Genomic DNA, 57,671 nt, shown 5'->3' with positions numbered 1-57,671 from the left:
TCACGATCAGCATACTCAGGTCGAAGAGCGCCTGCTGGACGACGTGAGCGTGATGGTCGATGTGACGTCCAACGAGGTTCGCGCGATTGTGCTGCGTCAGTTAGAAAACTGGGGCGCCACCTGCATCACGCCGGATGAAAGGCAGATAAGTCAAGAATATGATCTCTTTTTAACGGATAATCCGTCTAATCTTACTGCCTCGGGCTTGCTTTTAAGCGATGATGAGTCAGGCGTGCGGAAAATTGGCCCGGGTCAGTTGCGCGTCAACTTTAATATGAGCAATGCTATGCAGGAAGCTGTACTACAACTTATCGAAGAGCAGCTGGCGCAGGAAGAGATTCCCGCCTCCCCGCTCGGCGGAGATGAAAATGCCGAGCTTCATGCCAGCGGCTATTATGCGCTATTTGTAGACACAGTACCGGATGATGTTAAGAGGTTGTATACTGAGGCGGCAACCAGCGATTTCGCTGCGCTGGCCCAAACGGCCCACCGCCTGAAAGGGGTGTTTGCCATGCTTAATCTGGTACCCGGCAAGCAGTTATGTGAAACGCTGGAACATCTGATTCGTGAGAAAGATGCTCCAGGTATAGAAAAATATATCAGCGACATTGACGCCTACGTCAAAAGCTTGCTGTAGCAAGGTAGCCCAATACATGAACAATATGAACGTAATTATTGCCGATGACCACCCGATTGTACTGTTCGGTATTCGCAAATCACTTGAACAAATCGAGTGGGTGAATGTTGTCGGCGAATTTGAAGATTCCACAGCATTGATCAACAACCTGCCGAAATTAGATGCGCATGTGTTGATCACTGACCTCTCCATGCCGGGAGATAAATACGGCGATGGGATCACCTTGATCAAGTACATCAAGCGTCATTTTCCGAGCCTGTCTATTATCGTTCTGACCATGAACAACAATCCGGCGATCCTGAGCGCCGTGTTGGATCTTGATATTGAAGGGATCGTACTCAAACAGGGTGCGCCAACCGATCTGCCTAAGGCGCTGGCCGCGCTGCAAAAAGGCAAAAAATTCACCCCAGAAAGCGTTTCTCGCCTGCTGGAGAAAATCAGCGCAGGCGGTTACGGCGACAAGCGCCTGTCGCCAAAAGAGAGCGAAGTATTACGCCTGTTCGCCGAGGGTTTCCTGGTCACCGAAATCGCCAAGAAGCTCAACCGCAGCATTAAGACCATCAGCAGCCAGAAGAAATCGGCGATGATGAAACTGGGCGTAGAGAATGATATCGCGCTGCTCAACTATCTCTCTTCCGTCACCCTGAGTCCGACAGACAAAGAATAAATCGCTTTTATGTTACCCAGCCTGATGGCGCTACGCTTATCAGGCCTACCAGTCGACTCATCTTTTGCAGGCCGGACAGGCGACGCCGCCATCCGGCATTTTTTATGCCCGCGTTTTACGTACCCGCTCGGCATACACCGCCAGCGTCTGTTTCAACACATCCAGCGTCACAGGCTTCGACAAACAGCTATCCATACCGGACTCCAGGCAACGTTGTTTCTCTTCCGCCAGCGCGTTCGCCGTCACGCCGACGACCGGCAGCGTCAGCCCAAGCTGACGGATACGCTGCGTCAGGCGATAGCCGTCCATGTTCGGCATGTTCACATCGCTCAGAACAATATCGATAGCATTTTTACTCAGCACATTCAGAGCGTCCACGCCATCATTGGCTGTCTTACACTGATACCCCAGCGATCCCAATTGATCGGCCAGCAGACGGCGATTGATCGGATGATCGTCAACGACCAGAATCATCATGTCGTCATTTGAATCTGCGGTTTTATCCGTCGTCGGCAATGCGCTGGAAAGCGCTTCACTATCCAGCTCAATACTATAAATACGCGCCAACAGCGCGGGTAACTCATGCACCGACGCCACACTATGCACCCACTCGCCCGGCGCTCTTTCCAACGGAATCCCGATATGACGGCGGCAAAAGACGACCGCCGCCCTCCCCTGCCAGGTATGCTCCAGCGCGTCATCGACAATCAAAATATCGTCCGCAGCGGGTTCTTGCCCTTCATAACGCTGCGTATGAACGCCGCTACGCGCCAGACTGGTCTCAATAAACTGGCACAAAGAAGTATTGCGCACCGCCAGCCAACAGCAGGTTCCGGCGAGTCCTTCCACGCTCTTTTTCACAGGGTATTGCGCGCCATAAAGCGGGATGCGCAGCGTAAACTGGCTTCCCATGCCCGGCTCCGAATCGACGGAAATATCGCCGTCCATCATGCTGATCAATTTTTCGCAAATCGCCAGCCCCAGACCGGTCCCCTGAAAGTTACGCTGTACGCCGGTTCCCACCTGGAAGAAGGGATCGAACAGGCGAACCACCTCTTTTGCCGGAATACCGACGCCGGTATCCCGCACGCGAATGCTGAGATAATCCCCATCACAGCGCACATGCAGCACGATGCAGCCAATATCGGTAAACTTAATGGCGTTGCTCAACAGGTTTGAAATAACCTGCTGTAAACGCATCGGGTCGCCGTTCAGCGATACCGGCACGTCAGGCTCAATAAAACAATACAGGCCGAGCTGCTTACGCACCACCAGCGGCAGATAATTGGCGGTGATATGGTTCATCACCTCTCGCGGTGAAAATTCGCGCGGCTCAATCTTTAGCTGTTCCGACTCAATTTTCGAGAAGTCGAGAATGTCGCTGATAATTTTCAGCAACAGGCTGGAGGAGTTATTCATCGCCGTGACCAGCCGATCCACGCCTTTTGGCAACTCTTTGGTTTGCAGCAGATCGAGATTGCCGATGATACCGTACAGCGGTGTGCGCAATTCATGGCTGACCGTCGCAAGGAACATGGATTTAGACTGGCTTGCCTGCTCCGCCGCCTGCGCCATCTCCTGCAGCGACTCTTCCATTTTGACGCGCGTACTCACATCTACCAACACGCAAATCGCGACGTTTTCATTGCGATAGCGGGAATGGACGAAGCTAATTTGCAAATTGGTATTATTGCTGGTCAATACATCAACGAAGTTAACCTGCTGGCCGCAAATAATTTGCGTCAGGCGCTGTCTGTCTTCATGCGTGAGCATGTTCAGGTAGGTGTGCGCCAGTTCGTTACTCAGAATATTGACACCATCAATAGTGCGCAGAATACAGATCCCCACCGGCGCGGAGGCAACGATTTTACGGTTGAACTGTTCATGTTCTTCCAGACGCTGGGCATCGCTCTCCGCCGGAATGAAAATTCGCCGCTCATACATCCGCGCAAGCGTAAACAGCCCTGCGCCCACCAGCACGTTTAGCAGGATAGCGTTCAGGATAAGAATACGAATACGCTCCAGGACTAAATCTACAGGCACAGAATAGACAATACTGAGCGAGGATGGCGGCAGGCTTTTTTTGAGTACCAGTTCGCGAAAACCTGGCGTATAACCAAACCAGGAGCGCTCCTGCATCCAGCGCGGCTCCGCTTTAATATTGCCGTCAGGACCGGTCAACGAAATCAGCGAATGGCCGTTCTCATCAATAATAGTGACGCCCATCGGCAAACTGCCGGGCGTGAAAAAATTTTCCATACGGATGGACTGCTCGACGCCCAGCAGCGCCTGCAGACGGTTGGCCAGATACACCGGCGTCAGCGCATAAAAGTAGCCCACGCCCTGACGCGCGCCCTGGCTTATCCAGAAAAGGTTATTCCCACTTTCTTCCTGCGGCGCGTTGCGGTATTTCATAATCCGCTCATGTAACGCTTTTAACGCATCATCGCGCTCCACGGGCATTTCACGCAGGCCGAAATTCGCCATACAGAGGTTATCGCTGCCAATCAGGAAAACGCGGTTAAGATCATACGCCGCTGAAAAGTTGTCGCGCCAGTAACGCATAAACCAGGCCAGCGACTCCAGCGATCCGCGCCAGGCGGAGCCCATCGCCGCACAGTCTGAGTCGGCGAATAGCGGTTCAAAGTCCGGCACCACCATTTTGTCATCACGCGCACGCGACGACATGACGCCGTTTTCCGCCGTTAAACGGTTCTCGGCGATATATTTGAGCTCTTTCATCACATCCGACGTGCGCTGGATAAAACGCTGCGCCTGATCGGAGCTAAGGTTGAACTCCTGACGAATTTCAGACTCCCGCTGGTGCAGGGCATTGACGATGTAAAACACCGAAACAAAGGCGATTAAGAGCCAAATGAGTAACGCTAACGCTCTGAATAAGTAGCGCGAGACTTTCAGCGTAGTTTGAAAGGAAGCAAGGTATTTCAAAGGGGCGAAGCTCCGCCTCAGGATGTAAATAGAGTGTGACTAAGGTAGCGGTAAATGACGTAGCCCGCAACGGCAAAGAAAAAGGGCCGGATATCCGGCCCTCGCACAGCAATAACATTACTCGTCAGCGTCATCCGCAACGTCGTCATCGCTTTCCGCTTCCGGGGCGATATCCTCATCCCCTTCCGCCACGCTGCCGTCGATAGCGTCGAGTTCTTCGTCATCTACCGGTTCAGCAACGCGTTGCAGACCCACCACGTTTTCATCTTCCGCCGTGCGGATAAGGATAACGCCCTGGGTATTACGTCCCACTACGCTGATCTCAGACACTCGGGTACGCACCAGAGTACCGGCATCCGTGATCATCATGATCTGGTCGCAATCGTCTACCTGTACCGCACCGACAACGGAACCGTTGCGCTCGGTCACTTTGATAGAGATAACGCCCTGCGTCGCACGAGACTTGGTCGGGTACTCGTCCGCTGCGGTACGCTTCCCGTAGCCGTTTTGCGTTACGGTCAGAATAGCGCCTTCGCCGCGTGGGATGATCAGAGAGACTACTTTATCGTCTCCCGCCAGCTTAATACCGCGCACACCGGTCGCGGTACGCCCCATCGCACGGACGGCGTCTTCTTTGAAGCGCACCACTTTACCCGCGGCCGAGAACAGCATGACTTCGTCAGAACCAGAAGTCAGGTCAACGCCAATCAGCTCGTCGCCGTCGTTGAGGTTCACCGCGATAATACCGGCGGAACGCGGACGGCTGAATTCGGTCAGCGCCGTTTTCTTCACGGTACCGCTGGCGGTCGCCATAAAGACGTTGACGCCTTCTTCGTACTCACGAACCGGCAGAATCGCGGTGATACGTTCGTTGGCTTCCAGCGGCAGCAGGTTGACGATCGGACGACCGCGCGCGCCGCGGCTGGCTTCCGGCAGCTGATAGACCTTCATCCAGTACAGACGGCCCCGGCTGGAGAAGCAGAGGATGGTGTCATGGGTGTTAGCCACCAGCAGGCGGTCGATAAAGTCTTCTTCTTTAATACGCGCGGCAGATTTACCTTTCCCACCACGACGTTGCGCTTCGTAATCCGTCAGCGGTTGATACTTGACGTAACCCTGGTGAGACAGCGTCACGACAACATCTTCCTGGCTAATCAGATCTTCGATATTAATATCGGCGCTGTTGGCGGTGATTTCGGTACGACGCTCATCGCCGAACTGATCGCGAATTAACTCCATCTCTTCGCGGATCACTTCCATCAGGCGATCGGCGCTGCCCAGAATGTGCAGCAATTCAGCAATCTGCTCCAGCAACTCTTTGTATTCGTCGAGCAGTTTTTCATGCTCCAGGCCGGTCAGTTTCTGCAAACGCAGATCCAGAATCGCCTGCGCCTGCTGTTCAGTCAGGTAGTACTGACCGTCACGCACGCCAAATTCTGGCTCCAGCCATTCCGGACGCGCGGCGTCATCACCGGCGCGCTCCAGCATCGCAGCAACGTTGCCTAGGTCCCACGGACGCGAAATCAGCGCCGCTTTTGCTTCCGCCGGCGTTGGCGCGCGGCGAATCAGTTCGATAATCGGGTCGATGTTAGCTAGCGCAATCGCCAGAGCTTCAAGGATATGCGCGCGGTCACGGGCTTTACGCAGTTCAAAAATAGTACGACGCGTCACCACTTCACGGCGGTGGCGCACGAACGCTGAAATGATGTCTTTCAGGTTCATGATCTTCGGCTGGCCGTGATGCAGCGCCACCATGTTAATACCGAAGGAAACCTGTAGCTGGGTCTGGGAGTAGAGATTATTAAGCACCACCTCGCCCACCGCATCGCGTTTCACTTCAATCACGATGCGCATACCGTCTTTGTCGGATTCGTCACGCAGCGCGCTGATGCCTTCCACGCGTTTATCTTTCACCAGCTCAGCGATTTTCTCGATCAGGCGCGCTTTGTTCACCTGATAGGGAATTTCATGGACGATGATGGTTTCACGGCCCGTTTTCGCGTCAGCTTCAACTTCCGCGCGGGCGCGGATGTACACTTTGCCACGACCGGTACGGTAGGCTTCTTCGATACCACGACGACCGTTGATGATCGCGGCGGTCGGGAAGTCCGGACCCGGAATATGTTCCATCAGCCCTTCAATGCTGATGTCTTCGTTGTCGATATACGCCAGGCAGCCGTTAATCACTTCCGTCAGGTTGTGCGGCGGGATATTCGTCGCCATACCTACTGCGATACCGGAAGAACCGTTCACCAGCAGATTCGGAATTTTGGTCGGCATGACGTCCGGAATTTTTTCCGTACCGTCATAGTTATCCACGAAATCCACCGTCTCTTTTTCGAGATCGGCCATCAGTTCGTGGGCGATTTTCGCCAGACGGATCTCCGTATAACGCATTGCCGCCGCGGAGTCGCCGTCAATAGAACCGAAGTTACCCTGACCATCCACCAGCATGTAACGCAGCGAGAATGGCTGCGCCATACGAACGATGGTGTCATACACTGCGGAATCGCCGTGGGGATGGTATTTACCGATTACGTCACCAACGACACGGGCAGATTTTTTATAGGCTTTGTTCCAGTCATTGCCCAATACGTTCATGGCGTAAAGTACGCGACGGTGTACCGGCTTCAGGCCATCTCGGACATCCGGCAGCGCACGGCCAACAATGACCGACATCGCATAATCCAGATAGGAGCTCTTCAGCTCTTCCTCAATGTTGACCGGTGTAATTTCTCTCGCAAGGTCGCTCATCTAACCGCTATCCCTCTACTGTATCCCGGATTCAAAGGTCGCAAATTATAACACATTCGCCCACGTACTGGTAAACGGAATGCAGCCAGACAATGCTTTATTCGGGTGCCGCATGCTCTCTTCATTTATAAGCGTGGTCCCGGCGTTTATCGGCGATCGGTTTCAGAGGCGACACAGGGGAGATCGGGGTCTGGCCAGGAAGAGGCTGGAAAATCAATACCTCCCGTGTATACCCGTCATACTTCAAGTTTCATGTGCGTTGGCGGCAAGTTACTAGGCCCATCCCTGGGCCCCGCCCCGTCGGGGTTAGCGCAAGCGCTGTTCAAGACGGTTAACCATTTTATCCTGCAACTCGAATTATTTAGGGGATATGCCGGAAGGCATAAACCATAATCAGTATCACCAGATGCTATTTAATCACATAGGCCAGGTATTCTTTCACTACCTCATCGTTTAATTCCTGACCCAATCCGGGCTGTTCCGGCGCGACATAATAGCCATTTTCCGGCTGATAATCGTGGGTACAAAGTTCCCGAATAGATGCTTTCATCGCATTGGTATGATGCTCATGAATAATAAAGTTGGGAATTGCTGTTTCCATATGCAGCGCGGCTACCGTGGAAACAGGACCGCCGCAAACATGCACCTGTACAGTGGTGTCATAAATATTAGCATAGTCACAGATTTTCTTTCCTTCGGTAATTCCGCCGCAGAGACACAAATCAGGTTGCGCTACGGCAATAGACTGCTTCTCCAGTAATTCCCTGTATCCCCATCTTGTGTAGGAACGCTCGCCAGTGGCGATTGGAATCGTTGTTGAACGGGAAACTTTCTGCATATTATCAGAATTTAATGGATGAATCGGTTCTTCATAAAGAAAGATACGATACTTTTCTATCGCCTTCGCAAATTGAATAGCTGAGTTTGTACCGAGAAGAGAATGGATTTCCACGATAATATCAGCATCATCCCCCATTGCTTCACGCATAGCGGCAATTCGCGCTTCCCCCATTTTTAATTGATCGGCCAGTAACAATCCTGAATAGTTACGATTTTTATTCTGAAAAACACAGTCATCGCCATTACGATCGATTTCGAGTGGATCCACTTTAATCGCATCATATCCATCGTCAAGAGCCGCACGCGCCGCCTCAGCATATTCATCAGGTGTCACTAATATCTGGCGTTTATCCCCCCAACCAAATTGTAACTGACTAGCATAGGTTCTTAATTTTTCATTAGTTTTCCCGCCAAGGAGCTGATAAACAGGTACACCTAAATATTTACCTTTGATATCCCAAAGAGCAATATCAATAGCGCTCATTCCGGCATAAAAAACGTTCCCGCCCCCCATCCCCCAAAAAGTCTTTCTGAAAAAGAACTCCCAAATTTTTTCGATATTTAGTGGATCTTCACCCACAATCAATGGCGCCAGATCTCTGATGATCCCTACGCCAGCTTTAGCGCCTGCGCCATAGGCCAGTCCTACTTCGCCAATACCACTTAATCCTGAGTCGGTATTCACCCGGATAAGTACTGGATTATAAGATGACATCGTTTGATCTCTTTTTTTTAATTCACAGTCAAAAACTTCAATAGACGTAATTTTCATAATTTCTCCATTTATCAGGTTCGTGATACAACATTTGTTTGTTGGCTTTTTTCTTTTTTCACATCAATTTTCATTAACGCCAGAACGGCTACCGCAGCGAAGCAAAGTATTGCCTCTACAATAAATATTCCTGTCGCACCATAATGAGTAGAAACGAATCCCAGTGACTTATTAATCAGGAATCCGCCAAGACTTGAACATGAGTTAATAAACGCAATGCTGATAGCCAACCCTGACGGCGACAATAATGCAGAAGGCAGCGCCCAGTAAGGTCCGTAATAGCTGAGGATCCCAACACCATAGAACGTTAGCCCCAGCATTCTCAGCGACATTGAGGGGACAAGAGCAATCATCAGAAAACCACAACCTGCCAGAAACATGGGTAATGCAGCATGCCATTTTCGTTCATTCTTTTTATCGGAATGCCAGCCCCACCAGGGCATGCTGAACATAGCGAAAATAAACGGAATACTCATGATTAAACCAACGTCAGTATCCGTAAAATCAGCTGAAAATCCCTTCACCAACCCCGGCAACCAGTAGTTTGCCGCCAGAGCAGCCGCCTGAATCAACATGTAGGCGAAAGAAAGCTGAAGCAAAACTGGATTTTTGATTACGGAAAGAAAGGATGAGTTGGTATTTTTATTTAATGCCGCTGCAGTTTCATTGTCAGTGCGTAATTTATTAACTAAGGCCGATATCTGCTGTGGCGTAAGCCATTTAGCCTTTTCTGGACTGTCAGGCAGTAAATAAAATGTCAGGATGCCAAGGAATACGGTAGGGATACCTTCAATAGCAAAAAGCCAGCGCCAGCCTTCATAATCCGGGGTATTCAAATGCTCGATGATCCAACCAGACATCGGCGCAGCCAATACCGATGCTACAGCAATAGATAACATGAAGAAACTATTGACTTTTCCGCGTTCACGAGCCGGGAACCAGCATGCAAGATAATAAACCATGCCCGGGAAAAAGCCAGCTTCAAATACCCCCAAAAAAATGCGAGCCAGCAAAATATGTTGAGTATCTTTAGCAAAAAAAATCAGCCCTGTTACCGCTCCCCAGCCGATAATAATGGAACTAATCCATTTTCTTGCACCAAGCTTTTGCAAGCCGATGCTACTCGGAATTTGAAAGATTAAATATGATATGAAGAATATAGAAGAAATATTAGCGAAATCCTCAGGCGTAATACCGAGAGATTCATTCATGCGTAATGCAGCAAACCCAATATTGACACGATCCATATAGTTAAAAAAGTAAAGAATAAAGGCCAAAGGAATGATTTTCCTTTTTACAATACGAATTGCATCGTATAAATTTTCTTGTGGACTACTCATTTTGCATCACCTTTTATGATTCAATGAATAAGGGTATTGACCGGAATCGATGTTACGTAAAAAACAATACAATTCAAAAGCTAATGTGTCATATCTGATATATCAGCAAGCAAACTTAATGAAATATACAATAACAACAATAAAGTATGTAAATTTTCTTATATCTGATATATTAGATCCGTTAATTTTGAATAAATTAATTACAATGGAGCCGGGTTTAACCATGGAGGAGAAGAAAATGAAAAATAGATTAAAGCGTGATTTTAGTCACATATCAATTGAAATACCCAAATCTATCACCCAGGTGATTAAAGAGAAAATAAGGGAGATGATTATCCATGGCGATTTCGATCTTGGGCAAGCGATCAGTGAAAATGAACTATCAAATATTCTGATGGTAAGTAAAACACCAATTCGTGAAGCTTTTATTTGGCTGAGCTATAATGAAAACCTGGTCAACATCATTCCCCGCAGTGGGACATTTGTTTTTTCTGTCACCGACGAGGATATCAATGATCTCATCAAAATGAGGGTTATCCTTGAACAGGGCGCAATTCGTGAAGCGATGGAGAAAAATGCTAACAATGTCATAGTCGAATTAAGCAATATTTTATCGAAGTCAGCAAAAATTAATGCAGAGCGAGATACGCAAGCTTACCTCAAACTGGATCATGATTTTCATTATGTTTTTGTGAAATATGCCGATAATAAATACATTTCACAAGCACACCTGTTGATCTCAGCACGTTTATTGGCAATTCGCTACAGACTGGATTTTACCGCTGAATATATCACCAGCTCTAACCGTGGACATGCCACTATTTTGGATATGTTAAAAAACAACAACGTCGAGGGCGTCTGTAATTTTATCACGCACCACATCGGTAGCGGTTTTACAGAACGCGCAAGAAAACTTCTTGCGCTGAAAGCGTAATAAAGACGGCAGTAGATATAACGCAGCGACTTTGCACCTGCTATACTGCCCCGATAGATCAATAGCGGAATCTCATGTACTCATGAACACTGAAAAACCGTCGGTAGCTCACAACGTTGACCATAATGAAATCGCCAAATTCGAAGCCGTCGCGTCGCGCTGGTGGGATCTGGAGGGCGAATTCAAGCCATTGCATCGCATCAACCCCCTACGCCTTGGCTACATTACTGAGCGCTCAGGCGGCCTGTTCGGTAAAAAGGTGCTCGACGTCGGCTGTGGCGGCGGTATTCTGGCGGAGAGCATGGCGCGCGAAGGCGCAACCGTCACCGGGCTGGATATGGGCTTTGAGCCTTTGCAGGTCGCCAAACTGCATGCGCTGGAAAGCGGCATCGAGGTAGAGTACGTGCAGGAGACGGTTGAGGAACATGCGGCAAAACACGCCCAGCAATACGACGTCGTCACCTGTATGGAAATGCTGGAGCATGTTCCCGATCCGCAATCGGTCGTCCACGCCTGCGCCCAACTGGTTAAACCCGGCGGCGAGGTGTTCTTCTCAACGTTGAACCGCAATGGAAAATCCTGGCTGATGGCGGTCGTCGGCGCTGAGTATATTCTGCGCATGGTGCCAAAAGGCACGCACGACGTGAAGAAATTCATTAAGCCTGCTGAACTGTTAAGCTGGGTAGATGAAACCGTCCTGAAAGAGCAACATATCACCGGGCTGCACTACAACCCGATAACCAATACTTTCAAACTCGGTCCCGGAGTAGACGTTAACTACATGTTGCATACCCGCGCTAAAAAAGCCTGACATCAAAGAATTTTCCTATAAGGGTTGCGTTAGATCATCGGGCGCAACCTTTCTCTTCGATGAAGAAATCAGCATTCGATCAAATTTTGATTTTTTTTTATGAATTGTTGACATCCTCTCCAGGCCTTATCAGACGCGCATTTAGCGATTCTTACGCTTTTGCAACCGCAATTTAACGCCAAAATCAACTCTTGTACTCAAAAGAATCCCTACTAGAATACTCACCATATAGCGTTTCACTTATCGATTACCCCCTATATATAGTATTTATCCACAGAGTTAGTCACAACGTGGCGTTGTGGATAAGCGGGGGGATATTTTTCTTTCACGGACAGGTAAACAGGTAGAAAACCACATGAATCAGAGTCTGCTGGTGACAAAGCGTGACGGCCGTACTGAGCGCATCAATCTCGACAAAATTCATCGCGTGCTTGATTGGGCGGCAGAAGGACTGAATAACGTATCGGTTTCTCAGGTCGAGCTACGCTCGCATATTCAGTTTTATGATGGGATTAAGACCTCCGATATCCATGAAACTATCATTAAGGCCGCCGCAGACCTGATCTCTCGCGATGCGCCGGATTATCAATACCTGGCTGCGCGTCTGGCGATTTTCCACCTGCGTAAGAAAGCCTTCGGCCAGTTTGAGCCGCCCGCACTTTACCACCATGTGGTAAAAATGGTTGAGCTTGGCAAATACGACAATCATCTGCTGGAAGACTACACGGAAGAAGAGTTCAAGCAGATGGATTCGTTTATCGTTCACGATCGCGATATGACCTTCTCCTACGCTGCCGTTAAGCAGCTGGAAGGGAAATATCTGGTGCAAAACCGCGTGACCGGCGAAATCTATGAAAGCGCGCAGTTCCTCTACATTCTGGTAGCGGCCTGCCTGTTCTCGAACTATCCGCGTGAAACGCGTCTTGACTATGTAAAACGTTTTTACGATGCGGTCTCTACGTTCAAAATCTCGCTGCCGACGCCCATCATGTCCGGTGTGCGTACCCCAACCCGTCAGTTCAGCTCCTGCGTACTGATCGAGTGTGGCGACAGTCTGGATTCCATCAACGCCACCTCCAGCGCGATTGTGAAATACGTTTCTCAGCGCGCCGGTATCGGCATCAACGCTGGCCGCATTCGTGCGCTGGGCAGCCCGATTCGTGGCGGCGAAGCCTTCCACACCGGCTGTATTCCGTTCTACAAGCACTTCCAGACGGCGGTGAAATCCTGCTCGCAGGGCGGCGTGCGCGGCGGCGCGGCGACACTGTTCTATCCGATGTGGCACCTGGAAGTGGAAAGCCTGCTGGTGCTGAAAAACAACCGCGGCGTGGAAGGCAACCGCGTACGTCACATGGACTACGGCGTACAGATCAACAAACTGATGTATACCCGCCTGCTGAAGGGCGGCGACATTACGCTGTTCAGTCCGTCCGATGTACCCGGGCTATACGATGCGTTCTTCGCCGACCAGGACGAATTCGAACGCCTGTACGTGAAATATGAAAACGACGACAGCATCCGCAAACAGCGTGTGAAAGCGGTCGAACTGTTCTCGCTGATGATGCAGGAACGCGCCTCTACCGGTCGTATCTATATCCAGAACGTTGACCACTGCAATACTCACAGTCCGTTCGATCCGGTTGTCGCCCCGGTACGCCAGTCTAACCTGTGTCTGGAGATTGCCCTGCCGACCAAACCGCTGAACGATGTCAACGATGAAAACGGCGAAATTGCGTTGTGTACGCTGTCTGCATTCAACCTGGGCGCCATTAAAACTCTGGACGAGCTGGAAGAACTGGCTATTCTGGCAGTACGCGCTTTGGATGCTCTGCTCGATTATCAGGATTACCCGATTCCGGCTGCCAAACGCGGCGCAATGGGCCGTCGTACGCTGGGCATTGGCGTGATTAACTTCGCCTACTGGCTGGCGAAAAACGGTAAACGTTATTCCGACGGCAGCGCCAATAATCTGACGCATAAAACCTTTGAAGCCATTCAGTACTATCTGCTTAAAGCGTCCAACGAACTGGCGAAAGAGCAAGGCGCCTGCCCATGGTTCAACGAAACCACCTATGCAAAAGGCATTTTGCCGATCGACACCTACAAAAAAGATCTGGATGCGATCGTCAACGAACCGCTGCACTACGACTGGGAACAGCTGCGTGAGTCGATCAAAACCCACGGTCTGCGTAACTCCACGCTATCGGCGCTAATGCCGTCGGAAACGTCGTCCCAGATCTCCAACGCCACCAACGGCATTGAGCCGCCGCGCGGCTACGTCAGCATCAAGGCCTCGAAAGACGGTATTTTGCGTCAGGTCGTGCCGGATTATGAGCATCTGAAAGACGCTTACGAACTGTTGTGGGAGATGCCGAACAACGACGGTTATCTGCAACTGGTGGGTATCATGCAGAAGTTTATCGATCAGTCGATTTCCGCCAATACCAACTACGATCCGTCACGTTTCCCGTCAGGAAAAGTGCCGATGCAGCAACTGCTGAAAGATTTGCTCACCGCGTATAAGTTTGGCGTGAAAACTCTGTACTATCAAAATACCCGCGACGGCGCGGAAGATGCGCAGGACGATTTGGCGCCTTCTATTCAGGACGATGGCTGCGAAAGCGGCGCTTGTAAGATCTGATGAATAGTGCCGGGTAGCGCTATGCTTACCCGGCCTACGATTGTACGGTTTGTAGGCCGGATAAGGCGCTTGCGCCGCCATCCGGCGCTCATCCCATAAAGGATTCACTTCAATGGCATACACCACTTTTTCACAGACGAAAAACGATCAGCTCAAGGAACCCATGTTCTTTGGCCAGCCGGTCAACGTTGCACGCTATGACCAGCAGAAATATGACATCTTCGAAAAACTGATCGAAAAACAGCTCTCTTTCTTCTGGCGTCCGGAAGAGGTCGACGTCTCCCGCGATCGTATCGATTATCAGGCGTTGCCGGAGCACGAAAAACATATCTTCATCAGCAACCTCAAATACCAGACGCTGCTGGATTCCATTCAGGGACGTAGCCCGAACGTCGCCCTGCTGCCGCTCATTTCCATCCCGGAGCTGGAGACGTGGGTAGAGACCTGGGCGTTTTCTGAGACGATTCACTCACGATCCTACACCCACATTATTCGTAACATCGTCAACGATCCGGCGGTCGTGTTTGACGATATCGTGACCAATGAGCAAATTCAGAAGCGCGCCGAAGGGATCTCCGCCTACTACGACGAACTTATTGAGATGACCAGTTACTGGCACCTGCTCGGTGAAGGCACCCATACCGTTAATGGCAAAACGGTTGTCGTGAATCTGCGTGAGCTGAAGAAAAAACTGTATCTGTGCCTGATGAGCGTGAACGCGCTGGAAGCCATCCGCTTCTACGTCAGCTTCGCCTGCTCTTTCGCATTTGCCGAGCGTGAACTGATGGAAGGCAACGCCAAAATTATCCGTCTGATCGCCCGTGACGAAGCTCTGCATCTGACCGGCACGCAACATATGCTGAACCTGTTGCGTAGCGGCGTGGACGACCCGGAGATGGCGGAAATCGCCGAAGAGTGTAAACAGGAATGTTATGACCTGTTCGTGCAGGCGGCGCAGCAGGAAAAAGAGTGGGCGGACTATCTGTTCCGCGACGGTTCGATGATCGGCCTGAATAAAGATATCCTGTGTCAATACGTTGAATATATTACTAATATTCGTATGCAGGCGGTAGGGCTGGATCTGCCGTTCCAGACCCGCTCCAACCCAATCCCGTGGATCAATACCTGGCTGGTGTCCGATAACGTTCAGGTCGCGCCACAGGAAGTGGAAGTTAGCTCTTATCTGGTCGGACAAATCGATTCGGAAGTCGATACCGACGATCTGAGTAATTTCCAGCTCTGATGGGACGCGTCACGCTGCGTATCACTGGCACACAGCTGCTGTGCCAGGATGAACACCCTTCTCTGCTGGCCGCGCTGGAATCGCATAACGTTGAGGTGGAGTATCAGTGCCGCGAAGGTTATTGCGGCTCCTGTCGTACCCGACTGGTTGCCGGTCAGGTTGACTGGATTACGGAACCTTTAGCGTTTATCCAGCCGGGAGAGATTTTGCCCTGCTGCTGCAGGGCAAAAGGCGATATCGAAATCGAGATGTAACTCAGTGCAACTCGCTGGTGGAAACCAAAGGCATCACGCCACGTTTTTTCATCTGCACGGCATACAGTGCGCCAGCGAGTACCACCAGCACCGCGCCAGCGACATAAATCATACGATAGCCAACCGACTCAACCATCATTCCCATGATAAAGGCGCCAATCGCCATTCCGGCATCCATCGCGTTAAAGAACAGTGAATTCGCCACGCCGATTTTATGCGGTTCAACCGAGCTGATAATTTGCGTCTGGAAAACCGGCGTGACCGAACCGTAGCCGATACCGATGAGACCGCCGGAAATAATCATCATGATGCTGCCATTGGTGTAGCCCAGCGCCACCAGACCGATGGTAAAAGCCAACAGACATGGGAAAACAACGTATTTCGGCCCTTTTTTATCACAAATATTCCCGGTGAAGGTACGGCATATCATCAGGAAAATCGCGTAGCACAGCAGGAAATTACTGGCCGCCGCCATTAAATCCAGCTCACGCGCATACAGCGCCAGGAAAGCCGACACGCCGGCATAGGAGAAAGTCATAAAAAAGGTGACCAGCGCAAAAGGCAAGGCGGCGCGGTCAAACATCGCGGCAAAACCCAGATTCGGTTTCGAACCATCGGCATGACGAATTACCGGAGGGACCGTCACAATCAGGGAAAGCACAATCCCTAACGCCGCTACAGCGGAACAAAGCCAGAATGCGGCAGTGAACGCGTTCCAGCGGGCCATATTCAAACCGATCCACGGTCCTACGACCATCGCCAGGCCCATCGCTAAAGAGAAAAAGCTGATGCCCTCTCCACGTCGGGAGGCCGGAATTAACCGCGCTGAAATAGTTCCTTTTACCGTGGTAATAACACCAAACGTAATCCCATGAAGTACGCGGATAAAGAGCAGCGACTCGATAGAATGGCAAACCGGATACAGCGCGGTAATCACCAAAAAAGCCAGAGAAGAGAGCACCAGAATCTTTTTATTCGAATATTTTCCCACCCACTGTCCGGCAAATGGCCGAATAACAATTGCCGCGGCCAGGAAACATGTCACTAACAGCCCGGCCTTATCTGCAGAAGCATGCAGGCGGTCAGCGATATAAATGGGTAATAAAGTTAGCAGTACATAAAAAACAAAAAAGATAATAAAACTTACTATGGTGATTGCCCAAAAATCCTTCGTCCATAATTTTTCTTTCATTCTTAACGACCCGCTCAGATGGCGCACGCAGGCAACGCTCAGCTCAACTGAACACCTATCAGGTGCGTCAAAATGTGATGTATTCGATAGAATCGCAGTATAAACAAGTGCACTCTATTAGAAAAATTAATCGTTTTAATTATATTGATTAGGTTTTACTAATGACGCTAACCCAAATCCACGCCCTGCTTGCCGTACTGGAGTACGGCGGATTTACCGAGGCCAGCAAACGGCTATACATGACGCAATCCGCCGTCAGCCAGGCCATCTCCGCGCTTGAGGAGGAGCTCGGCGTTGACATATTGATTCGTGAGCGTCGTAAAGAGATTGAGCTTACCGCCGCCGGTAGCCGCATCGTCAGGCACTTACGCGCGATCCAGCGCGACGTCAACGCGGTAAAAGAGATTGCCGAACAAGAAAAAAAGAACCCGGCCCGTACGCTACGGATTGGCTGTTTTCCCAGCGCCTGCGCCTGCATTTTACCCGGCGTCATTCGCTATTTTGAAAGCCATCATCCAAATGTAAAAATTATCCCCTATGAAGAGAACAGTACGGCTATTATTGATTCGCTGCAGGACGGAAGTATTGATGCCGGTTTCGTTCCTTTTCCGGTCAACGGTATGTATTGCGTCCCCATTTACCGGGATAAATTCACCGTAGTGGTGCCTGAAAATCATCCCCTGGCGGCCAATAGTACAGTAACGGTCGAAGAACTGATGGACGAACCACTTATTGTCAGTAAAGGTCGTTATGAATTAAGCATTATGGCGTTGTTTAAAGAAAAGGGTATTGAGCCGATATTTAAATATGAATTTAACCATCCCGATACTGCGCTGAATTTTATTCGCCAGGGATTAGGTATCGCCTTATTGCCAGAATTAACCTTAAAAGCCACGGCAGGAAAATTATGCTCCGTGGCGCTGGAACCCACCTTTTATCGACAAATTTCCCTGTTAGCAAAAGAACCGCCGGTAGAAGGAAGTCCGCTATTTTTATTACAAAAATGTATGGAAACACTGACCGATGAGGGGTTGCTATAAAACAACCCCGCCTGATGGTATTGCGTTTACCAGACTTACGCTGGCAAACGTTGCGCCAGGCCGGATGAGGCGTTTATGCCATCATCCGGCGCGTCACTTCGACTATGGCAAACCTTTAGTCATTTTTTTGCAGGAACATGACCGCCTTATCCGGGAAGTCAGTGAACAGCCCGTCGACGCCCGCCTTGTTATACAGGATGTCGTACAACTGATTGACGTCTGTGGCATAGTCCGGCAATTGATCGGCACGCACAGTGTAAGGATGCACTACCATCTTATTCTGATGCGCGTCTTGCACCATTCCAGTCAGCTTGATATTCCCTTTCGTTGAGCCTTCCGCAACCAGCATATGGTAATCCGGACCAATACCGTCCGCATATTCCGCCACCTGCTTCATAGCGCCCGGCTTAAACATCCAGTCGTAGTTGTAATTTACCCAACGACCGTCCGGCTGTTTCTGCTGTGTTTCATTCCAGTCGGTATACGCAATAAGTTGAACCAGATTGAGATCCATCCCCATTTTGGGTTCCAGTTCATTCTTAATACGTTTCAGCTCAGCGACATCAAAACACTGCAAATAGACATTGTCCTGCTTGCCGGTGTAACCATACTTCTTCAGCACTTCCAGCGTTTTCGCGGCAATATCTTTCCCTTCCTGATGATGGAACCACGGCGCTTTAATTTCCGGATAAATACCGATATTTTTACCGGTAGAATGATTTAATCCCTGAACGAATTCAATTTCCTCTTCAAAGGTATGAATGCGGAAATCAGATTTTCCCATCGGGAAACGGCCCGGATAAGTTTGTACTTTTTTGCCGTTTTCAATATCAAACCCTTCGGTAAACTTCAGGGATTTAATTTCATCCAGCGTAAAATCGATAGCGTAATAGCGCCCATCTTTACGCGCCCGGTCCGGAAAACGGTCAGCGACGTCAGTTACCCGGTCAAGGTAGTGGTCATGGAGGACGACCAGATGGTCGTCCTTTGTCATCACTAAATCCTGTTCCAGATAATCTGCCCCTTGCGCATACGCCATCGCTTTCGCCGGTAGCGTATGCTCCGGCAGATAACCGCTGGCGCCACGGTGGGCGATAACGACTTTTTCAGCCGCCACGGCGCCGCTTCCGATGGTCATTCCTGCCAACATTAACGCCACGCTAAGGTTTTTCAGTGTGGTTTTCATGTTATTAGCCTCCGTTGCGTTTTAACTGCAGCTCATCATGATGGCGTTTTTCACCAATCATCACGACCACCAGCAGGATTACCGCCAGAATGCTGCCGCCAATCATCACCATAAAGCCGCCATCCCAACCGAAGAAGTCAACGGTATAACCCACAATGGCGCTTGCAGCGACAGAACCGCCCAGGTAACCAAACAGACCGGTAAAGCCCGCCGCCGTACCCGCCGCTTTTTTCGGCGCCAGTTCCAGCGCGTGCAGACCGATCAACATTACCGGGCCGTAGATCAGGAAGCCGATGATAATCATACAAGCCATATCAACGTTCGGGTTTCCTGCCGGGTTCATCCAGTAAACGATGGTCGCAATAGTGACCAGGGTCATAAAGAACACGCCGGTCGCGCCACGGTTGCCGCGGAAGACTTTATCCGACATCCAGCCACACAGCAGCGTGCCCGGAATACCCGCGTATTCATACAGGAAGTAGGCCCAGGAGGATTTATCCAGTGCGAAATGCTTCACTTCTTTCAGGTAGGTCGGCGACCAGTCGAGGATGCCGTAGCGCAGCAGATAAACAAACACGTTGGCGATAGCGATGTACCACAACAGTTTGTTTGGCAGTACGTACTGCATGAAGATTTGCTTCGCGGTCAGCTCTTCTTCCGCTTTTTCGTTGTAGTCGTCCGGATAGTCGTTTTTATACTCTTCGATAGGCGGCAGACCGCAGGATTGCGGCGTATCACGCATCATTGCGAAAGCGAACAGCGCCACCACAATCGCGCCAAAGGCTGGCATATAGAGCGCCGCTTTCCAGTCGTTAAACCACGCCATCCCCAGCAGGAACAGCAGTGGCGGGATCCCGCCGCCGACGTTATGCGCACAGTTCCAGACCGACACAATGCCGCCGCGCTCTTTCTGCGACCACCAGTGAACCATCGTACGTCCGCACGGCGGCCACCCCATCCCCTGGAACCAGCCGCAAAGGAACAACAGTACAAACATCACGGCGATGCTGGATGTCGCCCACGGCACAAAGCCCATAAACAACATGACTGCTGCGGCCAGAATCAACCCTGCCGGCAGAAAAACGCGCGGATTCGAGCGATCGGACACCGAACCCATTATAAATTTCGAAAAACCATAAGCGATGGAAATCCCGGACAGCGCAAAGCCCAGATCGCCGCGTGAAAAACCCTGTTCTACCAGGTAGGGCATCGCGAGGGCAAAGTTCTTGCGCACCAGATAATACGCGGCATAGCCAAAGAATATCCCCAAGAAAATCTGCCAGCGTAATCGGCGATAGGTCGGATCAATCTCCGCCGCAGGCAAGCGCGCTTTATGCGGCGCTGGTTTAAAAATACTCAACATATTGTAGCCTCCGTGGCCCGTATTTTATTTAGAGGTAAACACCGCAGTTTGTTCAAACAACCCCGCTGCTCCCAGTGTGGCCGCGATGTTAAGTAAAGATACGTCACGTTAATGTGAATTACAGCACATATTGTTACAGATTTATGACTAATGTTCAGAAAGGCGCACGAAATCACGTTTCATTTTCGAATAGTGAGCGATTATGCGCGAAATCAAACATTCCATATGATTTGTATGGCTAAATGATAAAAAACGAACTGTGAGGAAAAACAATGAAAACTCGCGACTCGCAAGCAAGTGACGTGATTATCATTGGCGGTGGAGCAACAGGCGCAGGGATCGCCCGCGACTGCGCGCTGCGCGGTTTACGTGTCATTCTGGTGGAGCGGCATGATATAGCGACCGGCGCGACCGGGCGTAACCACGGGCTGCTGCACAGCGGCGCTCGTTATGCGGTTACCGATGCGGAATCCGCGCGCGAGTGCATTAGTGAAAACCAGATTTTAAAACGGATCGCCCGCCATTGCGTCGAACCGACGGATGGTCTGTTTATTACGTTGCCGGAAGATGATCTTGCGTTTCAGGCCACCTTTATTCGCGCCTGTGAAGCGGCAGGCATTCGCGCTGAAGCCATCGATCCGCAGCAGGCTCGCATCATCGAACCTTCCGTTAACCCTGCGCTCATCGGTGCGGTAAAAGTGCCGGATGGCACCGTGGACCCTTTCCGCCTTACCGCCGCCAATATGCTGGATGCCAGAGAACATGGCGCAATCGTGTTAACGGCGCATGAAGTGACCGGGCTCATTCGTGAAGGCGCAACAGTCTGCGGCGTCCATGTGCGCAACCATCTCACTGGCGAAACTCAGACGCTTCACGCGCCGGTGGTGGTCAATGCGGCAGGTATCTGGGGGCAACGGATCGCCGAATACGCCGACCTGAGTATTCGCATGTTCCCGGCGAAAGGCTCGCTGTTGATCATGGACCATCGGATCAACCAGCATGTCATTAACCGCTGCCGGAAACCATCGGATGCCGACATTCTGGTACCTGGCGATACGATTTCACTGATCGGCACCACCTCTACCCATATTGATTACAATGAGATAGACAGCAACCGCGTCACCGCAGATGAAGTCGATATCCTGCTGCGTGAAGGGGAAAAACTGGCCCCTGTCATGGCGAAGACGCGTATTCTGCGCGCGTATTCCGGCGTCCGCCCGCTGGTGGCCAGCGATGACGATCCCAGCGGTCGGAACGTCAGCCGCGGTATTGTGTTGTTCGACCACGCCGAGCGCGACGGGCTTGATGGCTTCATTACCATTACCGGCGGGAAGCTAATGACTTACCGCCTGATGGCGGAATGGGCGACCGACGCCGTGTGCCGCAAGTTGGGCAATACTCGCCCCTGCATCACGGCGGATACGCCGTTGCCTGGCTCAAAAGAGTCCACGGAACATACGCTGAAACGCATTATCTCGCTTCCCGCGCCGCTACGCGGATCGGCGGTTTATCGGCATGGCGATCGCACGCCGGGGTGGCTGAGCGAAGGCCGCCAACACCGTAGCCTGGTCTGTGAATGCGAGGCCGTCACGGCGGGGGAAGTGCAGTATGCCGTCGAAAACTTAACCGTGAACAGCCTGCTGGATCTGCGCCGTCGCACCCGCGTAGGGATGGGCACTTGCCAGGGCGAGCTATGCGCCTGCCGCGCGGCCGGGCTATTGCAGCGTTTTAATGTGACGACCGCGGCGCAATCTATTACGCAACTCTCTGAATTTCTGAATGAGCGTTGGAAAGGCGTACAACCTGTCGCCTGGGGAGACGCGCTGCGCGAAAGCGAATTCACGCGCTGGGTTTATCAGGGATTATGCGGTCTGGAGAAGGAGCACCAGGATGAAATTTGATACGGTTATTATGGGCGGCGGTCTCGCCGGTTTGCTGTGCGGACTGCAACTCCAGCAGCATGGATTACGCTGCGCCATCGTCACCCGCGGACAAAGCGCGCTGCATTTTTCCTCCGGCTCGCTGGATCTGCTCAGCACCCTGCCCGACGGCCAACCGGTGACCGACATTACCGCCGGGCTTGATGCGCTGCGCCGCCAGGCGCCTGAACATCCTTATTCGCGTTTAGGTGCGCAAAAAGTCCTTACGCTGGCGCAACAGGCGCAAACGCTACTTAACGCCAGCGGCGCGCAGTTATACGGCGACGTACAGCAGGCGCACCAGCGTGTCACGCCGCTTGGCACATTGCGTTCAACCTGGCTTAGCTCGCCGGAAGTACCGGTCTGGCCGTTATCCGCACAGCGAATTTGCGTCGTCGGCGTTAGCGGATTACTGGATTTCCAGGCGCACCTTGCGGCAGCGTCGCTGCGTCAACGCGATCTCAACGTGGAAACCGCAGAAATCGACCTTCCGGAACTGGACGTACTGCGTGATAACCCGACGGAATTTCGCGCGGTCAATATTGCGCGTCTGCTTGATAACGAAGAAAAATGGCCACTGCTGTACGACGCGCTGTCGCCAATAGCGACAAACTGCGACATGATCATCATGCCCGCCTGTTTCGGGCTGGCGAACGATACGCTGTGGCGCTGGCTTAACGAACGTCTGCCCTGCGCGCTCACGCTGCTGCCGACGCTGCCGCCATCGGTGCTCGGTATTCGTCTGCACAATCAGCTCCAGCGCCAGTTTGTCCGTCAGGGCGGCATCTGGATGCCGGGCGATGAAGTGAAGAAAGTCACCTGCCGTCGCGGTACCGTGAGCGAAATATGGACCCGCAACCATGCCGATATCCCACTGCGCCCGCGTTTTGCCGTACTTGCCAGCGGTAGCTTCTTTAGTAGCGGTCTGGTTGCCGAGCGCGAAGGGATCCGCGAACCTATTTTAGGGCTCGACGTACAGCAAACGGCCACCCGCGCCGAATGGTATCAACAACATTTCTTCGACCCACAGCCCTGGCAGCAGTTTGGCGTCGTGACGGATGACGCTTTCCGCCCCTCCCTTGCGGGCAACACGGTAGAAAATCTGTATGCAATAGGTTCTGTGCTGGCGGGATTCGATCCTATAGCTGAGGGATGCGGCGGCGGCGTCTGCGCAGTCAGCGCCCTCCAGGCCGCGCACCATATCGCTGAGCGTGCAGGAGAACAGCAATGAGCGACACACGTTTTGAAAGTTGTATTAAATGTACGGTGTGCACCACCGCGTGCCCGGTCAGCCGCGTTAATCCAGGCTACCCTGGCCCTAAACAGGCCGGACCGGATGGCGAACGCCTGCGTCTGAAAGACGGCGCGCTGTATGATGAGGCGCTGAAATATTGCATTAACTGCAAACGGTGTGAGGTCGCCTGTCCGTCGGACGTGAAGATTGGCGATATCATCCAGCGCGCCCGCGCGAAATACGATACGACGCGCCCGTCATTGCGTAACTTTATTCTCAGCCATACCGATCTGATGGGCAGCGTTTCAACGCCGTTCGCGCCGGTGGTCAATACCGCCACCGCATTAAAGCCAGTGCGCCAGTTGCTTGATTATGCGCTCAAAATCGATCATCGCCGCACCTTACCAAAATACTCTTTCGGCACCTTCCGCCGCTGGTATCGTAGCGTAGCGGCGCAGCAGGCTAAATACAAAGATCAGGTCGCCTTTTTCCATGGCTGTTTTGTGAATTACAACCATCCGCAGCTCGGAAAAGATCTGATTAAGGTGCTGAACGCAATGGGTACCGGCGTACAGTTACTGAGTAAAGAGAAGTGTTGCGGCGTACCGCTGATCGCTAACGGTTTTACGGATAAAGCTCGCAAGCAGGCTATCAGCAATGTGGAGTCGCTACGCGAGGCGATTGCCGTCAAAGGTATTCCGGTCATCGCCACGTCATCCACCTGTACGTTTGCGTTGCGCGATGAATATCCTGAAGTGCTGGACGTGGACAACGCCGGGCTGCGCGAACATATCGAGCTGGCCACCCGCTGGCTATGGCGCAAACTGGATGCCGGGAAAACGCTGCCGCTTAATCCTTTGCCGCTGAAAGTGGTCTACCATACGCCGTGTCATATGGAAAAAATGGGCTGGACGCTTTACACGCTTGAATTATTGCGGCAAATTCCGGGGCTTGAATTGACGGTACTTGATTCACAGTGCTGCGGCATTGCCGGTACGTATGGATTTAAAAAGGAAAACTATCCGACATCACAGTCCATCGGCGCGCCGCTGTTCCGCCAGATTGAAGAGAGCGGCGCCGACATTGTCGTCACCGATTGTGAAACCTGTAAGTGGCAAATTGAGATGTCTACAAGCAAACGCTGCGAACATCCCATTACGCTACTGGCCCAGGCGCTCGGCTAAGTAAAAAGCGCCGGAGCCCCTCCGGCGCTATTACCCTACTCACCAGGGCCGATTTTCCATCAAACATATACCCTTCATACTTCAAGTTGCTTATGTATTGGCTACGGATTATTTTGGGTATAAACGCGGATGTCTCTTTGCAATAACCTGCCCTATTTGGTTAACCATGACCGCTAACCCATGGTGGCATGACAGATAACGACGTTACTGTGTATAGAGCAATATCTCTTGTATCGACGCGTTACCAGCCCCCTTTAAAGAGGGGGATAACTGAATATCCCCAATAATAATTGAGTGTTATGTGAATAATAAGAAAATCAGGTCTATGCCTGATTTAATATATCCCCCACTAATAATAATATTTTTACAAATAATTATACATGACATCATATTCGCTACTTTCACCTATCAGGAAACAGAGCAAAATGAATATATGTGTAAATTCACTTTACCGATTGAGCACACCGCAATTTCACAGCCTATATGCAGGAGAGGTGAGCGATGAGACGCTTGCGTTGTTGCTTAGCTCAGTAGAGAACGGTGATCAGAATTGTATTGATCTGTTATGCAATCTTGCGTTACGCAACGATGACCTGGGACATAGAGTTGAGAAATTTCTTTTTGAATTCTTTAGCGGAAAAAGATCGGGCTCACCAGATATAGATAAAAAAATCAATCAGGCTTGCCTTGTATTACATCAAATTGCCAATAACGATATAACAAAAAATAATACTGAGTGGAAAAAGCTACATACCCCTTCCAGATTACTTTATATGGCCGGTTCCGCGACAACCGACCTTTCTAAAAAAATAGAAATAGCACATAAAATTATGGGCAACCAGTTCGCTCAGACAGATAAAGAACAGGTTGGAGTTGAAAATCTTTGGTGTGGTGTGCGAATGATGTCTTCAGATGAGTTGGCAGCTGCAACGCAAGGTCTGGTTCAAGAATCACCTTTTCTCTCGGTAAACTATCCCATTGGGCTTATTCATCCTACCACCAAAGAAAATATATTAAGCACTCAGCTACTTGAAAAGATTGCTCAATCAGGATTATGTGAAAATGAAATCTTTCTGATAAATACAGGAGATCACTGGCTTCTCTGTTTATTTTATAAACTTGCAGAAAAAATAAAATGTCTCATATTTAACAGTTATCATGATTTAAATGAAAATACTAAGCAAGAGATTATAGAAGCAGCAAAGATTGCAGGTATATCAGAAAGCGATGAGGTTAATTTTATCGAAATTAATTTACAGAATAATGTACCCAACGGCTGTGGTCTATTTTGTTACCATGCAATTCAACTCTTATCGAATGCCGGACAAAACGATCCTGTTACCACATTACGAGAATTTGCGGAAAATTTCTTAACGCTTCCAGTAGAGGAACAAACACTATTTAACACCCAAACCCGGCGACAAATATATGAATACAGTCTCCAGTAATGGTGAGTACTTAGAGCCTATCCCATTAGGCTATTTTATTCGCCATTTTGGGACCGGGCAGTGCTCAAAATCCTCACGTACTACGTGTACGCTCCGGTTTCTGCGCGCTGGCCGGCCCCAAACTGGCTTCAACAATTACGCCTGGTGGGATAGGCTCTTATCCTGAAATGATGCTCTGCGAAGAATTTATAAGTATATAAGGATGGGAAGGCCAGGCCTTCCCACTAAAAGTTCTATGCCGTCAATGATTCAACCACGTCTATCCAGCCATGCTCGCTGGTAATGTCCTCGCCATTAAGCCAACGGCGCAGCATATTTAGCGCCATCACCGCACAAACCTCCTGACGTATTGCCAGACTATACCGACAGGCGCTAAAACGCACGCGTAAGGCATACGTGCCATCCGGCATTTTTCTCAATAACTACGTTTTGCCGTGCTTACTGACTGAACAGATTTAAACATCGCCAACCTGCTGTCCAGCGCCTCGGTGTAGAGCATCGTATCTACCCCGACCGCGACAAAATTCGCGCCCCACGCCAGACATTTCTGCGCCATTGCCGGATCGACCGCCAAAAAACCCGCCGCTTTTCCGGCGGCGCGAATACGATAAATACACGCTTCAATGATCCGCTGCACTTCCGGGTGTCCGGCATTATCGGGGTAACCCAATGAAGCAGAGAGATCTGCCGGACCGATAAAGACGCCATCAATGCCTTCAACCTCCAGAATCGCGTCAAGGTTTTCCAGCGCCACTTTGCTTTCAACCTGCACCAACAGGCAGAGCGACTCATTGGCCTGTGCCATATAGTTGTCGATTCTCCCCCAGCGCGCCGCACGCGCCACGCTCGCGCCAACGCCTCGTTGCCCCAACGGCGGGTATCGGGTAGCGGAAACGACCTGGCGCGCCTGTTCTGCGGTGTCAACCATCGGGATCAGTAGCGTTTGCGCCCCGATGTCCAGTACCTGTTTAATGAGCGCTTTACTTCCCTCGATCGGGCGAATCACCGGCTGGCTGGCGTATGGGGCGATGGCCTGTAACTGATGATACAAGTCCTGCACCGTATTAGGCGCGTGCTCGCCATCTATTAACAACCAGTCATAACCCGACGTCGCCGCAATCTCCGCCATATAAGAGGTGGTTGAACTGAGCCACAAACCAATTTGCGTATCCCCTTTACGTAATCCTTCTTTAAAAGGATTTGATAACAATGCGTTCATAGCGATCCTTACAACGTAGATAAGATTAATGATGCGCAGCGCCGGATTGCGCCACCGGACGATTAACGCTCAGCGTGAAGATAATTAATGAGCCAATGATGGCGACTCCGGCCAGCGTCAGCAGGCCCGCCGCATCGCTGGCAAACAACGTTTCCGCTTTTACGCGCAGAATTGGGGCAATAAAACCGCCCACAGCGCCAAAGAGATTAACGAAACCAATTCCTGCCGCCAGAGCCGTACCGGAAAGTAGCTGTGTTGGCATGGTCCAGAATACGGGCTGAACGGCAATAAATCCTACTGCTGCAACACAGAGCGCCAGAATAGCGAGCACCGGAGAAACCAGACCTGACAGGCCAATGCCAATGCCCGCAGCCAGTAGCGTCACTGCCGCAACGTTACGGCGATCGCCGGTACGGTCGGAGTAGCGAGGAATAAGCCATGTGCCAAGCAAAGCCGCCACCCAGGGAACCGCTGTTACCACCGAAGCGGTAAAGCCCACTTTAGTGCCCAATAGCGCGGCAACCTGGGTCGGCAGGAAAAAGATGAGTCCGTATACCGCCACCTGAATCGTCAGATAAATAATAGCCAGTTGCCAGACGCGTCCATTACGCAGCGCATCCGCAAGCCTTGACGTGACCTTTTTCTCTTCTTCGCTCGCCAGTTGCCTGATAAGCGCGTTCTTTTCTTCCAGGCTAAGAAAACGCGCCTGCTGCGGAGTGTCATCAAGCCAGAAAAAGGTGAATATCCCTGCACCAATCGCCAGTAGGCCTTCGATAACGAACATCCAGAACCATCCCGGGTGCCCCATAAAACCATGCATCTCCAGCAGATCGCCGGAGAGCGGCGAACCCAACGTTAACGCCAGCGGCGCGCCCATATAAAATAGCCCCATAATGCTGGCACGGTTACGCTGCGGGAACCATTGTGAAGTGAGATAGATCATGCCGGGGAAAAATCCAGCCTCCGCCGCGCCCAATAGCGTGCGGATTATCAGAAATTTTGCTTCACTATCCGCCCAGGCCATCGCAGCAGAGAGAAAGCCCCACAGCAGGGTAGTCGTGCCGATCCAGGTTCTTGCGCCAAATTTGCGCATCAGCAGGTTAGCCGGTACGCCAAGGAAAGCGTAAACCACAAAGAAAATACCGGCCCCTAGCGCGTAGGCTTCATTACTTAGCCCGGTATCTATCTGATAGGTCTCTTTGGCAAAACCAATATTTGAACGATCCAGAAACGCCAGTACATACAGCGCCAACATAAAAGGAATTAAACGTGCGCGGTTTTTCTTCACTACGCCGTCAAGTAAAGTGATGCTCATAGCAATATCCTCAACAGGATGAGGGCGTTGCCGTACAAAGGCAACGCACGAGTTATTAGTGGCTATAAGGGCGTTTCAAGTGACAGTCACGGTTAAGCTCGACGCCGAAGCCCGGCTTATCCAGCACTGATTTATGGATGCGTCCATTCACCGGCACCGGCTCATCCAGGAGAATCGGGTCAAATTGCGGACGCAGGGTGGAGCAGTCCGGGCTGGTCATCAGGAACTCGCTGAAAGGGGTATTAGTGAAAGTAATAACTGCATGGTGCGAATAGACAGACGAACCGTGCGGCACCACCAGTTGCCCGCGCGATTTGGCAAGCGCGGCGATCTCAACCAGCGTGGTTAATCCGCCGCACCAGCCAACATCCGGCTGCATAATATCAATGCCGGTTTCTGCCAGAGTGCGGAAGGATTGCAGCGTACCATGGTGTTCGCCGCTGGTAACCATCATCCCTGCAGGCGCGTTGCGTTTTAATTCGCGATAGCCTTCATACTGCTGCGGCGGCAGACACTCTTCAATCCATTTGAGATTAAATGGCGCACAGGCGTGAGCCAGTTTAGTCGCATAGTTCACATCCTGACTCATCCAGCAGTCGAGCATCAGCCAGAAATCCGGCCCGCACTTTTCACGCATATCCGCCACCATCGCGGCATCTTTACGGATCCCCGCATCACCATCGTGCGGCCCCCAGTGAGTCGGCATTTTACCGCCGATAAAGCCCATTTCTTTAGCCAGATCCGGGCGTGAGCCGGTGGCGTAAAACTGAATTTCATCGCGCACCGCTCCGCCCAGCAATTTATAAACCGGCAGCCCAACCACCTTGCCAAACAGATCCCACAGCGCCAGATCCACACAGGAAATCGTGTTCATCACCAGACCGCCGGAACCGGAGTAGTACATGGTCGCGCCGAGCATCTGATCGTGAATAAGTTTGATATCGCTTACGCATTTGCCTTCAATAAACCGGTTAAGATGTTTTTCTACGATAAAACAGCCCATCTCCCCTGCTGTCGAAACGGCGAACCCCGTCTGTCCATTTTCCGCCTCTACTTCGACAATAAGTGTCCCTAACACGTTGATCCCAAAAGACTGACGAGACTGCTCATAGTCGCGATATTTGCTCATGGGAGTGGCGATATGGTCATCAATCCAGTGATTTCCTCCCTGGTCGTGATAATCCCCGCCGCCAGCCCCTTTCTCTGCGGTAGCGCCCCCAATAAACCAGGCTCGAACGTGTTTAATTTTAGGAAGAGTCATAATATTCTCCATTTTAAGATGCGAGTGAGTCGAAGGGACTTTTCCATCCCAACAGGCGTGAAATATCTTTGGCACAGGCAATAGCTTTACCGGCCAAATAATCAAGATTCTCTTCGTTGATTTGCAGGCGCGTGCCGACCACTGAAATTGCCGCGGTCAGTTCGTTTCTGGCATTAAATACCGGTGCGGCAACGCAGCGGACATCCGGATAATCCTCCCCGTTATCAAAGCTCCATCCACGCTGGCGAATGCGTTCCAGCTCATCATTCAATTGTTGCGGCTCGGTGATGGTGGTCAGCGTGGCTCGCTCCCATACCATTTTTTCAATAATGGCTTTGCGTACGGCGGCCGGCTGCCATGCCAGCAGGCATTTGCCGATGCCGGAACGATAAAGAGAGAGGCTTTTCCCCTCATGCGAGCGCACGCTGATAGTGGATGAGGATTCCACTTTCAGTATGTAATACGCATTTTCGTGGTCGATGATCCCCAAGTGACACAGCAGCCCGGTTTCATCCATCAGTTGTGTTAGACGAGGACGCGCCAGCTCCCGCAGATCCATCTTGCTGAGCGCATGACCCGACAATTCAACGAGCTTAGTCCACAGGCAGTAGTTCTCCTGATGATCGAGGCTAATAAATCGCTGACGTTTTAATTCATTCAACAGCAGGTACGCGGTGCTTTTTGGAATACGCAACGTTTCAATAATGATTGCCGCGCTGCATGGGCCAATACGCGCGATCAAATTGAGGATGTCGATTGCGCGAGTAAGAGCCGGGACTTTACTTGATTCCAACATATTGGACTCCAGTCTGAGACACTGGAATCAGTGTGAAAGGTCAGCAGGGAAAAAATTGTGAAGCGCGTCAAAGCTTATCCGCCTTCCAACGGAGTGGAAGGGTTAACCATATAAATGTGAATTAACGCACGTATTACTTTGTATTCAGTACAATTGGCTGGACAAAAAAGCAGATAATATTGCCGGATAATGGCATAGCGGCCTTATCCGGCTCACGATGTCGTTCCCATCGCAGATAAGAGAAAGGGATTATGATGTCAATGATTCAACCACGTCTATCCAGCCATGCTCGCTGATAATGTCCTCGCCATTAAGCCAGCGGCGCAGCATATTTAGCGCCATCATCGCGCAGACCTCCTGACGTATTGCCAGACTATACCGATTGGCGCTAAAACGCACGCGTAAGGCATACGTGCCATCCGGCGTCGCCAGCGCGAAATTAAGATGTTCGTTTTCCAGCCCCGACACGGCCAGCGCCAGACCGGCATAATGATTGCTGCGCCGTTCTGTCGTCCAGTGCGCCGTTTGCGCCAGCGTCTCTTCCTGAGAAGGAACGACTTCGCTGGCAAGAACAGGCGCCCCGGCGCGGGAAAGCTGTAGCGCCAGTAAACCGCTGGTGTATTGCTCGCTCAACGTCAGACTCAACTGCCTTTCCTGCAGGCGGCGGGCTATTTGCGCCGGCAGGTTTTCCGTACCTTCAAAAATCAGGTTCTGCCCGGCAACCCGTTTGACCTCTGGCCATAACGCCAGCATCGCCTCCCGTTGCGTCGCCGGGCCGGTCAACTTCAGTTCAATGATCGGCATTGATGAGCGATACCCCATCGTCACGCCGGGCGGCAACGGCAGTGAATCGAGACGCTGCGCGAGGTCGCTTTCTGAACGTCCAAAAGTCGTTAACCGCAGGCAAAGCGGCGGCTCCGGCAGCGAAAAACGCGCGCGTAACCGCGGTAAGATTTCCTTCTCCACCATAACCTTAAATTCCGACGGTACGCCGGGGGTGAAAAACATCAGGCAGCGGTTGAGCTGTAGCGCAAATCCACAGGCAGTGCCGACCGGATTATTAATAAACTCCGCGCTGGCAGGCAGTTCCGCCTGTTTACGGTTGCTCGGCGCCATCACGCGACCGCGCTGCTGAAAGTAGCGTTCCATTTCGGTCAGCCACGCCTGGTGCAGTACTAATCCTTCGCCTTTTGCCGTTGCCGCGGCGAGCGCGCTTAAATCATCGCTGGTCGGCCCTAACCCGCCATTAACAATCAAAACATCAGCATGTTGACTGCGTTCACGCAAGATAGCGACCAGACTGTCCAGATTATCGCCTACCGTATTTCGCCGTGATAACGGAACGCCCTGATGAAAGAAAAAATCAGCCAGCCAGGCGGCATTGGTGTCAACGATTTGTCCGTGCAACACCTCATCCCCGGTGGATAGCATTTCCACATTTAGCATTGTGTTCTCCTGCTCTTATGATGAAAACACTATAACGCAAAGAGGAATAGGACGTGGAAAGAAGAATGACGGGAAAAGGAGGAATATGGCGCGACGATTGCCGCGCCGTTAGCATCAAAAGCTGGCGTTTACGCCAACATAAGGGCCGTCAGCAATCGCATTATCGCGGTTGCCGTCTTTACCCGCCAGGTTCAGGTAACGATAACCGGCTTCAATGCTCAGCGGGCGCATAATGGTGAAACGCGCGCCTGCGTTCGCTTCTTCATAACTGTCGATGCCGCTGGACAGCGAATCTGGTGAATAATAATACTCGCCGAACAGACGGAAGCTGTTGCCGATTTTCCATTGTAGCCCACCGCCGACAGCCGCCGCATAGCCTTCATCGCTGTCTTTCGGATTGGTATAAATACCTTTACCGCCGACCGTCGCAAGCAGCGGTCCCACCGGAATGTTCAGCCCCAGACCCACGCCCGCAGCGTCGCCATCATCATCGTTGTGCATCCAGTTGCCGCTTAGCGCCAGTCCCGTCGATTCCGTACCAAAACCCACGCCAATGTTGGTGTAATCTTCGCCCGCCTGGCCGCTAATACTGATGGCCTGCGCCGATGCAGAAACGAACAGCATTCCGGCAAAACCTAATAATATGCTTTTTTTCATTTTTACCCTTTCCAGCAAGCACATAAAGAAAAACTCCCCAAAACGGCAGAATTGTACTGCCAGACGCTGAGGAATCAATGCACTAAAAAACCATTCCAAAAACATATTGTAACGAAATACTACTTTCGCCATGCCGCATCATTGCGCCATCACATGGCGACGCCTGCATCAACAGGATTAACAAAAAACGCAGTCTGCGTTATCGCTTCCATTTTTCACAAAGAATTTCGCAGAACGATTTGTTAAGCTGATGACCTGGTGGTTTAAGGAAGCGACTTATGCGTCAACGAACTATAGTTTGCCCATTAATTCAAAATGATGGCTGTTATCTGCTGTGCAAAATGGCCGACAACCGCGGCGTCTTTCCCGGTCAGTGGGCGCTGTCGGGCGGCGGGGTCGAGCCGGGCGAACGCATTGAAGAGGCGCTGCGTCGGGAGATTCGGGAGGAACTCGGCGAACAACTGATTCTGAGCGATATTACGCCGTGGACCTTCCGCGACGATATCCGCGTTAAAACCTACGCTGATGGCAGACAAGAAGAGATTTATATGATTTATCTCATCTTCGACTGTGTTTCCGCTAATCGCGATATATGTATTAACGACGAATTTCAGGACTACGCCTGGGTCAAGCCAGAAGAACTGGCGCTGTATGATTTGAATGTAGCGACACGCCACACATTAGCATTGAAAGGGTTATTATAATGACGACAGCCGCTTCAGGCTGTCTTTACGCTTTTAACATGCGGCTAGCCGGGAACAAATTCACCATCTAAAAAGAGTTTTCCGTTTTCCGCATGCATAACGAGCGCATTAAGATAGTCCGGATCAAACTTTACGCCGCGCTTATTTTTTGCAATATACGTCAAACAATGATTATGGGTAAAAATGACTATATTTTTATTCTGCGACTTTTTCAGTAACGTATTGATTGAAGCATAAATACCGCTGCCGCAATCCATCATTTTTTTATCCACCGTAAGCGACCTGCCCGCGGAAAACCAGGTTGCCGACTGGATGGTGCGCACCGTATTACTGGAATAGAGATTGTAATTTTGTATATCGGCACTAAAGGCTTTACCCAGCGCTCTGGCATCTTGCGCACCGTTGACCGTAATCCCCGTGCTGTCTGACAGGCAGGTATTATCGGAACGATCGCACCGCTCGGCATGGCGGAATAACACGACTACCGGATGCTGCTTCGCCAGCGCCGCCAGCGCTTTACCGTTAATCTGCGGTAGACCGTTACCACTCCAGGCATGTTGTGAGGTCAACCCGGCGATAATAACCAACGCCCCCGCCAGAGTCGCGAGATAGCGTTTGTTTTTAATAAAGCGTAGGGTAAATGCCAGCACATTAACCTCTCAGGCAGACAGTGCAGCTAACTTAATAGCAATACGATTAAAATGAAATTCCGCAACGGAAGACCAGGCCAGAAACATAAAAACAGCTTTTGGGCATGCATAAAATGCCTTAAACTTTCGGCGAAAGCAAAGCATAATTCCGTTAAAAATTATCTTTTTACTTCACCTTAATTTCTTAATGTTAATTTAATATTCATCCAGTAGGGTTCAGCTAAATGCGTTAAAAAATAAGCCCTTTTCTATTGCCGAAATATTTGAAAAGCGGCTTTCAATGGCTGAAGGAAAAATGATGTCGGACTTTTTGCCTTTCTCCCGTCCGGCGATGGGCGCGGAAGAGCTCGCTGCCGTTAAGACCGTACTGGACTCAGGTTGGATAACAACCGGCCCGAAAAATCAGGAACTGGAAGCGGCGTTTTGTCGGCTAACAGGCAATCAATATGCCGTTGCCGTCAGTTCAGCCACTGCCGGTATGCACATCGCGTTGATGGCGCTGGGCATTGGTGAAGGCGACGAGGTCATTACACCGTCAATGACGTGGGTTTCTACGCTAAATATGATCGTTTTACTCGGCGCGAACCCCGTCATGGTCGATGTCGATCGCGATACGCTGATGGTCACGCCTGAACATATCGAAGCCGCGATTACGCCACAAACCAAAGCAATTATCCCCGTCCACTACGCTGGCGCGCCCGCCGATCTGGACGCTATTTACGCTCTTGGCGAGCGTTATGGCATTCCGGTGATTGAAGACGCGGCGCACGCGACAGGAACCAGCTACAAAGGTCGCCACATTGGCGCCCGGGGCACCGCAATTTTCTCCTTCCACGCCATTAAGAACATCACCTGCGCTGAAGGCGGTATCGTCGTCACGGATAACCCGCAATTCGCCGATAAACTGCGCAGTCTCAAGTTTCACGGGCTTGGCGTTGATGCCTGGGATCGACAGAGCGGAGGACGCGCGCCACAAGCGGAAGTCCTGGCGCCGGGCTACAAATATAATTTGCCCGACCTCAACGCCGCTATCGCGCTTGCTCAGTTACAGAAACTGGATGCGCTTAACACTCGACGCTCCGCCATCGCAGCGCAGTACCACCAGGCAATGGCAGACCTGCCTTTTCAGCCTCTGAGCCTTCCGGCGTGGGAACATATTCACGCCTGGCATTTATTCATTATCCGGGTCGATGAAGCCCGCTGCGGTATTACCCGGGATGCTCTGATGGCATCGCTGAAAACGAAAGGCATCGGCACAGGGCTGCATTTCCGCGCCGCGCATACGCAAAAATATTATCGCGAACGTTTCCCAACGCTCACGCTGCCTGACACCGAGTGGAACAGCGAGCGGATCTGCTCACTGCCGCTCTTCCCGGACATGACCGAGAGTGACTTTGATCGGGTCATTACCGCCCTTCATCAGATAGCAGGACAATAAGCATGTTTGACGCCGCCCCCATAAAAAAAGTCTCGGTGGTTATTCCTGTCTATAACGAACAGGAAAGCCTGCCGGAATTGATAAGACGCACCACCGCCGCCTGCGAGAGTCTGGGCAAAGCGTGGGAGATTTTATTGATAGATGATGGTAGCAGCGATAGCTCGGCGGAGCTGATGGTTAAGGCGTCCCAAGAGGCCGATAGCCATATCATATCTATTTTACTCAACCGTAACTACGGTCAACATGCAGCGATTATGGCGGGGTTTAGCCATGTAAGCGGCGATCTTATCATTACGCTGGATGCCGATCTGCAAAACCCGCCGGAAGAGATCCCGCGCCTGGTGGCGAAAGCCGATGAAGGGTTCGATGTGGTAGGCACCGTGCGCCAGAACCGACAGGACAGCCTGTTTCGCAAATCGGCGTCAAAAATCATTAATCTGCTGATCCAGCGCACAACGGGCAAAGCGATGGGCGATTACGGCTGCATGTTACGCGCCTATCGCCGCCCTATTATCGATACCATGTTGCGCTGCCATGAACGCAGCACCTTTATCCCTATTCTGGCCAACATTTTCGCTCGTCGGGCTACCGAGATCCCGGTGCATCACGCTGAACGTGAATTTGGCGACTCTAAATACAGTTTTATGCGTCTCATTAACCTGATGTATGACCTGGTGACCTGCCTGACGACGACGCCGCTGCGCCTGTTGAGCCTGCTGGGCAGCGTTATCGCCATCGGCGGGTTTAGCCTGTCGGTATTGCTTATTGTACTTCGCCTGGCGCTGGGACCGCAGTGGGCGGCGGAAGGCGTATTTATGCTCTTTGCCGTTCTGTTTACCTTCATCGGCGCGCAATTCATCGGTATGGGACTGCTGGGCGAATACATCGGTCGCATTTATAACGATGTCCGCGCCCGCCCCCGCTATTTTGTTCAACAAGTTATCTACCCGGAAAGCACGCCGTTTACTGAGGAAAGTCACCAATGAAAGCCGTTATTTTTGCCTATCACGATATGGGATGTCAGGGCGTGCAGGCCGTACTGGATGCCGGGTATGAGATTGCCGCGATTTTTACTCATGCCGACAATCCTGCGGAAAACACCTTTTTTGGCTCCGTCTCCCGGCTGGCGGCAGAATTAGGGATTCCGGTTTATGCACCGGATAACGTAAACCATCCTATCTGGGTCGACCGCATCGCTGAACTTGCGCCGGATATTATTTTTTCGTTCTATTACCGTAACCTGTTAAGCGAAGAAATTCTGCACCTCGCCCCGGCTGGCGCGTTCAATCTGCACGGTTCTCTATTGCCTGCCTATCGTGGCCGTGCGCCGCTAAACTGGGTTCTGGTTAACGGCGAAAGCGAAACGGGCGTAACGCTGCATCGTATGGTCAAACGTGCCGACGCCGGAGAGATTGTCGCCAGTCAACGCGTCGCTATTGCGCAGGACGATGTTGCGCTTACCCTGCATCATAAGCTATGTCAGGCCGCGCGCCAGTTGCTTAATAGCATCCTGCCCACCATGAAATGCGGCGATATACCTTCTGTTCCTCAGCGTGAGTCTGACGCTACATATTATGGTCGCCGCAGGCCGGAAGATGGCCTTATCGACTGGCACAAACCGGTTTCCACGGTGCATAACCTGGTGCGGGCGGTAGCCGCCCCCTGGCCCGGCGCGTTCAGCTATAACGGCTCGCAAAAATTCACTATCTGGTCTTCCCGAATTTGTCCGGATGCGCAGGGCGCGCTTCCCGGCTCGGTAATTTCGGTCTCTCCGCTGCGGGTCGCCTGCGCCGATGGCGCGCTGGAGATTATTACCGGCCAGGCCGGAGACGGTATTACTGTACAGGGCTCGCAGCTTGCACAGACGCTTGGTCTGGTGGCGGGCGCGCGTTTGAACCGTCCACCAGCGACCAGCGGTAAACGTCGCATTCGCGTTCTCATCCTCGGCGTCAACGGTTTTATCGGCAATCATTTGACCGAACGGTTACTGAATGAAGAGAATTACGAGGTCTACGGTATGGATATCGGCAGCAACGCCATTAGCCGATTCCTGCTCCACCCTCGCTTTCATTTCGTGGAGGGAGATATCAGCATCCACTCAGAATGGATCGAATATCATGTCAAAAAATGCGATGTCGTACTGCCGCTGGTAGCGATTGCTACCCCGATTGAATACACCCGCAACCCGCTGCGCGTCTTTGAACTTGATTTTGAAGAAAATCTGCGGATTATCCGTTATTGCGTGAAATACCGTAAACGCGTGGTTTTCCCGTCTACCTCTGAAGTGTACGGCATGTGTACGGACGCCTCTTTTGACGAGGACAAATCGAATCTGATCGTCGGGCCGGTGAATAAGCCACGCTGGATTTACTCCGTTTCCAAACAGCTTCTCGACCGGGTGATTTGGGCTTATGGCGAAAAAGAGGGATTGCGCTTCACGCTTTTCCGTCCCTTTAACTGGATGGGGCCGCGGCTGGATAGCCTGAACGCGGCGCGTATCGGCAGTTCACGCGCGATAACGCAGTTGATTCTGAACCTGGTAGAAGGGACGCCGATCAAGCTTATCGACGGTGGTCAGCAGAAGCGCTGTTTCACCGATATTCGTGACGGGATCGAAGCATTATTCCGCATTATTGTGAATGATGGCGATCGATGCGATGGCAAAATCATTAATATCGGCAATCCTGACAACGAAGCCAGTATTCAGGAACTGGCGACGCTGTTGCTCGACAGTTTTGATAAGCATCCGCTGCGCTGCCATTTCCCACCGTTTGCCGGTTTCCAGGTCGTCGAAAGCCGTAGTTATTACGGCAAGGGTTATCAGGATGTCGCACACCGGAAACCCAGTATCGACAATGCCAGGCGCTGTCTGGGCTGGGAACCGTCTATTGCGATGCGTGATACGGTTGAAGAAACGCTGGACTTCTTCCTGCGCAGCGTAGATGTCGCGGAACGCGCATCATGACGAAAGTCGGTTTACGCATTGATGTTGATACCTTGCGAGGAACGCGTGAAGGTGTTCCCCGGCTGCTGGCGACATTGCATCGCCACGGCGTTCAGGCCAGCTTTTTCTTCAGCGTCGGGCCGGACAATATGGGACGCCATCTTTGGCGTCTGATAAAACCGCGATTTTTATGGAAAATGCTACGTTCAAACGCCGCCTCGCTCTACGGCTGGGATATCCTGCTGGCCGGTACCGCCTGGCCGGGAAAAAATATCGGCAACGCCAATGCCGGGATTATTCGTGAAACGGCAACATACCATGAGACGGGACTACATGCCTGGGATCACCATGCGTGGCAGACTCACAGCGGCCACTGGAGTATCCGCCAGCTTGAAGAAGATATCGCGCGCGGCATAACGGCGCTTGAGGCCATTATCGGAAAACCCGTCACCTGCTCAGCCGCGGCCAGCTGGCGAGCGGATGGGCGCGTTGTTCGTGCGAAAGAGCCGTTCAACCTGCGGTATAACAGCGATTGCCGTGGAACCACCTTATTCCGTCCGCTACTGATGCCGGGCCAGACAGGGACGCCGCAAATCCCGGTCACCTTACCCACGTGGGATGAGGTTATCGGCCCCGCCGTTCAGGCGCAGTCGTTCAATACCTGGATTATCTCCCGTATGTTGCAGGACAAAGGCACGCCGGTATATACCATCCATGCGGAAGTCGAAGGTATTGTCCATCAGCCGCTGTTTGAAGATTTGCTCGTTCGTGCACGCGACGCGGGGATCACCTTTTGCCCTCTGGGCGAACTGCTGCCGGCATCGCCTGAGTCTCTGCCGTTGGGGCAAATTGTACGTGGACACATCCCTGGCCGTGAAGGTTGGCTGGGGTGCCAACAGGCCGCGAGCGCCTCATGATGAAATCGATACGCTATTATCTGGCTTTCGCCGCATTTATCGCGCTCTACTATGTTATTCCTGTCAATAGCCGCCTGCTCTGGCAGCCGGATGAAACGCGCTATGCCGAAATAAGTCGGGAGATGCTGGCGTCTGGCGACTGGATCGTGCCGCATTTTCTGGGATTACGTTATTTTGAAAAACCGATAGCCGGTTACTGGATAAACAGTCTGGGTCAGTGGCTTTTTGGCGCTACCAATTTTGGCGTGCGGGCTGGCGCTATTTTAACGACATTGCTGGCCGCAGCGCTGGTGGCGTGGCTGACGTTCCGCTTATGGCGGGATAAACGTACCGCGTTGCTCGCCTCCGTTATCTTTCTCTCCCTCTTTGCCGTTTACAGTATCGGGACGTATGCGGTACTCGACCCGATGATCGCGCTTTGGCTTACGGCCGGGATGTGTTGTTTCTGGCAGGGGATGCAGGCCACGACCCGAACGGGCAAGATTGGGATGTTTTTGCTACTGGGCGCAACCTGCGGTCTGGGTGTATTAACTAAAGGCTTCCTCGCCCTGGCCGTACCGGTAGTGAGCGTGCTGCCGTGGGTCATTGTCCAGAAACGCTGGAAGGACTTTTTGCTATACGGCTGGCTGGCGGTCTTGAGCTGCTTTGTGGTTGTCCTTCCCTGGGCGATCGCCATTGCGCGACGCGAAGCCGATTTCTGGCATTACTTTTTCTGGGTGGAGCATATCCAGCGATTCGCCATGAGCGATGCCCAGCATAAAGCCCCTTTCTGGTACTATCTGCCGGTACTGCTCGCGGGAAGTTTACCGTGGCTGGGGTTACTGCCTGGCGCGCTTAAACTGGGCTGGCGCGAGCGAAACGGCGCATTCTATTTGCTCGGATGGACGATCATGCCGCTTCTCTTTTTCAGCATTGCGAAAGGGAAACTGCCCACCTATGTTCTTTCCTGTTTCGCACCGATAGCGATACTCATGGCGCGCTTCGTCCTGCATAACGTAAAAGAAGGCGTCGCCGCGCTACGTGTCAACGGCGGGATCAACCTGGTGTTCGGGTTAGTCGGGATCGTCGCGGCGTTTGTCGTCTCCTCATGGGGCCCGTTGAAATCGCCGGTGTGGACGCATATCGAAACCTATAAAGTTTTTTGCGTCTGGGGTGTCTTTACTGTTTGGGCGTTTGTGGGCTGGTATAGCCTCTGTCATAGCCAACAATACCTATTACCCGCGTTTTGTCCGCTGGGACTGGCGCTGCTGTTCGGCTTTTCCATCCCCGACAGGGTGATGGAGTCCAAACAGCCCCAGTTTTTTGTCGAAATGACCCAGGCGCCTTTGGCATCAAGCCGCTATATTCTTGCCGACAACGTCGGCGTCGCCGCCGGGCTGGCCTGGAGTCTGAAACGAGACGATATTATGCTCTACGGACACGCGGGCGAACTCAGGTATGGTCTTAGCTATCCTGATGTGCAGGATAAATTCGTTAAAGCCGACGATTTTAACGCCTGGCTCAACCAGCATCGTCAGGAGGGCATTATTACGCTAGTACTTTCAATAGCCAAAGATGAAGACATCAGCGCTCTTTCCCTTCCCCCTGCGGACAATATTGATTATCAGGGGCGTCTGGTGTTAATTCAGTATCGGCCTAAATGATCGGCGTCGTTCTGGTGCTTGCCAGTCTGCTCAGCGTTGGCGGTCAGCTCTGCCAGAAGCAAGCGACACGGCCATTGACGGCGGGCGGACGCCGCCGTCACCTGATGCTGTGGCTGGGCCTGGCGCTAATATGCATGGGCGCAGCGATGGTGCTGTGGCTGCTGGTGCTACAAACCCTGCCGGTGGGAATTGCTTACCCGATGTTGAGTCTGAATTTTGTCTGGGTCACGCTGGCGGCCTGGAAAATCTGGCATGAACAGGTTCCGCCCCGCCACTGGTTGGGCGTCGCATTGATTATCAGCGGCATTATCATTCTGGGGAGTGCGGCATAATGGGCGTAATGTGGGGACTGATAAGCGTTGCGATTGCCTCCCTCGCCCAGTTGAGTTTAGGATTCGCCATGATGCGGCTGCCATCGATAGCGCATCCACTGGCGTTTATTTCCGGACTGGGCGCATTTAATGCCGCGACCCTGGCGCTATTCGCCGGTTTGGCGGGGTATCTGGTTTCCGTCTTCTGCTGGCATAAAACATTACACACGCTCGCGCTCAGCAAAGCCTATGCGCTACTGAGTCTCAGCTATGTGCTTGTCTGGGTAGCCTCAATGCTGTTACCCGGTTTGCAAGGCGCTTTCAGCCTAAAAGCGATGCTCGGCGTATTGTGTATTATGGCGGGGGTAATGCTGATTTTTCTGCCCGCCAGATCATGAAGGCTTGCGCGTCAACCTCTGCCATTCGTCGCAGGAATAACAGCGTGCATCAACGATTTTTAAGGTCTGGTGTTTTTCCCGATTAATACAATACTGCGCATCCTGTAAAGGCGACAGGATATCGCCGGGACTCAGTAATATCATGGAATTCGCCTCGGCGATCATTTTTAGCGAACCGCCGCTATCGCACAGCACCAGAACATGGCACGCCCTCTTTTTGACATAATGCGATTTCTTAACCAACCATTCCATAGCGCCCCCGTTTCACGCTGATTGTTCATAACACGTTACACATCAACGGATAAACAAAACGGCAATAGCGATGGAATGGTTGTATATTAACCTAACATTAATTTTTACAGTTCTCACACACCCACTGCTGGAGCGCACGGCGAGATATTTTAATCCCTCCGTTTTTCAGTTCTGACGGCAGCGTCAACCAGCGAACCGGCTGCTGAAAACGCGCCAGCTTATCGCGAACCCATTCAGCGAGGTTCACGTCTCCGGCCTGCGATGCATACTCCACAACCGCAACGGGACGATGACCAAACTCTTTATCTTCTACCGGCACGACGAAGGCTTGTTGCACCAGCGGATGCGCATTAATAACGCGTTCGACTTCCTCCGGCTGAATGCCTTCGCCGCCGCTAAAGAACAGGTTGTCCAGCCGCCCGGCGATGGTTAGCCTGCCGTGGTTCAGCTCGCCGCGATCGCGCGTGGCAAACCAGCCTTCGTCATTAACCAGCGGGATCAGTTTGCCATCACGCCAGTAACCTTCCGCCATACTGGCGGCGCGCAGCCAGACTTCATTATCGACGATTCTGATCTCTCTGCCGGGAAGCGGCGCGCCAACATCATCCGAACCATCGGCCTCTTTGGCGCATACCGTAGACGCGAACTCCGTGAGCCCATACCCGCACCAGCAGCGAATCCCTTGTTTGCTGGCCTGGTCGGTGAGTTCAACCGGAATCACCGCGCCGCCGAGCAAAACGGCTTTCAGCGTCACCGCCGCCCGATTCGCCAGCAGCCGCCATAGCTGCGTCGGCACCAGCGAAGCATGAGTACACCCTGCCAGCATCTGCTCCAGCGGTTGCTTATCGCGTACCGTCATGCGCGCCCCGGCGAAGAGCCAACGCCACATAATACCCTGCCCGGATACATGAAACAGCGGCAGCGATAGCAGCCAGTCATCCTGACGGCCAAACGGCATTAGCGAAAGCACGCCCTGCGCGCTGGCAAGATGCGCCTGGCACGTATGTACAGCCGCTTTTGGCAATCCTGTGGAACCCGATGTCAGCGTCATGGAAACCAGACGCTGCGGTTGCCAGGCCACAGCATACGCCGCTGTGCTCTTTTGTATCTGCAACGCGGTTAATCCGGAAAACGCGTTTTCGCCTTCCAGTGTCAGCGCAAAACGCAGCGTTAACTTCGGCACCAGCGCCTCCAGCAACGTCTGGGGCAACTGCGGATTGACGGGCAGAACCCGCGCGCCGCACTGCATCAGCGCAAGCCATGCCAACAGAGTGCGCGGCTGATTCCCGGCGCGCAGCAGAACACCGTCGCCCTCGCGTACGCCCTGCGCGGCAAACCCGTCCGCCAGCGCATCAATACGCTCACAGAGGGCGCGCCAGCTTAGCACTTCATCGTTCAGGCGCAGAGCGGGCGCCTGACTGCGAACCTGACGCCAGTGGCGCCACGGCCAGTCCGTGAATGTCATAACAGTCGTTCCAGCTCATCACGCTTCAGACAAGGCAACGCGCTACCGGGCCAGGGGCGAACCTGTTGCGCCTGCATCAGATGCAAGGTATCCAGTCCGGGCAGCGTTCCCGGCGTCAACCAGGCGGCAATCCGCGCCAGTTGCGTCAGGCCGAGGCTGGACTCGATCGAAGAGCTGATGACCGCCGTCAGTCCCAACGCATGGGCGGCAGCGACTTGCTCACGCACTTTATCAAGCGATCCGGTCAGCGTAGGTTTGATAACCACAGCCTTGACGCCCTCTTCGGCTTCAAAGGTGAAATCCGCTTCGCGCAGACTTTCGTCCCAGGCAATCGCGATGCCGGTTTCACGGGCAAAGGCGCGGGAATCATCCCGCGTCTTACACGGTTCTTCGAGAAAGGCGATACGAGCGCGGTAGTCCGGATTAACATACTTTGCGAACTGTTGGGCTTTTAGCGGCGTCCAGGCGCGATTCGCATCCAGACGCAGATGCAGATCCGGGATCGCCTCCAGCAGCAAATTAACCACCATGCCGTCGCGTACCGCTTCATAGAGACCCACTTTGACCTTAGCGATTTTCTCGCCGGGCATATCGGCAAGCCGCAGCACCAAATCGTCAGGATCGCCAGTGCATAACGGCGCAGCGCGATAGTCCGCCGCCTCCGGCAAGACGCCAGTCAGTTCCGCCAGCGCGCAGCTTGCGCCAAACGCGACCGAAGGCATCTCCGGTAATCCCTCGCTCCCCTGAAGCCAGTCGTTCACCCATGTCAGGAGCGCCGTCTGCGCCTCTTCCCACGTTTCCTGACTGAAGCCCGGCAGCGGGGAGATCTCTCCCCACCCTTCACGCTCGCCGTCACGCAGACAAACATACAGCCCGTCGCGAGTTTTTAACCGCCTGTCGCGCAGAACCACCCCCGCGTCCATGGGGATCTGCCAGCGGTATACCTGCGCGCTACGCATTATGGGTTCCGTTTGAATTTGCTGAAGTCAGGCTGACGCTTCTGGTTAAAGGCGTTACGGCCTTCCTGCCCTTCTTCGGTCATGTAGAACAGCATGGTAGCGTTGCCCGCCAGCTCCTGCAGCCCGGCCTGACCGTCACAATCGGCATTCAGCGCCGCTTTCAGGCAACGCAGCGCCATCGGACTGTTTTGCAACATTTCGCGGCACCAGCGCACGGTCTCTTTTTCCAGATCCGCCAGCGGAACGACGGTGTTAACCAGCCCCATATCCAGCGCCTGTTGCGCATCGTACTGGCGGCACAGGAACCAGATTTCACGCGCTTTCTTCTGACCAACGATACGCGCCATATACGAAGCGCCCCAACCGCCGTCAAAGGAGCCGACTTTCGGACCGGTCTGGCCGAAGATGGCGTTTTCCGCCGCGATGGTCAGGTCGCACATCATGTGCAGCACATGACCACCGCCGATGGAGTAACCCGCGACCATCGCGACAACCGGTTTTGGACAGGTGCGAATCTGGCGCTGGAAGTCCAGCACGTTCAGGTGATGCACGCCGGAGTCATCCTGATAACCGCCGTAATCGCCGCGCACCTTCTGGTCGCCGCCCGCGCAAAACGCTTTATCGCCTTCGCCGGTCAGAATAATCACGCCCACGTTGTCGTCGTAACGGGCATCCGCCAGCGCCTGAATCATCTCTTTGACGGTCAACGGACGAAATGCATTGCGCACCTGTGGACGATTAATGGTGATTTTTGCAATACCGTCGGTGGATTTTTCATAACGAATGTCGGTGTAACCCTCCGAGCAGTCGTGCCATTCTACCGGTGCGTAAAGCATTGTTTCATCAGGATAGATCATAGTGTGTCCTTTAGTCAGAGACGCAGAATCTGAGCCAGACTGTCTACCACGCCAGCGGGGTTTTCCCGATGCGCGTTGTGTCCGGCGTTACGAATAACATGGCATGTCGCCGCCACTTCCTGCGCCAGGGCGCGGAATTTGCTGTCGCGTTCGCCACATAAATAATAAAACGGAAATGCCAGCGCGTTGAGCGCCTCGCGTAAATCCGGCTGGGCGGCAAGCGATGTCGCCTCCAGCATCGCAGCCAGCGTTTCGCCGTTATTCTGGCTACGCAGCGCCGTCAGCGCCTGCCTTTGCTGCGCCGTCAGCGAGGCGAACACCGGCTGCTGATACCAGTCGTGAAAAACCTCAGTCAGGGGTTCACGACGAAAACGCTCTGCCCAGCGCCCGTCGGACAATCGTCTTTCAGCGCGCGCCTGTTCATTTTGCAGCCCCGGATGACCGCCTTCGACCACCAGGCCGCACAGGCCTGGTATTCCCTGGCAGGCTGCCATCATCGCCACCCGGCCGCCAAGGGAGTATCCCACCAACCAAAACTTTAGTATGTTGTAACTAATTAACGTAGCGCGCAGCAATCTGATGACATCGGCAAAGCCGCCGACCGGAATAGCCGTAGATCCGCCATGTCCCGGTAAGTCAATATAAAGCCGCGAACAGCCGTGAAACTGTTCGCCAACCGGCTGCCATTCACGGCAATCGCCAGAAAAACCGTGCAGGAAAACCAGCGAGGGCGCCCCAGGCTGTCCGGGCATGTGCTGCGCGTGCAACATCATAGATGGCTTACCTGAGCCAAAAGTTGCTGCAGCGTCTGCGCGCCATCTGTATCGTTTACCACCAGCTCAATCACCGTTGTCGCCGGGGTTCGCCACGCGCCAGCCAGCGCAGACTCCAGTTCTTCCCAGTTTTCCGGGCGATGATAGCGCAGGTTAAACATGGCAGCCGCATGGTCAAAATGGACGTTTTGCGGCATCAAATAAAAGCGCTCACGTTTGCTTTGCGGCGTCGGCAGCAGGGAAAAGATCTGCCCGCCGTTATTGTTGACCACAATCAACACAAACGGCGCGGATACCTGACGTAGTAACGCCAGCGCGTTAAGATCGTACAGCGCGGATAAATCGCCGACGATAGCCAGCGTCGATTTGGCGCTGGCGCGCTGCACGCCCGCCGCCGTGGAAAGCAGGCCGTCAATGCCGCTCGCCCCGCGATTGCTGTATACCGGATAGCCAGCCGGCAACTGTGACAGCGCGTCGATCAGACGCACCACCAGACTATTGCCCACGAACAATTGCCCCTGCTCCGGCAGATAGTCGCGGATACGGTGCGCCAGCTGCGCTTCGCCAAAGGTGTCTCGCTGCGCGACCACCCGTTGCCACGCCAGTTCTGCCAGACGCGGGATCTCTACACACCACGGTTTACGTTTTTCCGCCGGATGCATCTCCAGCCAGTCGGCGATTTTCGCTACCAGTCTGCGTCCACGATGGTGCGCCGGGTCCAGACGACCTTCAATATTGTCGATTACCCAGTACTCTTCCGGCTCGCAGGTTGCCTGCCATTGCAGTAAGCGTTTTCCGGTAAGGCTACTGCCAAGCTGGACGACAATCTGCGCCTGCTGCAGTTCGGTCACCGCTTTGGCGTTGCCGAGCCACAGGTCGGCGCACGGCAGCGGCTGCCCGGTTTGCGACAATACGTCGCCAATTAATGGCCATCCCAGAGTTTGCGCCCACTGCGCCACTTTTTTGCCTTCTTCCGCGCTCATACGCCCGGCGACAACGACGCCGCGTTTTTGTCGCCAGAAGAACCAGTCGCGCTGTTTGTCGCTTTCCAGTCGACGCGCTTCGCGCAGCCAGGGCTTTTCATCCTGCCACCAGTCGCCGAGGCGCTGCTGCCAGACCAGACCGGTGTCATTCATATCGCCATACAGCGGTTCGGCAAAAGGACAGTTAATGTGCAGCGCGCCCGCATGAAGCATGGCGAGCGCATTGTCGATGGTCGACACCAGCCAGCGCGCCGGAATATCCTGCGTGGGACGCGGCAACGACAGAGTTTGGGAGGGGTGCGAGGCAAACATCCCCGCCTGACGGATCGCCTGGTTGGCGCCGCAGTCAATCAGCTCCGGCGGGCGATCGGCGGTAAGTAAAATGAGCTTCTCGCCCGTCAGACCCGCCTCAATCAGCGCCGGATAGAGGTTCGCCACGGCGGTACCTGAAGTGACAATAACGGCAACCGGCTGTTGGCTGACTTTCGCCAGCCCTAACGCCAGATGACCAAGCCCACGCTCATCAAAGTGCGTATGGTGAATAAAAGCAGGATTCTCTGCCGCCGCCAACGTGAGCGGCGTGGAACGGGAACCAGGGGCGATACAAACATGCCTGACGCCATGACGGGTTAAGGCTTCCAGGATGACCGCCGCCCAGCGCCGGTTAAATGCACTTACTGACATGAGTTTGTCCGGTATCAATCATTGGGACTAAGTATAAAGAGCTGCAAAAATGGATTATTGATATGGGTCGGGAATATGTGACTCATTACGCATCCATCTGCAATAAGGTACGTAACCCGGCCGCTTTATTATCTATTTCCTGCCATTCCTGTTCCGGATCGGAGCCGCGGACGATTCCCGCGCCGGCATACAATCGCACCACATTGGCCGTCACTTTGGCTGAACGTAACGTCACGCAAAACTCACTTTGCCGCGTGGAGAGATAGCCTGCCGACCCGGCATACCATTCACGTTCGAACGGCTCATGTTGTTCTATAAAACAACGCGCGGGTTCACGAGGGATCCCGGCGACCGCTGCGGTAGGCTGTAACTGGTGCAGGCAGAGCGTGTCGTCCGCCTGATTAAGCGCCGTCCAGATACAGCGGCGCAAATGCTGTACCTTGCGCAGTCTGAGCACCTGCGGCGGCAGCACATCCAGCGAGTGGGTGCAGTTTTGCAGTCGCTGGCAGATGTCTTCGACAACCAGCATATTTTCTCGCTGGTTTTTATCGTCTTTCATTAACCATTCGCCAAGCTGCCAGGCTTTATGGTTATCCGGATGGTTCGCCACCGTCCCGGCCAGCGCTTCGGTACGCAGCGCCGTTTCACGCCGCCGCCAGAGCCGCTCCGGCGATGATCCCAAAAAGGCGGTATCGGCGGAAAAAGCCATAAAAAAGTGGTAGCAGTTGAGATTTAAACGACGACTGGACGCCATCATCGCGGCGGCATTGACCGGACGGGAGAATTGTAAGTCGGTGGCCCGCGCCAGCACAACTTTATCAAACGCCTCTTGCGCAATGGTGTGGGTGGCCTGCTGAATCAGCTTCACCCAACCGTCTTTGTCCGGCCAGTGTTGTTCGCTCGTGAGCGAAAGGCGTAGCGCCGGAACAGGCTTAATGCCGACCAGAGAAGCGAGAAACGCTTTCGCCTGGCGCGCATCATCGCGTAGCGAAACGTCACTGTGCAGATGTAAGCGTAAGGTCGCCGTACCCCCGCTACGTCGCCACTCCAGCCGCGGCAGCAATAAGTAGCCCTCTTTCGGCTCGAACGCATTCAGCCCCCAAATACGCAGGTCAGGCTGCGCGTGCTGACGTAAAAACCGTTGCGCCAGATCGAGCGATGAAAAAACGGTGATTGCCCCGAGAACGGCAGCTTCTTCGTCGCCATTGCGCTGTTGCCAGTAGAATTGCGGAAAGGATGACTGGCTGGCCAGCCAGCTCAATGCATCGAAGGCATCGTTTAAAGGGAAAGGCGCATCGAAAACGCAAAGCCCTGGCGTCGCCGGTATCTCTTGCGATAGCTGACGCGTCAGATTTTCCAGCGCAGTAGTAATAGAATGCACGCGGACCCTCCCTGTTAAAAACCCCACATTATACGGGGTACTGCCCTAAAAAAGCAGTACCTCATTTAGGGAGGGTTGCAATTCTGTTCAGTGGGGGGATTTAGCGCCGCGCCAGCAGCAGTCCAAGTACCAGTCCTACCGCCGCGCCTACGCCAATACCCTGCCAGGGTTTTTCATGAACGTAGTCATCCGCTTTATAAACGGCCTGCTTTGCCCGGTAATAATAGCTATCCGACGCATGGCTTACGCGGTTTTTCACCTCTTCCAGCGCTTGTTCCGCGCGGGCTTTCAGCTCAATGTATTTTTGATCGGCGGGATCGCCTGAGGAACGTAAAATCTCTTCCAGCGTTTCGCTGAGCAAAGTCAGATCATCATCAACACGTGATTCACCAAATTGATATGACATTCTCATTCTCCGTTGTGTTAACACCTGCTCCTAACTATAGTCAACGGTTTCGGTTTATGCCTGATGAACCTCCCGCGCCATTCCCCGGTGCGGAATGCCGTCTTCGTCATAAACATCGGTGACCGGAATAAAACCAAACCGCGCATAAAAAGGTTGCAGATGCGCCTGCGCTCCCAGATATAGCGGCTTATCCGGCCAGTGCCGCCCACAAGATTCCAGCGTTTTCGCCATTAATTGCTGGCCCAGTTTCGCCCCTCGCCAGGCATCGCTGACGATCACCCGGCCAATGACAACCGGGTCTGATTCGTTATCGCTTTTCAGAATCCTCGCATACGCCACCAGCTCATCCTGATGCCAGCCCAGAATATGCCGATTGTCGCCGACTAAATCATCGCCATCCACATCCAGGTAAGGACAGCGCTGTTCTACCACAAAGACTGCGCAGCGCAATTTGAGTAACGCGTAAAGTTGAGGAACGGTAAGTTCGCTATGGTGGAGATCCTGCCAGTCAATCATGATGCGCTCCTGTGTTGTGGTAATCTTGGGTTAAACGATAACCAAACGTGTATGGACAAGATGGAATTAATTTTTTTAGGTACGTCCGCAGGCGTTCCCACGCGCTCACGCAATGTAACGGCAATTTTATTACATCTGCAACATCCAACGCAGCCGGGAGTATGGCTTTTTGATTGCGGCGAAGGGACACAGCATCAAATGCTTAATACCGCGTTTCATCCCGGTAAGCTTGAGCGCATTTTTATCAGCCATCTTCACGGCGATCATCTGTTTGGCCTGCCGGGTCTGCTATGCAGCCGGTCGATGGCGGGGAATCCCCATCCGCTAACCGTATACGGGCCTCAAGGCGTGCGTGAGTTTATTGCAACCACACTGCGCCTTAGCGGTTCATGGACCGATTTTCCGTTGCAAATTGAAGAAATTAGCGCAGGCGATATTCTTGACGACGGTCTGCGTAAAGTGACCGCGTTCAGGCTGGAGCATCCACTGGAGTGCTACGGATATCGTGTTGTTGAACATGACAAGCCTGGCGCGCTGAATGCCAGGGCGTTAAAAGCCGCAGGCGTTACGCCCGGCCCGCTGTTTCAGGCGTTGAAGGCAGGAAAAACCGTCACGCTTGCCGATGGAAGGCAGATCAATGGCGCCGACTACCTTGCTCCCGCCGTGGCCGGGAAATCAGTGGCGATTTTCGGCGATACCGCGCCCTGCGAGGCCGCCCTCGCGCTGGCGCAAGGCGTGGATGTGATGGTCCATGAAACCACGCTGGATGCGTCAATGGAGGAGAAAGCCAACGCTCGCGGACACAGCTCCACCCGTCAAACCGCGACGCTGGCGCGGGAAGCTGCCGTCGGTCGGCTGATCATGACCCATATTAGCTCACGCTATGACGATAAAGGCTGTCAGCGCTTACTGGCGGAATGCCGCGCTATTTTCCCGGCGACGGAGCTGGCTTACGATTTTTCTGTTTTCCCGGTTTAGCGCTCCATTTTTTGTCCTCATTGCCGATAACACTAAAAAAGGCAGGCTTTCATAATGAGGTTAGGATGGACAATTTTCAGAAAGATATTGATGACAGGGCCAATTTAACCCTGTCCAACCGTTTTGAACTGCTGTTATTCCGTCTTGGTACATCGCTGCATGAACAGAAGTCAGAGCTGTTCGGCATCAATGTATTTAAGCTGCGCGAAATCGTACCAATGCCCGCCTTTACGCGCCCGGCAGGCATGAAAGCGCCGCTATTGGGCATGGTCAATATTCGGGATCAGGTCATTCCGGTGATTGATTTACCAGCGGTAGCGGGCTGCAAGCCGGAAACCGGGCTGAATATTTTGCTGATCACCGAATATGCGCGCAGCGTACAGGCATTTGCCGTCGAGTCGGTGGAAAATATTATGCGTCTTGACTGGCAACAGGTGCATACCGCCGAGAAAGCCGTCAACGGTCGCTACATCACCAGTATTGCCTGCCTGGATGACAACAAAGAAACCAACAACCTGGCGCTGGTGCTCGACGTTGAGCAGATTCTTTATGATATTGTCCCCTCCAGCCACGATCTGCGCGCCACCAATCTGAAGACCAATAAATTTTATATTACCCCTGGCGCGGTAGCCATTGTGGCGGAAGACTCCAAAGTCGCCCGCGCGATGCTGGAAAAAGGGCTGAACGCGATGGGAATTCCGCATCAGATGCATGTGACCGGCAAGGATGCATGGGAGAGAATCCAGCAACTGGCGCAGGAAGCGGAGGCCGAAGGTAAGCCAATTAGCGAGAAAATCGCGCTGGTCCTGACAGATCTTGAGATGCCGGAGATGGATGGCTTTACGTTAACGCGTAAAATTAAAACCGATGAACGGCTGAAAAAGATCCCGGTCGTTATTCACTCTTCCCTTTCCGGCAGCGCCAACGAAGATCATATACGTAAAGTGCAGGCCGACGGCTACGTGGCCAAGTTTGAGATTAACGAACTCTCTTCGGTCATTCAGGAAGTGCTGGAGCGCGCAGCAACAAACAGCCAGGGACCACTGATCAGCCGCAAAAGCGCCTGACGTAACAGGGGATGCCTACAGTACAGGCATCCCCTGACGCTTAGTGAGACAAGCCTTCCGCCAGTTTTACCAGTTTAATAAACTCCGCGCGATAGCCTTGTTTATCTTCCCCGCGCGCCTGTTCACCCCATTTAATAATTTGCGGCCAGCTCGTATCTGCCAGCGTTTCTGAGCCACGCAGTTTTTGCCCGAAAGCCGCTACCGCCGCGCGGAAACGAAAATCTTCAGAGGCGTCAGCAAAGCTCGGCATCTTTCCCATAACGACCGGGAACTCGGCTAATGTACTTTCGCTGCCCTGCGGCGCTTTCCAGCGCAATTTGATCCACGCCAGCTCGCTTGATTTTGTTGGCTTTGAGGCGGCTTTGTCCTGAGCGTAGCGCAGTTTATCCACCGAGGCTTTCTGCCCGTTAAGCGTCAGTTCAAAGAATAGCGTGACGTGTTTACCCGCGCCGATATCACCGGCATCAACCTTATCGTTATTGAAATCCTCGTCGCGCAGTTGGCGTTTTTCATAACCAATCTGCCGGTACTCAGTCACCCACTGCGGATTAAATTCGATTTGCGATTTTACATCTTTGGCAACGGTGACCAGCGTTTGATGCATCTCATCTTTGAGGACTTTTTGCGCCTCGGAGAGGGAGTCGATGTAGCTGTAATTACCGTTACCCACATCAGCAATTCTCACCATCATGGCTTCGTTGAAATTGTCATCGCCGACGCCCAGCGTAGATAAAGTAATACCTTTCTCGCGCTCTTTTTTTACCAGCGCTTCGATGTCTTTGGGATCGGTAATACCGAGGTTAAAATCACCGTCGGTGGTCAACAAAATGCGGTTAACGCCGCCTTTGATAAACCCTTTTTCGGCCTGCTCGTAGGCTAGTCGTAATCCCGCTTCACCACCGGTACTCCCGTAAGCATCCAGATTATCAATTGCCGCTTTAATCGCGGTTGTGTTATTTCCCGCTGTAGACGCCAGCGCGACGTGAGTGCCGCCCGCGTAGGTCACAATCGTGATGTTATCCTGCGCACGCAGATCGTTCACCAACAGTTTTAGCGCCGACCGGATCAACGGCAGGCGTTCCGCTGGCTGCATAGAGCCGGAAGTATCAATGAGAAAAACCAGGTTGGCAGGTGGTAGATCTCTGGTCTGCATGTCCCGGGCCTGAACATCAACTTTTAATAGCGTACGCTGCGCGTTCCACGGCGAGGGAGCCAGTTCGTATTTAACCGCAAATGGCATCGGTATACAGGCCGCAATGGGTTTAGTGTTATCCTGCTTATCCGCAACGGGCTGAGGGGCGGGAAAGTAGTTGAGCATCTCTTCTACCCGCACGGCTTCCGGCGGCGGCAGTTGCCCCTGATTCAGAAAGCGCCGCACGTTAGCGTAGCTGCCAGTGTCTACATCCAGACTAAACGTGGCGAGCGGCGCCTGACTTACCTGTTTAATCGGATTTTCATCGTAGTGTTCGTAACGCGCGGTCCCCATTACATTACCGCCTTGTGCAGCGAACGCTTTTGATGCCGAGGCACGTGTCCGCATTTCATGTTGCGGTGCTTCGGCTGTTGCCAGAGATCCCGCTTTGGCATCTGCCAGGGCTTTGGCTTCAGCTTTCGCTTTATATTCGGCTGCTTTTTTCGCAGCCTGTTGGGCGGCCTCGGCTTGTCTTTTCTGGACAGTGTCATCCCCGGCCTGAGCGCTATTTTCTTTCTGGATAGCCTGCTCCTGTTTTAACTCAGCCGGATTATTTCCCTGCGGGTCGGAGGGCTCCGGCCCACAGCCCGAGAGAACAACTCCACCCAACAACAGCATTAATGTTTTTCCATTAAGCATACAAATTCCTTTTCAATTATATTCGGGTAACTCTCTGCAGATGTCCTGCATTATATTCCGCTTTACTTTTATTATCTGCATGGCGAAAGTAGAAAATGGTATTACCTGAGTTAATAACCATCCATAATAAAAAAGATAATTATATTTTTGAGGCAAATAATATTTACGTTTAAGATGACAGGCTTAATCAGTTGCTGGCGTTCGACCCACAGATTCTGCGTAAAGAACACTATTTACAGTGACCGATTTACCAAAAGTGAATATATAAGATGGGGGACAATCTGCACTGTGCCCTCGCCGATGCTTCCTTTTACAACCCACCAGACAGCAATCCATTAAGCTGTGCCGACACTCACGTTATTGATGGAAAGATATTATATGCCGCCATCACACGAAATAATGAACTGAGCGCGATCGGACGCCCTGAAAAACGCTGACAGAAATACGCTTCAGATCAAATTTTTCCCATTGAAGTCGATGAGACAGACATTTATCTGGGAAACGGGTCACGAAAACAGTTGGGAGAGTTGTTCCACTGCCTGCTTGCGGAACCGGATACCGAATGTTGCGTTGCGCTCTACCCAACCTACGCCTCACCCAACGCCTGATGGCGCTTCGCTTATCAGGCCTACGAATTATCCTATATTGATAACCCTGCAGGCCGGATAAGGCGTAGCCGCCATCCGGCATAAATGTTGTACTATGCCTGGTCAGCAACCTACCAGTTATAGCGCATGTTCAGGCTAAAGCTGGCGTCGCCGTAGTCGTTCTTTCCCTTCTGACCAGCGGCCTGGGCGTAAACGCTTAGCCGTTCGCTGACGTTTGCCTGAATCCCCACTTTCACTTCCATGCGGTCGTTCGGCAAATCCTGCGATACCTTCGTGTCGCCAAAGGTGGCCGAGGCATTGTCGCTGGCGTGCAGCCAGTTGACCTCCATAAACGGCTGGATCCTGCCGCTCTCTTTGTACAGTTTACCGTCCACACGCACGCCTAAGCGCGTCGTCCAGCTATCATCGTTCTGGCCGCTGATGCGGGTACCGCCATCGTCAATAACCGTGTCGGCGCTGTAGCGCTGCCAGGTGACCTGCGCCTGCGGTGTCAGGCTGACCGTGTTGCGGTTGCTTAACGCAATATCATAACGATAACCCGTTTCCAGCGAGACGGCGTGCGCGGCGGAGTCGTAACGGCTGGCGCTGAGTCCGTCGTTATCCACGCTGTTGTTGTAAGCGCCGTACTGATACCAGCTATCGATGTAAGCCCCGCGATGGCTTTGAGCATCGGCAAACCAGGTGGCGTAGAGGCCGAGGTTGTAGCCGTCCACGCTACCGTTGGCGGAGAACTGGCTGCCGTCCGCCCCCCGGTTGCCGGTGCTGTCGGTGCTGGCGTTGATGTAGCTGCCCATCAGGCCAACGGTGACGCTCTGCGCGCCGTCGCTCCAGGTCAGGATGTCGCCGCCGAGCTGGAACTGCGAGTAGTCGCTGTCGATATCTACATTGCCGTTAACCGCCTGCGATTCGGCTTTACCGGCCTTAAAACGCATCCAGATGCTGCCGTCGGCGGAACGGTACTGGCTGCCTTCCCGGTCATAGAGGGTCTGCATTTGCAGGTTGCGCGCCATCCACTGGTTGCCGAGATAAACGCCAATGTCGGCGCGGTACTGCGGCGCCACGGGCGTGACGTCGCCGCCGTCAGGTGGAGTGATATCGCCGCCATCGTCAGGCGGAGTGATATCGCCGCCGTCGTCAGGCGGAGTGACCTCACCGTCATCGTCCGGCGGAGTGACCTCGCCGCCATCGTCCGGCGGGGTGACCTCGCCGCCGTCGTCAGGCGGAGTGACCTCGCCACCATCGTCAGGCGGAGTGACCTCGCCACCATCGTCAGGCGGAGTAACCTCACCGCCGTCGTCCGGCACGTCATCAGACTCGGAGCGCAAGTACCAGTCGCCGCCGTCTTGTTTCAGCGTGTAGGTCCAGGCGTTAATATCAACATGCCCTTTGTAGAGCCTAAAATCACCGTCGGACTGACCGCCCACCTCAATAACTTCAATACCGTTAACCGTTTGTGCGCCCAGGCCATTGACGTTGGTGATATGCAGCGTGGTGCTGCCGGCGGTGTCGCCGGTGACGATCAGTTTATCGGTGGGCGAGCTGTCATCGCCCAGTTGGGTATTGAGATAGAGATGACCGTCGTTGCCGGTATAGTTTCCCGCGATCGTCAGCGTATTGTTGGGCTGGTCGCTGCCGCTTATCATCGCGCTGCTGTTGACGACATCGCCGTTGACGGTGAACGTATCGACAAAGTACAGGCTGCCCTGGTTGTTAACATGGCCGTTCACCGTGGAGTTGTGGCCGCCAAAGGCGGCGTTCGCGGCGATATTAACCGCCTGCGCGCTCCCCGCAGAGCCGATAGTCGCCGTTTCGGCCAGCCATAGCGCGCCCTCCTGCACGTCGGTGTCGCCGCTGTAGGTGTTTTGCGCCCCCAGGATCAGCGTGCCAGCGCCCCGTTTGATGAGCGATTTGCCGTCCCAGTAGGTGGCGCTGTCGGGATTGAGCGTGGCGTCAACGTCCGTCAGCGCGGTGTTCAGCGTGAAGCTGTGACCTTGCTCGCTCAGGGTGAAGGTACCGTGGGCGTCGGTGGCGGCGTTGTCGCTGTCGGCATACCAGGACAACGAGGCGGTTACGTCATAGCGGGTGTCGTCGTCGGCGTTCACGCGCCCATCGACGGTGAGAAAATCCACCTGTTTGGCGTCCATACCGGCTACGGTGAATTGCGCAAAGTCGCTATTGATGGCGCTGTCCGTGTCAATCAGCGTGTAGGCGTACGCGTCGCGGGTCCAGGATTTCGCCACGTTGCCGATGCCGGTAATATCCAGCGTACCGCCCAGGTTAGCGTGGTCGGCGGTGACGATGGCGCCGCTGTTGCTGTCGATCAGGTGTACGGCCAGGGTGCTGTTCGCCTCCTGCGTTAGCGTATTTGCCCGCAATGCGCTGCCTGCGCCAATTGCAGTGATGGCGTTATCGTGAGTGGTGAGATTTGCCGTAACGAACTGGCCGCTGGCGTTCAGTTGCAGGCTGGCGTAATTGTCGATATCACCGCTGCCCAGCGCCTCAACGTTACTGGCGACCAGCGTACCGCCGCTGATGGTGGTGCCGCCAGTGTAAGAATTGGCGCCGGAAAGCGTGAGCGTCTTATCGCCGGATTTTACCACCTGGCCGCTGCCGCTGATGGCATTGTCGAACGTGCCGCCTGTGTTCAGTTCCAGCACGGCGTTGTCGGTGACGTCGCCACTTCCCAGCGCCTCAACGCTAGTGGCGACCAGCGTGCCGCCGCTGATGAGGGTGCCGCCGGTGTAAGAATTGGCGCCGGAGAGTGTGAGCGTCTCGTCGCCGGATTTCACCACCTGGCCGCTGCC

48 protein-coding genes (1 of these 48 running past the window's edge) are annotated in these 57,671 nt (G+C 53.0%); 22 read left to right on the top strand and 26 right to left on the bottom strand.

Translation table 11 applies throughout. From position 1 onward, the window contains the following. Both rcsD and rcsB read left to right on the top strand, forming a co-directional pair. On the top strand, positions 1-637 hold the final stretch of the coding sequence (gene rcsD / locus NBA72_RS22880) for a phosphotransferase RcsD (RefSeq protein WP_023226627.1). It extends 2,033 nt beyond the left edge of the window; 637 of the gene's 2,670 nt are visible here — the last part of the coding sequence; its start codon lies off the left edge, out of view; the stop codon is at positions 635-637. Between the two features lie 16 nt (positions 638-653). Beyond that, a complete protein-coding gene (rcsB, locus tag NBA72_RS22875; protein WP_001061919.1) occupies positions 654-1,304 on the top strand; it encodes a response regulator transcription factor RcsB in 651 nt (216 codons plus the stop codon). Between the two features lie 102 nt (positions 1,305-1,406). Here the strand turns inward: rcsB and rcsC are convergent, their stop codons facing one another. From rcsC to NBA72_RS22855, 4 genes are all read right to left on the bottom strand, one after another. Continuing rightward, positions 1,407-4,253 (bottom strand): two-component system sensor histidine kinase RcsC, encoded by a 2,847-nt coding sequence (gene rcsC, locus NBA72_RS22870; RefSeq protein WP_042949828.1) that lies wholly within the window; start codon positions 4,251-4,253, stop codon positions 1,407-1,409. A 117-nt stretch (positions 4,254-4,370) separates the two neighbouring features. After that, entirely contained in the window at positions 4,371-7,007 is a 2,637-nt protein-coding gene (gyrA, locus tag NBA72_RS22865; RefSeq protein WP_001281271.1) for a DNA topoisomerase (ATP-hydrolyzing) subunit A, read from the bottom strand. 409 nt (positions 7,008-7,416) lie between these two features. Further along, a complete protein-coding gene (locus NBA72_RS22860) occupies positions 7,417-8,619 on the bottom strand; it encodes a mandelate racemase/muconate lactonizing enzyme family protein (protein WP_000705581.1) in 1,203 nt (400 codons plus the stop codon). Between the two features lie 14 nt (positions 8,620-8,633). Then, the gene (locus NBA72_RS22855; protein ID WP_000098078.1) at positions 8,634-9,959 is read right to left on the bottom strand and encodes an MFS transporter; all 1,326 of its coding nucleotides are present in this window, start codon (positions 9,957-9,959) and stop codon (positions 8,634-8,636) included. A 49-nt stretch (positions 9,960-10,008) separates the two neighbouring features. On the opposite strand from NBA72_RS22855, the gene NBA72_RS22850 reads away from it, so the two are divergent. The 5 genes from NBA72_RS22850 (at position 10,009) to yfaE (ending at position 15,842) form a co-directional block, all read left to right on the top strand. Continuing rightward, the gene (locus NBA72_RS22850; RefSeq protein WP_000944714.1) at positions 10,009-10,893 is read left to right on the top strand and encodes a GntR family transcriptional regulator; all 885 of its coding nucleotides are present in this window, start codon (positions 10,009-10,011) and stop codon (positions 10,891-10,893) included. 82 nt (positions 10,894-10,975) lie between these two features. Then, positions 10,976-11,704 carry a bifunctional 2-polyprenyl-6-hydroxyphenol methylase/3-demethylubiquinol 3-O-methyltransferase UbiG gene (gene ubiG / locus NBA72_RS22845; RefSeq protein WP_001091009.1) on the top strand — a complete coding sequence of 243 codons (729 nt, stop codon included), beginning with the start codon at positions 10,976-10,978 and terminating at the stop codon, positions 11,702-11,704. Positions 11,705-12,059: 355 nt separating this feature from the next. Next, the gene (gene nrdA, locus NBA72_RS22840; protein WP_001076494.1) at positions 12,060-14,345 is read left to right on the top strand and encodes a class 1a ribonucleoside-diphosphate reductase subunit alpha; all 2,286 of its coding nucleotides are present in this window, start codon (positions 12,060-12,062) and stop codon (positions 14,343-14,345) included. A gap of 112 nt (positions 14,346-14,457) precedes the next feature. Next, positions 14,458-15,588, top strand: a complete 1,131-nt coding sequence (gene nrdB / locus NBA72_RS22835; RefSeq protein WP_000332026.1) for a class Ia ribonucleoside-diphosphate reductase subunit beta — start codon at positions 14,458-14,460, stop codon at positions 15,586-15,588. Beyond that, a complete protein-coding gene (gene yfaE, locus NBA72_RS22830) occupies positions 15,588-15,842 on the top strand; it encodes a ferredoxin-like diferric-tyrosyl radical cofactor maintenance protein YfaE (protein WP_000533921.1) in 255 nt (84 codons plus the stop codon). The genes nrdB and yfaE overlap by 1 nt, the downstream gene beginning before the upstream one ends. A gap of 1 nt (position 15,843) precedes the next feature. On the opposite strand, the gene NBA72_RS22825 is transcribed toward yfaE, so the two are convergent. Then, on the bottom strand, positions 15,844-17,034 hold the full coding sequence (locus tag NBA72_RS22825; protein WP_000660247.1) for an MFS transporter: 1,191 nt from the start codon (positions 17,032-17,034) through the stop codon (positions 15,844-15,846). 161 nt (positions 17,035-17,195) lie between these two features. Here NBA72_RS22825 and NBA72_RS22820 point away from each other — a divergent pair, with 161 nt between their 5' ends. After that, entirely contained in the window at positions 17,196-18,074 is an 879-nt protein-coding gene (locus NBA72_RS22820; protein ID WP_000176718.1) for a LysR family transcriptional regulator, read from the top strand. A gap of 115 nt (positions 18,075-18,189) precedes the next feature. Here NBA72_RS22820 and glpQ read toward each other — a convergent pair whose 3' ends face one another. Beyond that, entirely contained in the window at positions 18,190-19,260 is a 1,071-nt protein-coding gene (gene glpQ / locus NBA72_RS22815) for a glycerophosphodiester phosphodiesterase (RefSeq protein WP_000858952.1), read from the bottom strand. A 4-nt stretch (positions 19,261-19,264) separates the two neighbouring features. Beyond that, the gene (gene glpT, locus NBA72_RS22810; RefSeq protein ID WP_000948739.1) at positions 19,265-20,623 is read right to left on the bottom strand and encodes a glycerol-3-phosphate transporter; all 1,359 of its coding nucleotides are present in this window, start codon (positions 20,621-20,623) and stop codon (positions 19,265-19,267) included. Between the two features lie 272 nt (positions 20,624-20,895). Between glpT and glpA the strand changes: the two genes are divergently transcribed. From glpA to sseL, 4 genes are all read left to right on the top strand, one after another. After that, complete coding sequence (glpA, locus tag NBA72_RS22805; RefSeq protein WP_000857205.1) at positions 20,896-22,524, top strand: anaerobic glycerol-3-phosphate dehydrogenase subunit A; 1,629 nt, start codon at positions 20,896-20,898, stop codon at positions 22,522-22,524. Beyond that, positions 22,514-23,773: a glycerol-3-phosphate dehydrogenase subunit GlpB gene (gene glpB, locus NBA72_RS22800; RefSeq protein WP_000667162.1), complete on the top strand. Its 1,260-nt coding sequence runs from the start codon at positions 22,514-22,516 to the stop codon at positions 23,771-23,773. The genes glpA and glpB overlap by 11 nt, the downstream gene beginning before the upstream one ends. Then, positions 23,770-24,960 carry an anaerobic glycerol-3-phosphate dehydrogenase subunit GlpC gene (gene glpC / locus NBA72_RS22795; RefSeq protein ID WP_001285726.1) on the top strand — a complete coding sequence of 397 codons (1,191 nt, stop codon included), beginning with the start codon at positions 23,770-23,772 and terminating at the stop codon, positions 24,958-24,960. Before glpB ends, glpC begins: the two co-directional genes overlap by 4 nt. Before the next feature lie 425 nt (positions 24,961-25,385). Beyond that, a complete protein-coding gene (sseL, locus tag NBA72_RS22790) occupies positions 25,386-26,408 on the top strand; it encodes an SPI-2 type III secretion system effector deubiquitinase SseL (protein WP_042949824.1) in 1,023 nt (340 codons plus the stop codon). 233 nt (positions 26,409-26,641) lie between these two features. Here the strand turns inward: sseL and NBA72_RS22785 are convergent, their stop codons facing one another. The 7 genes from NBA72_RS22785 to NBA72_RS22755 all read right to left on the bottom strand — a co-directional run bounded on the left by NBA72_RS22785 (position 26,642) and on the right by NBA72_RS22755 (position 33,102). Beyond that, positions 26,642-26,818 carry a molybdopterin-binding protein gene (locus NBA72_RS22785; RefSeq protein WP_077917584.1) on the bottom strand — a complete coding sequence of 59 codons (177 nt, stop codon included), beginning with the start codon at positions 26,816-26,818 and terminating at the stop codon, positions 26,642-26,644. Between the two features lie 5 nt (positions 26,819-26,823). After that, positions 26,824-27,627: a 2-keto-3-deoxy-L-rhamnonate aldolase gene (gene yfaU, locus NBA72_RS22780; protein ID WP_000992941.1), complete on the bottom strand. Its 804-nt coding sequence runs from the start codon at positions 27,625-27,627 to the stop codon at positions 26,824-26,826. A 25-nt stretch (positions 27,628-27,652) separates the two neighbouring features. Beyond that, the gene (locus NBA72_RS22775) at positions 27,653-28,942 is read right to left on the bottom strand and encodes an MFS transporter (RefSeq protein WP_042949822.1); all 1,290 of its coding nucleotides are present in this window, start codon (positions 28,940-28,942) and stop codon (positions 27,653-27,655) included. Positions 28,943-28,997: 55 nt separating this feature from the next. Further along, on the bottom strand, positions 28,998-30,203 hold the full coding sequence (gene rhmD, locus NBA72_RS22770; RefSeq protein WP_042949833.1) for an L-rhamnonate dehydratase: 1,206 nt from the start codon (positions 30,201-30,203) through the stop codon (positions 28,998-29,000). 13 nt (positions 30,204-30,216) lie between these two features. After that, positions 30,217-30,999 carry an IclR family transcriptional regulator gene (locus NBA72_RS22765; protein WP_000894173.1) on the bottom strand — a complete coding sequence of 261 codons (783 nt, stop codon included), beginning with the start codon at positions 30,997-30,999 and terminating at the stop codon, positions 30,217-30,219. A 249-nt stretch (positions 31,000-31,248) separates the two neighbouring features. Then, a complete protein-coding gene (locus tag NBA72_RS22760; protein WP_000935683.1) occupies positions 31,249-32,445 on the bottom strand; it encodes a nicotinamide mononucleotide deamidase-related protein YfaY in 1,197 nt (398 codons plus the stop codon). Positions 32,446-32,559: 114 nt separating this feature from the next. Then, a complete protein-coding gene (locus NBA72_RS22755; protein WP_001670658.1) occupies positions 32,560-33,102 on the bottom strand; it encodes a YfaZ family protein in 543 nt (180 codons plus the stop codon). Positions 33,103-33,380: 278 nt separating this feature from the next. On the opposite strand from NBA72_RS22755, the gene nudI reads away from it, so the two are divergent. Beyond that, on the top strand, positions 33,381-33,806 hold the full coding sequence (nudI, locus tag NBA72_RS22750; protein ID WP_001249902.1) for a nucleoside triphosphatase NudI: 426 nt from the start codon (positions 33,381-33,383) through the stop codon (positions 33,804-33,806). Between the two features lie 44 nt (positions 33,807-33,850). On the opposite strand, the gene pmrG is transcribed toward nudI, so the two are convergent. Then, positions 33,851-34,456, bottom strand: coding sequence for a lipopolysaccharide core heptose(II)-phosphate phosphatase PmrG (gene pmrG, locus NBA72_RS22745; protein ID WP_000879258.1), 606 nt, complete (start codon positions 34,454-34,456; stop codon positions 33,851-33,853). 298 nt (positions 34,457-34,754) lie between these two features. On the opposite strand from pmrG, the gene arnB reads away from it, so the two are divergent. The 7 genes from arnB to arnF are packed head-to-tail and all read left to right on the top strand — an operon-like array spanning position 34,755 to position 42,107. Then, positions 34,755-35,894: a UDP-4-amino-4-deoxy-L-arabinose aminotransferase gene (gene arnB, locus NBA72_RS22740; RefSeq protein ID WP_042949821.1), complete on the top strand. Its 1,140-nt coding sequence runs from the start codon at positions 34,755-34,757 to the stop codon at positions 35,892-35,894. Positions 35,895-35,896: 2 nt separating this feature from the next. Next, a complete protein-coding gene (gene arnC, locus NBA72_RS22735) occupies positions 35,897-36,880 on the top strand; it encodes an undecaprenyl-phosphate 4-deoxy-4-formamido-L-arabinose transferase (protein WP_000458887.1) in 984 nt (327 codons plus the stop codon). Further along, positions 36,877-38,859: a bifunctional UDP-4-amino-4-deoxy-L-arabinose formyltransferase/UDP-glucuronic acid oxidase ArnA gene (gene arnA, locus NBA72_RS22730; RefSeq protein ID WP_000648764.1), complete on the top strand. Its 1,983-nt coding sequence runs from the start codon at positions 36,877-36,879 to the stop codon at positions 38,857-38,859. The genes arnC and arnA overlap by 4 nt, the downstream gene beginning before the upstream one ends. After that, complete coding sequence (arnD, locus tag NBA72_RS22725; protein WP_042949819.1) at positions 38,856-39,755, top strand: 4-deoxy-4-formamido-L-arabinose-phosphoundecaprenol deformylase; 900 nt, start codon at positions 38,856-38,858, stop codon at positions 39,753-39,755. Before arnA ends, arnD begins: the two co-directional genes overlap by 4 nt. Beyond that, the gene (gene arnT, locus NBA72_RS22720; RefSeq protein WP_031608415.1) at positions 39,752-41,398 is read left to right on the top strand and encodes a lipid IV(A) 4-amino-4-deoxy-L-arabinosyltransferase; all 1,647 of its coding nucleotides are present in this window, start codon (positions 39,752-39,754) and stop codon (positions 41,396-41,398) included. Before arnD ends, arnT begins: the two co-directional genes overlap by 4 nt. Next, positions 41,395-41,730: a 4-amino-4-deoxy-L-arabinose-phosphoundecaprenol flippase subunit ArnE gene (gene arnE, locus NBA72_RS22715; RefSeq protein WP_000580685.1), complete on the top strand. Its 336-nt coding sequence runs from the start codon at positions 41,395-41,397 to the stop codon at positions 41,728-41,730. The genes arnT and arnE overlap by 4 nt, the downstream gene beginning before the upstream one ends. Beyond that, positions 41,730-42,107, top strand: coding sequence for a 4-amino-4-deoxy-L-arabinose-phosphoundecaprenol flippase subunit ArnF (gene arnF, locus NBA72_RS22710; protein WP_000538692.1), 378 nt, complete (start codon positions 41,730-41,732; stop codon positions 42,105-42,107). The genes arnE and arnF overlap by 1 nt, the downstream gene beginning before the upstream one ends. Here arnF and pmrD read toward each other — a convergent pair. The 9 genes from pmrD to NBA72_RS22665 form a co-directional block, all read right to left on the bottom strand. Continuing rightward, positions 42,102-42,359 carry a signal transduction protein PmrD gene (gene pmrD, locus NBA72_RS22705; protein WP_000455132.1) on the bottom strand — a complete coding sequence of 86 codons (258 nt, stop codon included), beginning with the start codon at positions 42,357-42,359 and terminating at the stop codon, positions 42,102-42,104. The two genes, arnF and pmrD, sit on opposite strands and share 6 nt — an antisense overlap. Before the next feature lie 97 nt (positions 42,360-42,456). Beyond that, positions 42,457-43,824 carry an o-succinylbenzoate--CoA ligase gene (gene menE, locus NBA72_RS22700; RefSeq protein ID WP_042949817.1) on the bottom strand — a complete coding sequence of 456 codons (1,368 nt, stop codon included), beginning with the start codon at positions 43,822-43,824 and terminating at the stop codon, positions 42,457-42,459. After that, positions 43,821-44,783 carry an o-succinylbenzoate synthase gene (gene menC, locus NBA72_RS22695; protein ID WP_001255556.1) on the bottom strand — a complete coding sequence of 321 codons (963 nt, stop codon included), beginning with the start codon at positions 44,781-44,783 and terminating at the stop codon, positions 43,821-43,823. Before menC ends, menE begins: the two co-directional genes overlap by 4 nt. Continuing rightward, the gene (gene menB / locus NBA72_RS22690; protein WP_000640013.1) at positions 44,783-45,640 is read right to left on the bottom strand and encodes a 1,4-dihydroxy-2-naphthoyl-CoA synthase; all 858 of its coding nucleotides are present in this window, start codon (positions 45,638-45,640) and stop codon (positions 44,783-44,785) included. Before menB ends, menC begins: the two co-directional genes overlap by 1 nt. 14 nt (positions 45,641-45,654) lie before the next feature. Continuing rightward, positions 45,655-46,413, bottom strand: coding sequence for a 2-succinyl-6-hydroxy-2,4-cyclohexadiene-1-carboxylate synthase (gene menH / locus NBA72_RS22685; protein ID WP_024155126.1), 759 nt, complete (start codon positions 46,411-46,413; stop codon positions 45,655-45,657). Continuing rightward, positions 46,410-48,080: a 2-succinyl-5-enolpyruvyl-6-hydroxy-3-cyclohexene-1-carboxylic-acid synthase gene (gene menD / locus NBA72_RS22680; protein WP_000116395.1), complete on the bottom strand. Its 1,671-nt coding sequence runs from the start codon at positions 48,078-48,080 to the stop codon at positions 46,410-46,412. Before menD ends, menH begins: the two co-directional genes overlap by 4 nt. An 85-nt stretch (positions 48,081-48,165) precedes the next feature. Next, entirely contained in the window at positions 48,166-49,461 is a 1,296-nt protein-coding gene (menF, locus tag NBA72_RS22675; RefSeq protein WP_000555674.1) for an isochorismate synthase MenF, read from the bottom strand. A gap of 100 nt (positions 49,462-49,561) precedes the next feature. Beyond that, a complete protein-coding gene (gene elaB / locus NBA72_RS22670) occupies positions 49,562-49,867 on the bottom strand; it encodes a stress response protein ElaB (protein WP_001519663.1) in 306 nt (101 codons plus the stop codon). Between the two features lie 54 nt (positions 49,868-49,921). Further along, positions 49,922-50,383: a GNAT family N-acetyltransferase gene (locus NBA72_RS22665; RefSeq protein WP_000568155.1), complete on the bottom strand. Its 462-nt coding sequence runs from the start codon at positions 50,381-50,383 to the stop codon at positions 49,922-49,924. Between the two features lie 60 nt (positions 50,384-50,443). On the opposite strand from NBA72_RS22665, the gene rbn reads away from it, so the two are divergent. Together rbn and NBA72_RS22655 are read left to right on the top strand one after the other, a co-directional pair. Beyond that, positions 50,444-51,361 (top strand): ribonuclease BN, encoded by a 918-nt coding sequence (gene rbn, locus NBA72_RS22660; protein WP_000419093.1) that lies wholly within the window; start codon positions 50,444-50,446, stop codon positions 51,359-51,361. Positions 51,362-51,426: 65 nt separating this feature from the next. Continuing rightward, a complete protein-coding gene (locus tag NBA72_RS22655; protein WP_000368560.1) occupies positions 51,427-52,428 on the top strand; it encodes a chemotaxis protein in 1,002 nt (333 codons plus the stop codon). A 40-nt stretch (positions 52,429-52,468) separates the two neighbouring features. Here NBA72_RS22655 and NBA72_RS22650 read toward each other — a convergent pair whose 3' ends face one another. Next, positions 52,469-54,259, bottom strand: coding sequence for a vWA domain-containing protein (locus tag NBA72_RS22650; protein WP_024157232.1), 1,791 nt, complete (start codon positions 54,257-54,259; stop codon positions 52,469-52,471). A gap of 718 nt (positions 54,260-54,977) precedes the next feature. Further along, positions 54,978-57,671: autotransporter outer membrane beta-barrel domain-containing protein (locus tag NBA72_RS22645; protein WP_439006043.1), on the bottom strand; the 2,694-nt coding region annotated here is incomplete at its 5' end.

Origin of the sequence: Salmonella sp. NW1250, assembly GCF_051812965.1 — a bacterium.
Lineage (GTDB): Bacteria > Pseudomonadota > Gammaproteobacteria > Enterobacterales > Enterobacteriaceae > Salmonella > Salmonella enterica.
This window is presented reverse-complemented; position numbering and strand designations above follow the sequence as displayed.

What these genes read in the sequence shown, in the direction of transcription:
- rcsB (WP_001061919.1), top strand. Translation starts at nt 654, where the DNA reads ATGAACAATATGAACGTAATTATTGCCGATGACCACCCGATTGTACTG.
- gyrA (WP_001281271.1), bottom strand. Translation starts at nt 7,007, where the DNA reads ATGAGCGACCTTGCGAGAGAAATTACACCGGTCAACATTGAGGAAGAG.
- NBA72_RS22860 (WP_000705581.1), bottom strand. Translation starts at nt 8,619, where the DNA reads ATGAAAATTACGTCTATTGAAGTTTTTGACTGTGAATTAAAAAAAAGA.
- NBA72_RS22855 (WP_000098078.1), bottom strand. Translation starts at nt 9,959, where the DNA reads ATGAGTAGTCCACAAGAAAATTTATACGATGCAATTCGTATTGTAAAA.
- NBA72_RS22850 (WP_000944714.1), top strand. Translation starts at nt 10,009, where the DNA reads ATGTTACGTAAAAAACAATACAATTCAAAAGCTAATGTGTCATATCTG.
- ubiG (WP_001091009.1), top strand. Translation starts at nt 10,976, where the DNA reads ATGAACACTGAAAAACCGTCGGTAGCTCACAACGTTGACCATAATGAA.
- nrdA (WP_001076494.1), top strand. Translation starts at nt 12,060, where the DNA reads ATGAATCAGAGTCTGCTGGTGACAAAGCGTGACGGCCGTACTGAGCGC.
- nrdB (WP_000332026.1), top strand. Translation starts at nt 14,458, where the DNA reads ATGGCATACACCACTTTTTCACAGACGAAAAACGATCAGCTCAAGGAA.
- yfaE (WP_000533921.1), top strand. Translation starts at nt 15,588, where the DNA reads ATGGGACGCGTCACGCTGCGTATCACTGGCACACAGCTGCTGTGCCAG.
- NBA72_RS22825 (WP_000660247.1), bottom strand. Translation starts at nt 17,034, where the DNA reads ATGAAAGAAAAATTATGGACGAAGGATTTTTGGGCAATCACCATAGTA.
- NBA72_RS22820 (WP_000176718.1), top strand. Translation starts at nt 17,196, where the DNA reads ATGACGCTAACCCAAATCCACGCCCTGCTTGCCGTACTGGAGTACGGC.
- glpQ (WP_000858952.1), bottom strand. Translation starts at nt 19,260, where the DNA reads ATGAAAACCACACTGAAAAACCTTAGCGTGGCGTTAATGTTGGCAGGA.
- glpT (WP_000948739.1), bottom strand. Translation starts at nt 20,623, where the DNA reads ATGTTGAGTATTTTTAAACCAGCGCCGCATAAAGCGCGCTTGCCTGCG.
- glpA (WP_000857205.1), top strand. Translation starts at nt 20,896, where the DNA reads ATGAAAACTCGCGACTCGCAAGCAAGTGACGTGATTATCATTGGCGGT.
- glpB (WP_000667162.1), top strand. Translation starts at nt 22,514, where the DNA reads ATGAAATTTGATACGGTTATTATGGGCGGCGGTCTCGCCGGTTTGCTG.
- glpC (WP_001285726.1), top strand. Translation starts at nt 23,770, where the DNA reads ATGAGCGACACACGTTTTGAAAGTTGTATTAAATGTACGGTGTGCACC.
- sseL (WP_042949824.1), top strand. Translation starts at nt 25,386, where the DNA reads ATGAATATATGTGTAAATTCACTTTACCGATTGAGCACACCGCAATTT.
- NBA72_RS22785 (WP_077917584.1), bottom strand. Translation starts at nt 26,818, where the DNA reads ATGCCGGATGGCACGTATGCCTTACGCGTGCGTTTTAGCGCCTGTCGG.
- yfaU (WP_000992941.1), bottom strand. Translation starts at nt 27,627, where the DNA reads ATGAACGCATTGTTATCAAATCCTTTTAAAGAAGGATTACGTAAAGGG.
- NBA72_RS22775 (WP_042949822.1), bottom strand. Translation starts at nt 28,942, where the DNA reads ATGAGCATCACTTTACTTGACGGCGTAGTGAAGAAAAACCGCGCACGT.
- rhmD (WP_042949833.1), bottom strand. Translation starts at nt 30,203, where the DNA reads ATGACTCTTCCTAAAATTAAACACGTTCGAGCCTGGTTTATTGGGGGC.
- NBA72_RS22765 (WP_000894173.1), bottom strand. Translation starts at nt 30,999, where the DNA reads ATGTTGGAATCAAGTAAAGTCCCGGCTCTTACTCGCGCAATCGACATC.
- NBA72_RS22760 (WP_000935683.1), bottom strand. Translation starts at nt 32,445, where the DNA reads ATGCTAAATGTGGAAATGCTATCCACCGGGGATGAGGTGTTGCACGGA.
- NBA72_RS22755 (WP_001670658.1), bottom strand. Translation starts at nt 33,102, where the DNA reads ATGAAAAAAAGCATATTATTAGGTTTTGCCGGAATGCTGTTCGTTTCT.
- nudI (WP_001249902.1), top strand. Translation starts at nt 33,381, where the DNA reads ATGCGTCAACGAACTATAGTTTGCCCATTAATTCAAAATGATGGCTGT.
- arnB (WP_042949821.1), top strand. Translation starts at nt 34,755, where the DNA reads ATGTCGGACTTTTTGCCTTTCTCCCGTCCGGCGATGGGCGCGGAAGAG.
- arnC (WP_000458887.1), top strand. Translation starts at nt 35,897, where the DNA reads ATGTTTGACGCCGCCCCCATAAAAAAAGTCTCGGTGGTTATTCCTGTC.
- arnA (WP_000648764.1), top strand. Translation starts at nt 36,877, where the DNA reads ATGAAAGCCGTTATTTTTGCCTATCACGATATGGGATGTCAGGGCGTG.
- arnD (WP_042949819.1), top strand. Translation starts at nt 38,856, where the DNA reads ATGACGAAAGTCGGTTTACGCATTGATGTTGATACCTTGCGAGGAACG.
- arnT (WP_031608415.1), top strand. Translation starts at nt 39,752, where the DNA reads ATGATGAAATCGATACGCTATTATCTGGCTTTCGCCGCATTTATCGCG.
- arnE (WP_000580685.1), top strand. Translation starts at nt 41,395, where the DNA reads ATGATCGGCGTCGTTCTGGTGCTTGCCAGTCTGCTCAGCGTTGGCGGT.
- arnF (WP_000538692.1), top strand. Translation starts at nt 41,730, where the DNA reads ATGGGCGTAATGTGGGGACTGATAAGCGTTGCGATTGCCTCCCTCGCC.
- pmrD (WP_000455132.1), bottom strand. Translation starts at nt 42,359, where the DNA reads ATGGAATGGTTGGTTAAGAAATCGCATTATGTCAAAAAGAGGGCGTGC.
- menE (WP_042949817.1), bottom strand. Translation starts at nt 43,824, where the DNA reads ATGACATTCACGGACTGGCCGTGGCGCCACTGGCGTCAGGTTCGCAGT.
- menC (WP_001255556.1), bottom strand. Translation starts at nt 44,783, where the DNA reads ATGCGTAGCGCGCAGGTATACCGCTGGCAGATCCCCATGGACGCGGGG.
- menB (WP_000640013.1), bottom strand. Translation starts at nt 45,640, where the DNA reads ATGATCTATCCTGATGAAACAATGCTTTACGCACCGGTAGAATGGCAC.
- menH (WP_024155126.1), bottom strand. Translation starts at nt 46,413, where the DNA reads ATGATGTTGCACGCGCAGCACATGCCCGGACAGCCTGGGGCGCCCTCG.
- menD (WP_000116395.1), bottom strand. Translation starts at nt 48,080, where the DNA reads ATGTCAGTAAGTGCATTTAACCGGCGCTGGGCGGCGGTCATCCTGGAA.
- elaB (WP_001519663.1), bottom strand. Translation starts at nt 49,867, where the DNA reads ATGTCATATCAATTTGGTGAATCACGTGTTGATGATGATCTGACTTTG.
- NBA72_RS22665 (WP_000568155.1), bottom strand. Translation starts at nt 50,383, where the DNA reads ATGATTGACTGGCAGGATCTCCACCATAGCGAACTTACCGTTCCTCAA.
- rbn (WP_000419093.1), top strand. Translation starts at nt 50,444, where the DNA reads ATGGAATTAATTTTTTTAGGTACGTCCGCAGGCGTTCCCACGCGCTCA.
- NBA72_RS22655 (WP_000368560.1), top strand. Translation starts at nt 51,427, where the DNA reads ATGGACAATTTTCAGAAAGATATTGATGACAGGGCCAATTTAACCCTG.
- NBA72_RS22650 (WP_024157232.1), bottom strand. Translation starts at nt 54,259, where the DNA reads ATGCTTAATGGAAAAACATTAATGCTGTTGTTGGGTGGAGTTGTTCTC.